A 41,133-nucleotide genomic window follows, 5' to 3' on the forward strand; every position below is an offset into this window, starting at 1 on the left:
TGGACCTGACAAGATTCGAACTTGTGACCTCCCGGTTATCAGCCGGACGCTCTAACCAACTGAGCTACAGGTCCATCATGGTGGAGGTTAGGGGGATCGAACCCCTGACCTCAGGCTTGCAAAGCCCGCGCTCTCCCAGCTGAGCTAAACCCCCACGGAGACAGTAATAAACACCCCAGCGGCGACTCGGCTCTCGCTGGGGTGTTTATTGCGAAAGAAAGTGGTGGACCTGACAAGATTCGAACTTGTGACCTCCCGGTTATCAGCCGGACGCTCTAACCAACTGAGCTACAGGTCCATCGCGCAAGGGATATATTAGACGAGTCGTTACGCGCGCGTCAACAACTTTTTTGAAAATCTTTGGGAGGGGTGGTCGCTGGGCTGGCGAGATGGTTTTGGTTTGCTGCTCGGACAGTCCTGCGCAAGACGAAGGCCACATTAAGTGGCCTTCTTTGCGTGCGGAACTCGCGACAAACCAAAACCACCTCGCCAGCCCAGCGACCATGGGGTCCCAAGGTTTTCAAAAAAGCGGTCGGCGCGCAGTGCGCCGACCGCCGATATATGGGGTCTGATATTTTCTACCAGCTAGGGCCTCTTACTCGTCTAGGAGATCTTCTGGCATGTCGTTGCCGTCGCCTAGATCGACAGGGGTTTCTTCGGAAGCAGAGCCGTTTTCTGTGGCTTCGCCTTCGGGCTTTTCCTTGGCTGCCGTCATGCGGGCGACAGCGCATACGCGGTCGTTGTCGTCGACGGTCATCATCTTGACGCCCTGGGTGGCGCGGCCGGTCTGGCTGATCTCGTCGGTCTTGACGCGAATGACCGTCGCGCCCTCCGTCACGATGAACAGCTCGTGCTGCGGGCCCACCGTCTTCATGGCCGCGAGGTTGCCCTTGCGCTCGGTCATTTGAATGGTGTAGACGCCCTGACCGCCGCGATTCTGCTCCGGGTAGTCCGCAACCGGCGTGCGCTTGCCGTAGCCGCGCTCGGTGATGACGAATAGATCGCCGTTGCCGTTAGTGACTTCCATGCCCAGAACGCTCACGCCGTCCTTCAGACCGATACCGCGAACGCCGCTGGTATCGCGGCCGGTGGCGCGCACCTGCTCCTCGGAGAACATGATCGCCTTGCCCGCGGTGGTGGCCAGGATAATCTTGTCGCCGTCGCGCACGCGGCGCACGTTCAGCAGCGCGTCGTCGTCACGCAGGTTGATAGCGATCAGGCCGTCGCGACGGCTGCGGTCATATGCGCTCATCACGGTCTTTTTGACCATGCCGCTCTTGGTGGCAAACATCAGGTACTCGTCGGCCGGGAACTCGCGGCAGCTGATGACGCTCGCGATCTTCTCGCCTTCCTCGAAGGGCAGCAGGTTGACGATCGCGGTACCGCGCGCCTGGCGCGTACCCACCGGCAGCTCGTGCACCTTCAGGCGATAGACCTTGCCCTTGCTCGAGAAGAACAGCACGTACTCGTGCGTGGACGCGATGAACATCTCGTCGATAACGTCGTCCTCTTTGAGGTTGACGCCCGACACGCCCTTGCCACCGCGCTTCTGGGCACGGTAGGCAGCCACTGGGATACGCTTAACGTAGCCGGTGTGGGTGATGGTCACGACCATATCCTCGTCGGCGATGAGGTCCTCGACATCCAGGTCCTTCTCAACCTGGCTGATTTCGGTACGGCGCTTGTCGCCAAACTTCTTGGAGATCTCGCGCATCTCTTCCTTGATGACGCCCAGAATCTTCTCCTCGTGCGCCAGCAGGTCCTCGTAGTAGGCGATGGCGCGGCGCAGGCCGTCCAACTCTTCTTGGATCTTGTCGCGCTCCAGGCCGGTCAGGCGGCGCAGCTTCATCTCGAGGATGGCCGTGGTCTGCTCGGGCGTAAAGCCAAAGCGTTCGATCAGTCGGCTGCTGGCCTCGGAGTCGGTCTGCGAGGAGCGGATGATGCTGATGACCTCGTCGATATGGTCAAGGGCCATCAGGTAGCCCTCGAGGATATGCGCGCGGGCCTGGGCCTTCTTAAGGTCGAAGCGGGTGCGGCGGGTGACGACGTCGACCTGGTGGTCGATGTAGTGCTGCAGCATCTCGCGCAGGCTCAGGCATTTGGGAACGCCGTTGACGAGTGCCAGGTTGTTGGCGCCAAAGGTCGTCTGCAGCGAGGTGTACTTATACAGGTTGTTGAGCACGACCTGCGGAATGACGCCCTTCTTGAGCTCGATGACCAGACGGATGCCCTTCTGGTTGGATTCATCGCGCATATCCGAGATGCCCTCGATGCGCTTGTCGTTGACAAGCTGGGCGATCTTCTCCTGCAGGGTGCCCTTGTTGACCATGTAGGGAATCTCGGTAAAGACCAAGCGGCTGCGGCCGGTCTTGGTGGACTCCACGTGTGCCTTGGCACGCACGGTAATGGAGCCGCGACCGGTCTCGTAGCTCTGCTTAATGCCGGCACTGCCCATGATGATGGCACCGGTGGGGAAGTCCGGACCGGGCATGATCTGCATGAGCTCGTCGACGGTGGCGTCGGGGTTGTCGATCAGGTAGCAGGTGGCCTCGATCGCCTCGGTGAGGTTATGCGGGGCGATGTTGGTGGCCATGCCGACGGCGATGCCTTGGCTGCCGTTAACCAGCAGGTTGGGGAAGCGCGCAGGCAGCGCCACGGGCTCGGCGAGCGATTCGTCGTAGTTGGGCTGCCAGTCGACGGTATCCTTCTGCAGGTCGCGCAGCAGTTCCATGGCGGGCTTTGCCAGGCGGCTCTCGGTGTAACGCATGGCCGCCGCGCCGTCGCCGTCGATGTTACCGAAGTTGCCGTGACCATCGATGAGCGGCGTGCGCATGGAGAACCACTGCGCCAGGCGAACCATGGCCTCGTAGACCGCGAAGTCACCGTGCGGATGGTACTTACCGATAACTTCGCCGACCGTCCAGGCCGACTTCTTATGTGGGCGGTTGGGGTAGATGCCGCTCTCGTTCATCGCGTACAGGATGCGGCGGTGCACCGGCTTTAAGCCGTCGCGCACGTCCGGCAGGGCGCGCGCCGTGATGACTGACATCGAATACTCGATGAACGACTGCTTCATCTCGCGACCGAACTCCGAAATCTGGAGCTGGCCGCCGTTGATATCCTCGCCGGCCGAGGCGCCGCGATCGACTTCGCCAAAGCTCTCCTCGAGCTCAGCGTCGTCTTCTTCCTCATCATCATCGGCATCGGGGTTATAGGCGTCCGGGTCGCCGTCCTCGCCCTGCTCAGCACGGGCAAGCAGGCGCTTCAGATCATCGGGCATACCGGCATCGCCGGCCTCGTCCATATCCTCGTTATTGTTGATATCGTCTGCCACGTTACCTCCTCTTAAGCGTCAAGGAAACGCGCGTCATGCGCATGTTTTTCAATGTACTCGCGGCGATAGCCGACCTCGGAACCCATGAGCTCGCGCACGGCGCGGTCCGCCACCACGGCGTCCTCGATCGACACACGCTGCAGGATGCGGGTCTTGGGGTCCATCGTCGTCGAGGCAAGCTGCTTGGGGTCCATCTCGCCCAGGCCCTTGTAGCGCTGGACGGTATAGCCCTTGCGCTTTTTGGTGATCTTGCCGTCCTTGGCCTTGCCGTCCTCGTCGTTATCGTCGGGGTTCAGGCCCAGGCTCTGGATGGTGTCGCGCAGGATCTCGTCTTCGGGCTGGCGGCCGTTGGGATACACGTAGTGAATCTTGTTGCGCACCTTAATGCCAAAGATGGGCGGGCAGGCAACATAGACGTAGCCGGCATCGATCAGCGGGCGCATGTACTTGTAGAAGAACGTCAGCAGCAGGATGCGGATATGCGCACCGTCGACGTCTGCATCGGTCATGATGATGATCTTGTGGTAGCGCGCCTTGGTGATATCGAAGTCGCCGCCGTCGCCGGCACTCGTCGTGACGCCGCAACCGATCGCGGTAATCAGCGACTGGATGGTGTCACTCGAGAACGCGCGATGGTCACCAACGCGTTCGACGTTCAAAATCTTGCCGCGCAGGGGCAGAATCGCCTGGATGTCTCGGCGACGGCCGTCCTTGGCCGAACCGCCTGCCGAGTCGCCCTCTACGATGAAGAGCTCGGTCAGCTCGGCATCGCGCACCGAGCAGTCAGCGAGCTTACCGGGCAGGGACGCCGTCTCGAGCAGGCTCTTGCGGCGGGTCGCCTCGCGCGCCTTGCGGGCGGCATTGCGCGCCTTGCAGGCCTGTTGCGCCTTCTTGACGATCTCGCGAGCGGGCTTGGGATGCTCCTCGAGGTAATCGACAAGGCCGTCGGTCACAATCTTGAGCGTCAGCGCGCGCATATAGGAGCTGCCGAGCTTTGCCTTGGTCTGGCCCTCAAACTGCGGATCGGGCAGCTTGACCGAGATAACGGCCGAAAGGCCCTCGCGCACATCGTCGCCGGTCAGGTTGGCGTCTTTTTCCTTGAGCAGGTTCTGCTTGCGCGCGTAATCGTTGATCACGCGGGTGAGCGCGGTGCGGAAGCCCTCAAGGTGCATGCCGCCCTCGGGGGTGTAGATGTCGTTGGCAAACGACATGACGTTCTCGCCGTAACCGCTATTCCACTGCAGGGAAACCTCGACCTCGCCCATCTTGGCCACAGGTGCGTCCGGGTCCGATTTGCCCTCGATGTAGATGGGCTCCTTAAAGGCCTCGGGGACGTCCTTGCCCTCGTTGAGGAACTTGACGAAGTCGATGATGCCGCCCTCGTAGCAAAACTCCTCCACGTGGGGAGTCGCCTCGCGCTCGTCGGTCAGCACGATTTTGAGGTTCTTATTGAGGAACGCCGTCTCCTGCAGACGGTTATGCAGCGTATCGAAATCGTAGATGCAGGTCTCGAAGATCTCATCGTCGGGCCAGAAGGTGACGGTGGTGCCCGTCGAATCCGAGGTGCCCACGACCTCCATCTTCTTGACGGTCTTGCCGCGCGAGAACTCCATCTCGTAGGTGTTGCCATCGCGACGAACCTGAACGACCACGCGCTTGGACAGTGCGTTGACGACGGAGATGCCCACGCCGTGCAGGCCGCCCGAGACCTTATAGGCCGAGTTATCGAACTTACCGCCGGCGTGCAAGATCGTCATGACGACCTCGAGCGTCGGAATCTTTTTAACAGGGTGCTCGTCGACGGGGATGCCGCGCCCGTTGTCGACGACCGTGATGGAGTTGTCGGCGTGGACCGTCACCTGGATCTCGGTGCAGAAACCGGCCATGGCCTCGTCGACGGAGTTGTCAACGATCTCCCACACCAGGTGATGCAGACCGCTGGCGCTCGTCGAGCCGATATACATGCCCGGGCGCTTACGAACGGCCTCGAGACCTTCGAGAATCTTAATCTCGCCGCCATCGTAATCGTTTTCGTTTGCCACACGTCCTCCTTCAGTCAAGAAAATGTGTACAGCCTTACTAGTTTATCGTAAAAAAATACCCTCGGGAACGAGGGTATTTGGCTCTACAAGGCCACCAGATGCGATTTAAGGCTCTTTTTTGCTTTGCGCGCCCTTGGCCCACTCGGCACTGGCTCTCATGGCATTCTCGAGGGCCTCGCGCAGTTTTTGGTCTTCGATGGGTGCCACTTGGCGCTCAATCTCGGTGCGCTCGGCCTCACTTAGGTCGGCGTGCGGGGCCGACGGGCGCTCGGTCGTCGCCGGGCGCAGGCGCTCCTTAGCGGCGGGCGGCGTGTGACCGGGTGCGGTGGTTTTGAACACCAGGCCGTCCACATGAGCACCGGCGCGCTCCATGCGCGCGCGGATGATCTCACGCAACAGCGTCATTTCCTGCGTCCACGAGGGCGAATCGAGATATACCAGCAGCTCATTGGACTCGGGCAGGTAGCGCAGACCCGTCACATGCCGCCCCTCGCGCGTGCCCGAGCACACCGCGTTCCACGCGCGATAGACCGCGCGCGACTCCTCGGCAGCCTCCATCTGTGCACGGCGCTCAGGCGTCGCCGACGCCAGGATGCGCTGGCGCTCTGCGTTCAAAAACCCACTGAAGGCGACCGTCTCGCTCTCGCGCTCGTAACTAGCACGTCTCACCCATGCTCACCACCTTGGCTCGATCAAGCAGGTCATCGGTAAAGTATCCCAGGTTGGTCGTGGTTATGACCGTCTGGATATCATCGCCGATCAGTCGCAGAAAAGCACCGCGACGCTCGCCGTCGAGCTCGCTCATCACGTCGTCCAGAAGCAACAGCGGAGCAGTACCCAGAACATCGCGAGCCACGGCCACCTCGGCCACCTTCCAGGACAGCACCAACGTTCGCTGCTGTCCTTGGCTGGCAAATGAACGAGCGGAGCGACCCGCCACGGTAAATTCAATCTCGTCGCGATGCGGTCCCACCAACGTCACGCCGCGGCGAATTTCCTCGTCGGCGTGCTCATCAAGGGCGGCCAGCATGCGCTCGTACGCCCAGCCCTTCAGCTCTTCGCGATCCTCGACCTGGGGCAAATCCCCCAGTGTGGACGCATAGGACACGTTGGCGGCTTCACCGGACGCCACCTGCCCGTAGGCAGTACGCACATGGCCCGCCAGCCGGTCGAGCAGGGCCAACCGGTGCACGAGCAGGGCCGAGCCCGCGCGGGCAATCGAATCGTTCCACGCGCCGAGCATCTCACGGCAGCACCAGGTTTCCTTGAGCAAGGCGTTGCGCTGGGTCACACAGCGCCCATAGGTGCTCGCAAGATCGGCATAGCGTGCGCTCAGTTGCATGCCAAAGTCATCGAGGGCGGCGCGGCGCACACTGGCGCCTCGCTTAACCATGTCCAGATGGTCGGGGCAAAACAGCACGCTCGGCAGAACCCCGCGCACACCGGCGGCAGAGCATCTCTTGCCGTTGCGGCTAAACGAGCGCTTACCGTCCTCCGCGCTCAATCCCATATCAAGCACGCGGCCGTCGCCCTCGAGCCTCAGCTCGACCTTGCACGAGCCCACGCCATCATGGACGAGCTCGGCTGCGGTCGGATGCCTAAACGAGGCGCCGCTCGTCAGCAGCTGCAGCGCCTCTATGAGATTGGTCTTTCCCGCCGCGTTGGGTCCCGCAAGTATCGTCACGCCCTCGTCCAGGGCAAGACGATAGCTATCGAAGCTGCGGTAGTGCGCGACGGAAAGATCGCGGGCGAACATGGTCATAGCGCAGCGCTAGATGCGGACCGGCATGACCAGGTACAGGTAGTTGATCTTGTCGTAGGACTTGAAGATGCCCGCCTGCGAGTAGCTCTTGAGCTCCAGCGTGATCTCCTTCTCCTTGGACAGGGCATTGAGGCAGCCGAAGATGTAGTGGTAGTTGAAGGCGATGGTACCCGACTCGCCCTCGGCCTCGACATCGATCGTCTCCTGTGCAAGGTCCTGGTCATTGGAAATGGAGGACAGGCCCATCTGCCCGTTCTCGACATCGATCTCGAACTTGACGGCGGGGTTGGCGCTCGCGATAACGGCCACGCGCTTGAGGGCGGCGTTAAAGGCGGCGACGTCGATCTTGACGCTCGTCACGCACGAATCGGGGATGAGCTGCTTGTAGTTGGGGTACACGCCCTCGATGCGGCGCGACACGTAGGTGGTGTTGCCGGCCTCGAAGACGACCTGGGTGTCGGTAGCCCCGATCATGATGGTCGCCTGGCTGGCCATGATGTTCAGTGCGTCGTTAAAGGCGTCAGCCGGAACGTTGAGCTCAAAGGAGCCTTCGAGGGTCGAGGTCTCGACCTGCGTATCGCACACGGCCAAACGGAAGGAATCGGTCGCCACCAGGCGCACGGTGTTGTTCTCGACCTTCATGTGCACGCCACCCAGGATGGGGCGGGCCTTGTCGGTCGAGGTGACGCGCCACACGCGGCCGACCATCTCGGACAAGATATCGGTCGGCAGTTCCACGGCGCTCTCGATGGCATAGGCCGGAAACTCGGGGAAGTCATTAGCATCGAGCGTGTTCAGGCGGAAAGAGCTCTTCTCGCAACCAATCAGCACCTGGCGCTCGGACAGCTCAAAGGTGACCGGGGCATCGGGGAGGGTCTTGGTGATATTGGAGAGCATCTTACAGGGGATAACCATCTCGCCCTCTTCTTCGACATGCGCCGCGATGCGATGACGGATCGAGATGGTGTAGTTAGAGGTCTGGAATTCCAAGATGCCGTCTTGGGCCTTAACGAGCACGCCCGACAGGATGGGGAGGGTGGATGCCGAAGCGACACCCTTCATAACGACGCCGATGGCTTGTGTAAGCGAGCTCTGGCTGACGGTGAACTTCATCTTTTAATACCTTTCTATAGATATAAATATCTTAATAATAGTAATAGCACTGACGAAACTGTTGATTACTCCCAAAGACGCAGGTCAGACCCAGAAAGAGAATCGACAGCAACCTGTGTGCAACAGGGGTGGTTTTCCACGTTCAAAACCTGCGCAAAACTTTTCATCACCGCGGGTTGGGTTTTAGACACCTTATGCCCGTGGTTTCGACAAGTTTTCAACAGGTGTCTCTATTTCCCTACGAGCGCAGTGTAATTTTATCGCGCAGCGACTTGAGGTCTTCGGTGACGGTGCGGTCTTCCTGGATCATCTTCTGGACCTTTTTGTAGCTCGTGCTGACGGTCGAGTGGTTGCGGTTGCCAAATTCGGCGCCCACCGCCGTGGTCGTCATCTCGCACATCTCGATGGCCAGATAGATGGCGATATGGCGTGCTTTGGCGATATTGGCGTTGCGACGCGGGCCGATGAGTTCCTCGTGTGTCACGCCGTACTGCTCTTCGATGACGGACTGAACCGTCTGGACGTTGATCTTTTTGGCCGATGTGTCGAAGTACTGGCTGGCGATGGCGTCGATATCGTCAAAGGTGAGCTCCCCGCCCTCGCGCTCGCGGTCGCCCGCCTCGCCTGCGCAGCGCTCGCAAAAGCTCTCGAGTTCGCGGATGTTGGTGCCCGAGACCTCGGCCATGTGTTTAAAGTGCTCGTCGGTCAGGTGCCCGCCGTCGCCCCCATAGGCCGCCAGCAGCGAGTCGTCGCCCGCCTCGGGAGCGGCGACGATGGTGTTCTCGTAATAGCGCTGCAAGATCTTGTATTTCATCTCGTAGCTGGGCTCTGCGACCAAGCAGAGCATTCCGGCGTTGAAGCGGCTGGTCAGACGCTCGTCCATGCTTAGGTCCTTGGGGGCGCGGTCTGCCGCGATGACGACCTTCTTGTTGTTGCGGATGAACTCGTCCATGAGCTGGAAAAAGTAGTCCACGCTCGCGCGCTTGCCGATGATGTTTTGGATGTCATCGATGATGAGCACGTCCACGCCGTGGTACGCCTGCATGATGGGGGCGTTGCTCTTCTTTTGACGGTCGAACTCGGTCATCAGGTCGTCCAGATATGCCTGGGAGTTGGCATACTTGACCTTGATCTCGGGCGACTTCTCGGCGAGCTCGTTTTTGATGGCAAGCAGCAGGTGCGTCTTGCCCAGGCCCGATTTGCCGTAGATGAACAGTGATGTGCATGTGCCGCGCTCGTCCGCGAGGGCGGCAAACTTGAGTGCCGAGCGATAGGCATGGCTGTTCTCGGGGCCGTAGACAAAGTTCTCAAAGGTAAATTTTGAGTTCGCGGCGAGCGGGGCTCCATCCGTATTCTGCTCGGCCGGCACGGTCGGTGCTGGCATGGGTGAAGCGGGGGTCGCAGCTTGCGTGGATTTGGTCGGCGCTCCGCCCTTCATCTGGTTCATCATGCGACGAAAATCATCGGCCGAGAGCGTGTTCTTGATTGCAATGCCCGAATCCGCGCCCGCCGCTGCGTCGTGAGCGATGGGCATGTGCGTGACGGGTGCGTTCGTTGACGTCGCCGCCGCGGTCGGCAACGGCGCCATGGTTTCACGGGAAACATCGCTGTGCTGGTGCTCGATTGTCGGCACGTCGCTTGCGGAGGCTGGTACCGTCGGGGAAGCAGCGGGAGCCGTGGCGGGCGCCGTCGCGGCAGCGGATTCCGTCGCGGCGCCTTGCGGCGCCACGATGTCGAGCGCAATCGGTGCAAAGGCGATTTCTTCCAGATAAGCCTCAATAGTCGGCTGATGCTTTTTGAGCTGCGCGATGGCAAAGCGCGAGGGGGCCTCGATCGTGAGCGTATCTTCGGTCAGGCTTATGGCGCGCGATTGCCCCAGCATGTTGATGAGGCGTGCATCTTGGCCGTCGCGCTGGCAAAAGGCGATGGCATCCCCCAGGATGATGCTTGCTTCCTCGTCCACTGTCTCTCCCGTTCTTTAGCTCTGAGCTCGCACGCGAGCGGCGCCGAGTTCGGTCAGATGGTATTTCTGGCCATGCTTGATGACCAAGCCGGCCTGCGCCAAGTCATTGAGCGTGCGTGACCAAGTGGGGGCCGAGTTTCCAAACGCCCTTGCCAGATCGGTTGCACCGCACGCTTGATTTTGCGCCAGATAGCCCAGCGCGGCGTTGCCGCGATCGCTTACGAACACGTCCGGTTGTGGTTGCGCATGCTGATTTGCTGCATTAGGATACATCATTTGAGCTGCTGGTTGTTGAGAACTCTGCATCGGTGGCATTTGCTGTTGAAAACTTTGAGGCCACTGTTGGTAAGGCTGCGGAGGCATCTGCTGGGCCCAGGGGTTGTACTGCTGCTGCGGCATCTGCTGGTACGGCTGCTGATATCCTTGCTGGTACTGCTGCGGGAACTGCCGGCCGTACCCCAGTGGCGGCATCTGCTGATATGGATATCCTTGTTGGTACGGCTGATAGCCCATTTGCTGGCCACCCGGTGCGCCCGTCGCCTGCTGCATTGCTGCTGCATCCTGATCCGCCCGCGGCACGGCCTCTGGCATGTTTGGCGGCATCGACATCGATGTCGCCTGGGGCTCTTGTGTGGGAAGCATTCCGGGCTGCTGCATCTGCCTCACGGGGGGCTGCATCTGCTGCGTTGCCATGGGCTGCTGCGCAAAAGCTCCCGGCAGGGGATATGTGGGCTGCTCCGTCTCGGGCCGCACGGCAGCACCGCGTCCACCGGCGCGCTCGATTTCCTGCACGCGTTTAGGGTCCAGGCTTACCGTAACCACGGTACCGCTACCCATGTTGTCCTCGATGGATACGGCACCGCCGGCGTTTTCCAAATACTCCTGCACCATGGGAAACCCTGCTCCGGTTCCACGGATATAGCGCTTCATCTTGCTGTTTGCACTGGTAACGCCAAAGTCGAAAGCGCGTTCCTTGTCGTCGATGCCGGGTCCTTGGTCAGCAAAGCGGATGGTGTCTCCGCCGTCCAGAATCGAGATGATGGGCTCTGCAAAGTGTGCGTGGATAAAGTTTTCGACAATCTCGCGGATGACCATGAGCGAGATATGGCCACCTTGTTCTTTCATGCACTGGTAGACGGTGTTGGTCGTCTCTTCCAAATACGTGCGGACATCTTGCGGATCAATGACGATCACACGCGGTGTCGACAGCATGTCGTCATAGACGGCGATGCGCGCGGCGTACATGGCTTTTGGCGCCTGCGTTGTCGTCTGTTCACCTTCGTCACGCTCTTCGCGCACGCCGGTGATGTGCTCGTTGTCGGGTGCCGGGTCTCCGGAATCGACCATGGTGTAAAAGTCGTCAGACATGCCGCTCGCAATCTTCCAAAAGGTTTCGAACAAATAGTAGCTCACCGTGCAATGTTTCTCATCTTTCGACAAACTTTCAAAACCTGTTGAAAACTTTGGAAAACGGACGAAAAGTTCTCAACATTGCCAACATGACCTGTTGAAAACTCGATGAAATATCGTGAAAAGTTGCCATGCACCGCTAAATCGAACTCGGCTTATGGGGGAACCGTGTGAACTGCGCGACCTTTTACCTTTGATTTCTTGACATTTGAACATTGATTTCCCTACAATCTTCAAGCTCACGTGTCTATATCTGCGTCCGCGCTCCCGCGGACACTCGAAATGCAGCAGGAGGAACTTAAGATGAAGCGTACGTATCAGCCTAATAAGCGTAAGCGTGCCAAGACCCATGGCTTCCGTGCCCGTATGGCCACCAAGGGTGGTCGTGCCGTGCTCGCCCGTCGCCGCGCCAAGGGCCGCAAGCGTCTCACTGTCTAGCAGCGATACACACATCTCGCATGAAGACTATTAAGTCTCGGCAAGATTTCGAGCATGTGTTCAGTCAGGGGCGTCGTTTCAATCACCCTCTGATTCGAATGACCATATGTGAATCGGTTGGCGAAGGCGACTCCGGAAGGGTCGCCTTCGTTGGTGCTAAACGGCTCGGTTGTGCAGTTGTGCGCAACCGTTCTAAGCGTGTGATGCGCGAGGCCGCCCGCAGCTGTGGATTTCCCGTTGCGGGTTATGACATCATCTTGTTCGCAACTCCCAAGACGAGGGTTTCCTCGCCGCAGGAGATGGACAAGGCATTGCGTTCGCTTGTGAAACGCGCCGGCGTTGCCGGGGAGGAGCGATGAGCAATCACGTTTTGCGACGTGTTGCCATCGCTCCTATTCGCATATATCAACAGGTTATTTCGCCCTTATTGCCTGACGCCTGCATTTATTACCCAACGTGCTCGCAATACGCCGTCCAGGCGATTGAGAAGTACGGTGTTTTGAGAGGCTGCTGGCTTGCCGTGAGGCGCATCGCTCGCTGCAATCCCCTGCACGTCGGCGGTTATGACCCTGTGCCCTAGCGGGCACTCGCTATCGGAGGAAAACTTACATGTGGGATTGGATCGTTAACATCCTTTTCGAGCTGCTCAAGCTCATCCAGACCTTTGCGGTCGACTGGGGCCTGTCCATCATCATCCTGGTGGTCATCATCCGTCTGCTGCTGACGCCGCTTATGCTCAAGTCGACCAAGTCGACGGCTCGCATGCAGGTGCTGCAGCCCAAGATGCTCGAGATCCAGGAGCGCTATGCCGACGATCCCCAGCGTCAGGCCGAGGAGATGCAGAAGTTCTACAGCGAGAACAAGTTCAACCCCATGGCTGGCTGTCTGCCGCTGCTGATTCAGATGCCTATCCTGTTCGCGCTGTTTACATTGCTGCGCAACCTGCCGCAGTACTTTAACGACGGCACGTTCTCGTTCTTCAACATCCTGCCCGACCTGACCACCACGCCGAGCGCTTCCTTTGCCGATGGCTTTATGGTTGCACTGCCTGCGCTGGTTTGCCTGATCCTGTTTGCCGTCCTGACCCTGATTCCGCAGCTCTATATGTCGCGCAACCAGACCGGCCAGCAGGCTCAGAGCATGCGTATGATGGCCGTTGTCATGACGGTCATGATGCTTTGGATGGGCTGGAGCCTTCCCGTTGGTGTTCTGCTGTACTACGACGTCTCGTTTGCTTGGCAGGTTATCCAGCAGATTTTTGTGACGCAGAAGGTCATCGACAAGGCGAAGGCCGATGAGGAGGAGCGTCTTAAGAACGCTCCGCTGCAGGTTGAGGTCACTCGTCGCGAGAAGAAGCCGCGCCCGCACAAGAAGAAGTAGTGGGATATCAATCTTATTTAGGTACCTAACTTTTGGAGTACGTTATGTCTGAAGAGATCATCGAGGATATGCTTGAGGAGGTTGCCCCGCAGGTCGCGGGCGATTATCCCGAGATTGCACAGCGCTACAAGGCTGGTGAAGAGCTGACCGATGAGGAGCTCGACACCATTGCCGATGTTGCGATTTCCATCCTGCGTTCCATCCTTTCGCACTTCGATGCCGCCAACTCTCCTATCGATGAGTATGAGGGCGACGAGGGTGAGCTGATTTTGGATGTAACGGCTCCCGACCTTGCTGTTCTCATTGGCCGTCATGGTCGCACTCTTGATGCTCTTCAGGTTATGTTCTCTTTGCTGGTGAGCCGCAAGCTTGGCTTTAGGTATCCGGTTGTAGTGGACGTCGAGGGATACAAGAGTCGCCGTCAGGATAAGGTCGCCTCCATGGCTCAGTCTGCTGCCGAGCGTGCCATCCGCACTCATAAGAGTGTTTCGCTTCCGCCCATGAATGCCTACGAGCGCCGACTGGTTCACATTGCACTTCGTGGCAACGATGCAGTCGATACTCATTCTGAGGGTTCTGACCCTGATCGCCATGTGGTGATTGTTGCTCGATAATCTACTCGAGCTTATGCTAGGGGGACGTGGTTTCCACGTCCCCTTTTTTTGTCAAAAGTTCTCGATACTCTGATTTTTGTCAGAAAGGAGCTTCTGTTGTTTGTACTTACCGATCAGCAGGCTGACGAGATGTTGAGTCGCCTAACTTTCTATTGCAAAGAATATTCCTTGAGCGTAACTGATATTGAGCTGAGGAAATGTATCCAGCATTTGGATTTGGTTCTAGAAACAAATAAGACAACCAATCTCACCCGTATTCTTAACGTAGAAGATGCTGCCGTACTTCATATCCTCGACTCACTTGTTTTGCTCCCCTATATCAATAAGGCTCCTGAGGGAGCTTTGCTCGATATGGGAACAGGTGCGGGCTTCCCTGGTATTCCATTAACCATAACCACGCATCGTAAAGCTACTTATATTGACTCTGTTGGCAAGAAGGTTGATGCGGTTAATTCCTTTGTCCATGCTCTTGGATTGAAACATGCTCATGCGGTTCATGATCGTCTTGAAGAATATGCTCGAAGCCATAAGAAGCAGTTCTCCGTTGTAACCGCCCGCGCACTGGCCCCTCTACCGATTCTTGTTGAGTATGCGGCTCCGTACCTGAAGGATGGAGGGCTATTTGTTATCACCAAGGGCAATCCTTCGGATGAGGAGCTTGCTTCCGGCATGTCAGCAGCTAAGATTTGCGGCTTCACTTTGCTTCTGAATGACGCAATTGATTTGCCTGAAGGCTTGGGTCACAGGGAGTTCATTGTTCTTAAGAAGAGTCATTCAGCATCCGTTTCATTGCCTCGTGCAAATGGCATGGCAAAGAAGAATCCGCTTGCCTAGATGTTTCACGTGAAACATAATGGATACTAACAGCTTGCAGTGTTTCACGTGAAACATAGCAGTTGCTATCGATTCGGAATGTTTCACGTGAAACATCCTCCGTTTGACAGCTTTAATACACACCAGGAGGGACCGTGGGATTTCGCGACGTTAAGCGTTCTAAGAGCGCAAAAGACACGCGTATCATTGCAATCATCAATCAAAAAGGCGGCGTCGGTAAGTCAACGACGGCTGTAAACCTTGCAGCAGCACTGGGTGAGCAGGGTCGTAAGACACTGATTGTCGATTTTGATCCGCAGGGAAACAGCACCAGTGGATTCGGAATTGAAAAAGAAGACCTTGATCACTGCATCTATGATGCATTGTTGAATGATGTGCCGGCAGAATCGCTTGTTCTTGATACAAATTGCAAAAAGGTATTCGTAGTTCCGGCTACAATTCAGCTTGCAGGCGCGGAAATTGAACTCGTAAGCGCAATTGCTCGTGAAACCCGTCTCAAAGATTTGCTTGAGCCGATTCAGGACGAGTTCGATTTTATTTTCATTGACTGCCCTCCTTCGCTCGGCCTGCTTACTATCAACGCTTTGACCGCAGCAGACAGCGTTTTGATTCCGATCCAGTGCGAGTATTACGCACTCGAGGGCGTTACGAAGCTGCTTGAGTCAATGAAGATGGTCAAATCTCGTCTGAACAAGGGCTTAGACACCTACGGTGTGCTTATGACCATGTATGACTCGCGTACTTCTCTATCGAATCAGGTTGTTGAGGAGGTTCAATCGTACTTTGGTGATAAGGCATTTAAGACGTTGATTCCCCGTACGGTTAAAATCTCCGAAGCTCCGTCTTTTGGGGAACCGGTAATTACCTATGCACCTCAAAATAAGGGTGCAAAAGCATATATGAACCTTGCAAAAGAGGTGATCAAGCGTGCCTAGTGTAAAGAAACGTGGCGGATTGGGACGTGGACTCAATGCTTTGGTCTCAGAGGCCGAGTATGAGACCGGTGGTTCGGCTGCATCGGCTTCGAATGCCGCATCTGAAACAAAACTACCTATTGAGGATATCGTTCCCAACCCTAATCAGCCGCGAATTCACTTTAACGAAACTGAACTTCGTGAGTTGAGCGAATCAATCCAAGAACATGGCGTCTTGCAGCCGCTTTTGGTTCGCAAGCATGGAAACGGCTATGAGATCATCGCTGGTGAGCGTCGTTACCAAGCGTCAAAGCTTGCTGGTCTTGAGGAGCTTCCTGTCATCATTAAAAATGTTAATGATGAAGAGATGCTGGCTCTTGCTCTGATCGAAAACCTTCAGCGTTCTGATCTGAATCCCGTCGAAGAGGCTAAGGGCTATCGCCAGCTTATCGATGCCAGCGGTATGACCCAGGAGGCATTGTCGAAGGCAGTCAGCAAGTCACGCTCTGCAATTACAAACTCGCTGCGCCTTCTCGATCTCCCTGAAGTTGTTCAGCAGATGATTTTTGAGGGCAAACTTACTGCTGGTCATGCACGTGCGATTCTTGCAGTTCCCTATGAGGACGCTCGAATTCGACTTGCAGAGAAGGTTGTCGCAGAGGGCCTTTCCGTAAGAGCGACAGAAAATCTTGCTCCGTTGTTTTCTGCCGGAGAGACACCTAAGACGCCGAGGCCTGCAACGCCTCAGTCTTTTAAAAAGGCTGCCCGCGTGCTTCGTCAGGTTTTTAATACCAACGTGCGTGTTAAGAGCTCGCGTGGAAAGAATAAGATTGAGATTGAGTTTAAAGACGAGGAAGAGCTCTCTCGTATTCTTGGCGAAATGATTCAGTTTGATCAAGGAGGCCAAGATGAGGAATAGGATTTTAACTGCGATTGCATTGGCGACGACTGTCGCGGCTGGTGCCTTTGCTGGCTATAAGATCGCGACAGACGATGAACTTCGAGGTCGTTTGCTTCGTAGTGCGCAAGATATAGTCGATACATCCAAGAAGAAAATGGATGTTATGACAGAAGATGTTGCCATGCGTACGGCTCAGGTAACGAAGAATCCCAAGATTAATCAAGGTTGGGTTAGTAACCAATGGGAAAATGTAGGCTATTAGGTACCTAACAATTACTTAGCATATTTTGAGGGGTCCTTGTCTGATTCACGAGGCAGGGACCCCTTATTTTGGCCGTAAAAAATGGGACAGGTAGCACCTGATTCAAAATTAAGGTCAATAAATAAAACGGCCCCGGTTGCATCTCCTGTAACCGGGGCCGTTCGATGTTTCACATGAAACGTTTTGGGGTGCGACTCCCCTATGCGTTCTTCTGAACTTTGAAGCGCTGCTTCAGCTGTCCGCAAGCGGCGTCAATATCGTTACCACGGGAGTTACGAATCGTGGTCTCGATGCCACGGGACTCAAGACGACGCTGAAGATCCTCAACCTTATGAATCGGCGACGGCTTGAGCGGGCTACCCTCGATGTCGTTAAGCTGAATGAGGTTAACGTGGCACAGCGTTCCCTCGCAGAAGTCGCAGAGCGCCTGCATTTCGGGATTCGTATCGTTGACGCCTTCGATCATGGCGTACTCATAGGTCGGGCGGCGGCCGGTCTTCTCGGTGTAGAGCTGAAGCGCTTCGTGAAGGCGAAGCAGCGTGTACTTCTTAACACCGGGCATGAGCTTATTGCGCGTCGACTGGATGGCGGAATGCAGGGAAACGGCAAGCGTGAACTGCTCGGGGATGTCGGCAAATTTGCGAATACCGGGAATAACGCCGCTGGTAGAGACGGTGAGGTGACGAGCGCCGATACCGATGCCATCGGGGTCGTTGAGGATTCGCAGCGCCTTGAGAACCTCGTCGTAGTTGGCAAACGGCTCGCCCTGGCCCATGAAGACAACGCTCGTGGCGCGCTCGCCAAAGTCGTTGGATACATGAAGTACCTGGTCGACGATCTCTTGAGCGGTCAGAGAGCGCTTGAGGCCGTTGAGACCGGTAGCGCAAAAGGCACAGCCCATGCCACAGCCTGCCTGGGTGGAAACGCAGACGGAAAGCTTGTTACGACGGGGCATGCCGACGGTCTCGACGGAAACGCCGTCGTGGTACTCGAGCAGATACTTGCGAGAGCCATCTTTGGAAACCTGCTTGGTGAGTTCAGTCGGCGTGTCAAAGGCAAAAGCCTCTTTAAGCTGCTCGCGGAAAGCCTTGGGAAGGTTGGTCATATCGTCAAACGAACAAACGTTCTTCTCAAAGACCCATTCGATGAGCTGCTTCGCGCGGAAGGCGGGCTGGCCAAGCTCGGCCACGAGCTCGCGAATATCGTTTTGGCTCAAGTCGCGAATGTCCTGAGATTTAGTCCTGGGATTCATGGAAGCCTTTCGATTTTGGGGAAACGTAGAGGGTATCGCTACAATATGGTATCAGCTGCAGAAATTATAGAGGAGGAGTCTGCCCATGCCGGGTAAAAGCCTAGAGAACATGCACGTAGCGGTCTTGGCGGGCGGTCATTCCGCTGAGCGCGAGATCTCGCTCAATTCGGGAAAGAACGTCGTGGTTGCCTTGAAGGAGGCCGGCTACACTTCGGTGGAGCTGCTCGACACGGCTGCCGATGATTTTATGGTAACCATGGCGACCGGCGGCTTTGACGTGGCGTTTATCGCCATGCACGGTGCCGGCGGCGAGGATGGCGCCATGCAAGGCGCCATGGAGACCCTGGGTATCCCCTACACGGCTTCGGGCGTGCTTGCCAGCGCCTGCGGTGCCGACAAGGAGGTCTCTAAGCTCCTGTACGCCAAGGCGGGCATTCCCATTGCCCCCGGCCTTGCGCTCGAGGTGGGCGATGAAGTCGATATCGATCATATCGTCGAGGTTTGTGGCGAGCGCTGCTTTGTGAAGCCGGCCGTCAACGGTTCCAGCTATGGCATTTCCCTGGTCCATGAGCCCTCCGAGCTGCCCGCGGCAATCGCCAAGGCGTTTGAGTACGGCGACAAAGTGCTGGTCGAGAAGTGCATCGAGGGTACCGAGATCACCGTCGGCGTATACGGCGAAGATGACGTGCGCGCTCTGCCGATTGTCGAGATTCGTAAGCCCGAGGACTGCGAGTTCTACGATCTGGACGTGAAATATGTCGACCCTACGGACATTCATCGCATTCCGGCGCAGATTTCACCCGAGAATTACGCTCGCGCTCAGGAGCTTGCCTGCGCCGCTCACAAGGCCCTCGGTTGCCTGGGTATCTCGCGCAGCGATTTTATCGTGAGCGAGGACGGCCCCGTTATCCTCGAGACCAATACCATTCCCGGCATGACCGATACGTCGCTGTATCCGGATGAGATTCGCCACACCGACGACATGACGTTCCCGCAGGTCTGTGACAGCCTGATCCGTATGGGCCTTCGTCGAGCGGGCATTGCATGCTAATCGAGGACGCGGTTTCGTCAGGAACGCCGCAGTTTGTCATCGACTCCTATGCCACGCTTGCCGAACGCGCCAAAACGCAGTCCTTCGGCCTTATCGAGGAAGATGTGATTGTCCTCGATACCGAGACCACAGGTCTTTCGGTGCAGGACAACGAGCTGATCGAGATCTCGGCGGCCCGTCTTTCGGGCCGTGAGATCGTCGACCGTTTCGATACCTTCGTGCATCCCAAGCAGCTGATTCCCGCCGAGATTACCGAGCTCACGAGCATTACAAATGCCGATGTGGCAGATGCCCCGTCGGCCGTTGAGGCCGTCGCCGCTCTCGCCGATTTTGTCGGTGGTTGCCCGGTGATCGCACATAACGCCACGTTCGACCGCTCGTTTATCGAGTCGGTCAAAGGCGGCGTCAACGTGAGCGATATTTGGATCGATTCGCTGGCGCTGTCGCGAATCGCGCTTCCGCGCCTGGCCTCGCACAAGCTGTCTTTTATGGCCGATCTGTTTGGCTGTGACTCGGTATCACACCGTGCCAATGCCGACGTCGACGCCCTGTGTGGCGTATGGCGCGTGTTGCTCGTGGCGCTCACCGACTTGCCCCAGGGCCTCATGGCGCGCCTAGCCGACATGCATCCGGATGTGCCTTGGTCCTATCGTCCTATCTTCTCATTCTTGGCAGGGCAGAACCCTGGTTCTATCTTCTCTCTCAGCGCCGCTCGTGCTGACGTTCTCAAGGCCGATCGCGCCGACGATCGGGTGGACGCCGACGAACTGCCGGTCCTCAAGATGCCGAGTCGTGAGGAGATTGAGGCAGACTATGCGCCAGGTGGCCTGGTCAATCGCATGTATCCCACCTACGAGCCGCGTGATGAGCAGATCGCGATGGCGCTCGAGGTCCGCGATGCGCTGGTCACGGGCACTCATCGTGTAATTGAGGCGGGCACGGGCGTCGGCAAATCGATGGCCTATCTGGTGCCTTTTGCCGAGGCAGCACGCCGTAACAACATCACGGTTGGTATTGCGACCAAATCGAACAATCTTGCCGACCAGCTCATGTACCATGAGCTGCCAAAACTTGCCGAGCAACTGGACGGTGGCCTGTCATTTTGCGCTCTCAAGGGCTATGACCACTATCCGTGCCTGCGCAAGCTTGAGCGCATGAGCCGCGGCCAGGTCGAGATTACCACCAAGCGCGATCCGGCGGACACGCTCACGGCGGTCGCGGTCATTATGGCGTACGTCTGCCAATCAGCCGATGGCGACCTCGACTCGCTCGGCATTCGGTGGCGCAGCGTCAACCGCCCCGACTTTACGACGGCCTCGCGCGAGTGTGCTCGTCGCCTCTGCCCGTTTTTCCCTGATAAATGTTTGGTCCACGGCGCTCGCCGTCGTGCAGCGCATGCCGACGTGGTGGTCACCAACCATTCCCTGCTGTTCCGCAATGTCGCGGCCGAGGGCAGGATTTTACCTCCGATTCGTCATTGGGTAATCGACGAGGCCCATTCTATCGAGCGCGAGGCGCGCCGTCAGTGGGCGCGCGTGGTGTCGGCGGACGAATCACGCGTTCTGTTTGAGCGCCTGGGTGGCTCGAGCACCGGTGCGCTAAGCCAGGTTTCCCGTGATTTGGCAACCTCCGAGGGCTCTACGCTCTATCTGGGCCTTACTGCCAAGGCGACGTCGACGGTTGCGCGCGCGAGCATGGCAATCGCCGACGTGTTCGATGGCGTTCGCGAGCTCGGCCGCCGTGCCCGTGGGGGTTATGACAATGCCAATCTATGGATTGGCCCCGAGCTGCGCGAATCTGACGACTGGCATGATTTCTTACAGTCGGCCTACGCTGCCATCGATGCATTGGAACAAGCTGACAAGAGCGTTGACGCGCTGGTGCAGGCCGTCGCCGCCGGCAAGCCCGAGGTTGTTGTCGACCTGGGCGATACCTCGCGCCGCCTGCACGAGCTGGTCGAGAACCTCAAACTCATCATCGACGGCACCGATGAACACTACGTGTATTCGCTGCAGGTCAATCGCAGGTTGCGTGCCGGCGGAGAGTCAATGACCGCAGAGCGCATCGACATTGGCGAGGCCTTGGCAACCGAGTGGCTGCCCGAGGTTCACACGGCTATCTTTGCCTCGGCGACCATGACGGTGTCCAAAAGCTTTGAACACTTTAACCACGCGGTCGGCCTCGATCGCATCGGTGCTTCAACATCCTCATCGCTGCACTTGGACTCGAGCTACGACTTCGATTCGAACATGGCTGTAGTCGTTGCGGGCGATATACCCGATCCGCGCGATCGTGAGAGCTATCTTACGGCGCTCGAGCGCGTGCTGGTCGACGCCCATCTTGCCATGGGCGGATCGGTGCTCACGCTGTTCACCAATCGGCGCGACATGGAAGACCTGTACACCCGCGTTGAGCCCAAGATGGCCCGTGCGGGTCTGGAACTCAACTGCCAGCAGCGCAACTCATCTCCTCGTCGCCTGCGCGACCGGTTTATCAACGAGCCGACCTCGTCGCTTTTTGCTCTTAAGGCCTTCTGGGAGGGATTCGACGCCAGCGGCGAGACGCTGCGCTGCGTCATCATTCCCAAGCTGCCGTTCTCGAGTCCCACGGACCCGCTCTCGTGCGAGCGCAACCTGCGCGAAGACCGCGCTTGGGCGCGCTATTCGCTGCCCGAGGCGGTGCTCGAGGTCAAGCAGGCGGCCGGCCGCCTTATCCGCTCGTCGACCGATTGCGGCGTGCTGATTCTGGCCGACCCGCGCCTGGTGACGAAGGGCTACGGAAAGAAGTTCTTAACGTCGCTGCCCACGAGCTCCTACCAGCGCATCGAATCGGCGCAGATCGGGCACTATCTGCAGCTGTGGCGTGCACGCCACGAGCGGCGACGCTAAAGCGGACAGACGAGGGTTTTTGCCATATCGCACAGACGCTTTGACAGGGCGGGGTCATCCAAGATGCGGATGGCTCCGCCCGCTGCGATTATCTGGCTCAGCAGCCAACGCTCGGAGCCGTAATGCACGGTTACCGTTGCCGTGTCTGCCCCGCTGCGCTCGATTAGGGTGATGCCGGCCCAGTCCAGATGCTCCGCCATATCGAATGGCATCAGGAGCTTTGCGCTGCGCTGCGTCCGGGCAAGGGAGTCGTGGAGGGATGCGACGTCCGGTGCGTGAGGCACGACGGAGTCTTCCGTCAAGGCGAGTCCCTCGATTTTATCCATGCGATAGGTGCGCTGCTCATCGACCGCGATGTCCCAGGCAATCAGGTATGTTTGGTCGCCGTTTGCCGTAATGCGCAAGGGGTCGACCAGACGCTCGCGTGGCCGTGCATCGTCCATCGAGCGATACGAGATGCGGCAGCGAACGCCGTCCTGAATGGCGCAGCTCAGCTGCTGCCAGTGCGACCCGTGGTTGACGGTGTCAAAGACGCGCTGGTTATAGCCAAGCTCTTCGGGTAGAAGGGCATGTCGAATCCGAGCTGCCGTCTGCGGCTCGATCCCCAACGATTCAAGTTCATGGTTGAGCACAGCGCCCTCGGCGGCACTCAGGCGCAGCGGTAGCACACGACCGGCGTCACCGGTGAGGACCACACGCTCGCCGCGGCATTCGCAGATGATGCGCGCGCCCGATTCTCGGTCCGCGAGCGTCGAGACGATCTCGAGAATCTCGTCGAGCGATACCCCCGTGATGTCAAAGCGACTGCAAATCTCGGTTCGTGTCATGCCGCTCTCGCCGGCGGCGTAGAGGGCTTCCATGATGTCGATGGCGCGCGAGAGTCTCTGCTCGCTGGTGAGTTTACGCACGGGCATACTCGTGCACCGTCCTTTCGATGAGGTGGTTCCACGCCTGCTTGAGCGATTTGGGGGCCATGGGCCTCATGCCGTCCATGGCGTGGGCCATGCAAAATGAGGCGGCGGCTTCAAGATCGCGCACGTCAACGGTCCAGGTCCATCCTGCATCGGTGTGTGCGAGCTCACCTCGCCCACGCGTGAGGCCGTTGATCATATCGATCTGCGTCTGAGGGGCGAACGCGAACGTGGCTGCAACGGGCGGTCGGTCGGCAAAATCGAATTCAAAGAACAGATAGTCGTTGAGATTGAAGTTCGCGGGGATGACGTAGGCCTTCGAAGGACGCCAAGCGCGTACGATACGGTCGCAGCGGAATGTCCTGATGTCGTCGGTGACGTTGTCGAGGCCACAGAAGTACGCCACGCACTCGCGCTCGAACATGCCGTAGACGCAGACGGTACGTTCTTTCTGCTCGCCGCGTCCGTTCTGATATAAAAATCGCAGCGCACAACGCTCGGCAAAGGCGCTCCAAACCGCATCGACGGTGGGAGAGCGGCTGATCGGCGCCTCGTCTACCGTCGTCCTGCCGGTGAGGTAGGCAATCTTGGAGCGAATATCGGCAAGCGGTGCGGCAAAAGTGGATGAGCCGGCCGCTAGTGTCTGGTCGATGGCGTTGAGCAGGATATCGGCGTCGTCTGCGGTAATGAGGCCGCCTGCCGCAAACGTGTGCTCGCGGTCGATTGTCCACGAGCTTTCCTCGGTCTCCTGCGCGCCGGTGGGGCGAACCTCCTTGATTAAGATGCCGCGTTCGAGCAGTTTGTCACGATCGCGTCGAAACTTGCGCTTATCCGAGTCGATATTGCCCGAGCCATATCCCAGGTCAGAATCCAAGACGATCTGCTCGGTCGTCAGCGGTTCGGGGGAGCTATTGAGCACAAAGAAAAGATTGAGGATGCGCTGAGCCGTTTTATCGAAACTGGGCTCCGAATTTCCCTTTTTAATTGTCTCGGTCGTGTCGCTTGCCGTCATAGAGTCCTCGCATGAGAAGGTGGTTTGCTGCCATGATTTTAGTCCGATATGGAGATTAGGCTATATCCTTGTCCGCTCAGGGCGTTAAGATGGCCCGAATTCGGTCGTTTGCGCTCGCTCGGGGTATACTTTCGACTATATACGGTTCTAATGTGCATGCATTGGGCCTATTTGTCGGATTATGGATGTGGAGCGCACATGGCGAACACCCAGAACTATATTAACCACCTGCTGCAGAACACCGGCATTACGCCGGCATGCAGCGAAGAAGAGCGCTTGGCTGCCGAGGATATCGCTCAGATCTTCCGCAACCACGGCTTTGACCCCGAGGTTCAGGAGTTCAATGCCCCGGCGCCCAGTAGGTTGGCATTTGCCGTTACCGGTATTCTTGCGTTTGCCGGCGCCCTGCTGATGGGCATCGGCGGCGGTATCGGCTTGGTCGGCACCTTGCTGGCCATTGTCGGTGCCGTGCTCTACGTGCTCGAGCGCACAGGGCATCCCGTGGTTTCGCGCCTGGGCAAGACGGGCGTGAGCCAAAATGTCATCGCCTACCACAAGGCCTCGGGCCCGCTCGCGTCTCCGCGCAACCGCCCGGTGGTCGTTGTCGCACACTACGACTCTCCCCGTGCTGAGCTGCTCGCCCGCGAGCCCTATGCTTCGTATCGTGCGCTCATTGCCAAGCTGTTGCCCGTTGCCACGGTTGCCCCTGCTGCCGTTGCCATCCTGCGTATCCTGCCGCTCCCCGGCGCGCTCAAGGTTCTGCTGTGGATTGTCGCGATCCTCGCTTCCCTCGTTGCACTTGCCAACGCGGCAAACATCATCTCTAACCGCCACATTCTTCCCTATACGTCCGGCGCGGTGTGCAACAAATCTTCTGTCGCCGCTATGCTCGGCGTTATGGACAACGTTGCTCCCTTCCAGGGTGAAAACGAGTTTCCCGACGATGTTCCGTTCGATACCTATTTTGGGGAGCAAAAGCGCCGTGCCGAGGAAATGGCGCGCGCAGCGGCGGAATATGCCGCGGCCCAGCAGCAAAACGACTACGGCAACACCATCGAGTATGAAGAGCCTACCTGCGCCGAGGACGAGTTCGGTCAGCCGATTGCTCCCGACGCTCAAACCGAGCCCGAACAGGGTGAGGCTTTCGACGAGCAGATCGAGGGCTTTGAGGGTGCGTCTGCCGACGAGACGCTGATCGGCGCCATCGTGCCCGAGGATCAGAATCAGGCTGTCCAGGCCGAAGAGTTCAATGACGAGGTTTCCGCTGCCGAACCGGTGGAGGAGCCTGTCGCGGCCGAGCCCGAGCCCAAGCTCTATCGCAATGCCGCCGGCAACATCCGCTTTGGTTCGGATGCCATCCGTGCGCTCGGAATGCTTCCCGAGTCCTGCACGCTCGATTACGAGGAGGGCGAGGAGCCGACGTTTGAGCCCGAGCCTGCCCCCGTCGTGACTGCACCTGCGCCCGCTGTCACCGTGGATGATGAGTCTGCCGCGGTTGCCGCTGCCGTTGCCGAGCCCGAGGCGGTGTCCGCGATCGATCCCGCGGCAGGACTGGACGTTTTGGCTCCCGCCGCGCCGGCGCAAGACGTTGCGGACGAGTCTGACGACGATTACGTTGAACAGCCGAGGCGCGTGTCTTACGAGAGCGATACTGATTTCTCGGCCGAGATTCCCGCGGCAACGCCCCATGCCGACATTGCATCCGCGTTCTCGTCGATTGGCGCCAGCGCTTCCAACTTCTTTAAGGGTGCGCTTGCAAAGGGCAAGAAATATGTCGACGATTTCGAGGAGAAGCGCGCTGCCGCACGCGAGGCTGCCGAGCAGGAGGCTATCGCTCAGCAGCAGGCAGCCGAGGCGGCACGTGAGCACGCGGCGCAAGAGTTCGAGCAGAACGAGGCTATGCAGTCCGCGCCCGTCGACGCCGCCGAAGCTACAACGTCCTTTGAGTCCCAGCAACCGACGTCCGCGGATGTTGTTGAGGCAACAACGTCTTTCGAGGCTCAGCAGCACGTCGATAGCACCATGTCGTTTGATGCCGCGAAGTTCGATTCCACGATAACGTTTGAAAAGCAGGGCACCGCGATTGCTGAGCCCCTTCCTATTTCCGATGAACAGGGCGACGCGGTGGACGATGACGAGCCCATTGATGCTGCCGAAATTCAGGATGCTGCCGAGGACGAGTCCGTCGAGGCCAACTCTGACGAAGAGCAATACGCGGCAGCCGATCAGGGTGATTCGACCGAGGTCGAGCAGGAGGAAGTGCCTGCGGTTTCCGAGACTCCCGAGACGGATGAGTCGAGGCCTTATTCCACGCAGATTTTCACCATGCCGACCCCGAGTGGTTCCGGTGCCACGGTTGCCAATGTCGCTCCCACCCAGGACGAAACGGTCGATTCCCTTATGGCCCAGATTTCCTCCCAGGCATCGCCGCGTCCGCAGATGAATGTTCCCGATCCGGCGTCGGCACCGTCGCCTGCACCTTCCTCGTCTCCGCTGGCTTCAGTCCCCGATCCGTCGCTGCCGTCTATGAAGCAGGCAAACGTTGCGTCTCGCACGTCGCTGTTCGACCTTCCCGATCCCTCTGCCCAAGTCAACGACCCCTTTGCTACTGCCCAGGGTCCCGAACCCACATCGGCACCCGTTGCGCCTCCTATGCCCGTTGCGTCGGGCGCGCAGCCGATCGAGACCATTTCGGCTCCCGCCCCGGCGGCACCCAAGTCTCGTAAGCGCGGCCTGGGTGGCCTGTTCGGTCGTAAAAAGAAAAACGAGCAGGACAGCATGAGTGACTGGCTGGGCGTCGAAGACGATTACGATGCCAAGAAATCCGGTCGCGGTATCGGTTCGTGGGATAACTTCGAGGACGATAACGATGGCTGGAAGGGCGGCGCTACGTCTTCCGATGGCGCTTCTTCCGAAGATATGCTCTCGGCTGTCGCCTCTATGGGCGATGATGAGCTGCTCGGTCACGATATCTGGTTTGTGGCAACGGGTGCCTCGGATTGTGATGGCGCCGGCATGAAGGCCTTCTTGGCTTCGCATCGCGATAAGCTCCGCGGCGTATTCTTTATCAATCTTGAATCCGTCGGCGCCGGTAGGCTTTCGGTTGTGACGGTCGAGGGCGAACAACAACTGCTCAAGGGCGATCGCCGCATCATGAACCTGGTCAGCAAGGTCTGCAAGTCGTTCCATGTCGATTGTGGCGCGCTCGAGATGCCCTATGCCAAGACCGATGCCTACGCCGCGCTCGAGGCGAGCCGCCGAGCCCTCACCATCGCCGGTGTGGACGGCACACATCTGGCTTGCGCTCGTACCGAGGACGACCTGCCCCACAATGTCAACCCGACGAACATTGCTACGGTATCCGAGGTCGTGACCGAGGTTATCCGCCGTTCGTAGACGGAGCTCTAAGGAGTCAACGTGTTTTCGTATATTAAGCGCCATTGGCCTGTCTACGTGATTTTGACCTTGATTGCCATTGCGTTAGGATTTGGGGCTGCCTACATCGTGGGTGCAAAGGGCTCGACCCCCGCCTCCGCAATCAGCGAAGAGGTGGAGCAAGAACAGAGCACGGGCGCCGATGGGATTCCTGAGTCCGAGCAAGCAATCGTTGATGGTGGATCTTCGTCTGCAGAGTAGATACGGCGATTTACATGATTGAAAGCGGGCGAGCCAGGGGACTGGCTCGCCCGCTTTTTCATCGCGCTAGCGCTTCTTTGGGATCGACCTAAGGCGAGCGAACCATAGGGCTGCGGCACCCGAGGTCAGGAGCGCGGTGATGCAAGCGGCGATGGGAACTGGTCCTGTTGCCGGTAGGTCCTGCGGTAGGGTACAGCGTTGAATGACACAGTCCTCGTCATGTGACTCAAGTTTATCGCCGCCGCCGTTGCGACAAAGATCGACGCGTGCGCTGTTGGTGAGTGCGGTTTGGGGCGTATAAGCCGATGTTGCCTGCATGTGCACGACTGCGCCCCGAGCGTCTGTGCCAAGGATTGCTTTGGCATCGTCAAGGTCGTCGTGCTCATCTTTGAGATCATCGCGGGTCCAAGAATCCGCATCGCTTCGAGTCGTAAAGTCGGCGGCTACCGCACCGTATTCAATTCGAATGGCCGTTACGACGGTATTGGATGCAAGGTCGAGTTCTTTCGCCTCGAGTGTGGTGGATTCCGTGGTCGAGATATCCGCCTTCCAGAGGTGCCAACCGTCGTAATCGACGAGGCGACAGTCCTCACCCAGGCTCTCTTTTACTTCGTCGGACTCAAGCCAAGGATTTTCGTGCCCATCGTCAAGTGTCGCGTTTGCCGGCTCATCGACGTCTGTCGAGTCCAACGGCGTCGTGCGATACCATACGTTGCACAGACCGTTGAGGTCGCCGATGGCGACGGGGGTTTCGATTGAGATGAATCTCGCCGTGCCGTCTTTGGCGCACTCAAGATCATCGGTAATCGTAAACTCATCAACCCAAGTAGCGGAATCGTTTCGAGCATCGATGGTATAGGAGAAAAGCCCATCACTATTGGTTTGCGTCGTGGCGCGGTTTTTACCATCGCCGTTAGCCAACAGGCCTTTTTCGATAGGTTGGACAAGTTCCTGACGCTTGTCGACCTGTCCCTTGATCTCGATGGGCGCATCCTTCATCGCGACGGGTTGGACATCTCCCGTATCCTTTATTTCAAACGTTATCTCCTCGGCAAGGTCATAGGTCCGCGGAGACATCATTTCGCGCAACGAGTAGGTGCCGGGTGCAAGATGTTCGACGCGGTGCGGCTTGTCGGATGAGGTCCAGGAGTCTATTTCGGTTTTATCGGGACCATATAAGGTGAGTTGTGCGCCTTCCACTTCCTGCTCACCGCTTGCATCGACCTTGGAGATATCAACCTTGGTGTAATCGTCGGATACGTTAAGCCGTGCTTCTACGACGGGTGTTTTCTGGTCGGCATAAGCGAGGTCTACGATATGGGGCGTCCGGTCGAGTAAAAAGCCGGTCGGCGCTTGAGTCTCGACGACCTCGTAGCGTGCGGTGCCAGATCCCAGCGGGAGGTCGTCCGCGCGTGTTTCTCCAGTTTCATCCGTCGTGACGGCAGCGACGGTCTCACCGTCGAGCGCGGCAATGCTACCGTCGGGGCGCACGATATCACCCGAGGCACGGATCTCAAAGACGGCGCCCGCGAGGCTGCTGCCGTCTATGGCATCGGTTTTAACGATCCTGATGCTTCCCGTCGCGGCGTGGTCATAATACGAGGCGATTGCAACGGGCGTTAGGTTCATGTCGGCGGGTATGTTTACCTCGATCTCTTTGCCGACAAGATAGGGCTCTTTGGCCGAGGTCTCGCGTGCATAATAGGTGCCCGGCACGAGCGATTCGGGCAGTGTGACGGTCCCGGTCGCGTCAGTCGTAAAGGTGTCCATTACGTTATGTGCTGGATACCAGCAAGTTTGTGAGACAGGTTCGTGATTGCTGTCGAGGAGTTGGAAGGTGAATCCGGCTAGTGGAACAGAAGCGCCTGTTTGGGCATCGCGTTTTACAATCTGGAGATGCGTCGACAGCGCGTGGTTGTCCACGATATATTGAAGCTCGGCGCCGTTGGAAATCTAATTGGCCCCGACGGTCCATTCCCCTGCACGTTTAAAACCCTCGGGGACGGTTTCCGGAACCTCGCGAACCGTGTAGCCGGCACGGTCGTATGGGACGGCTCCGTGGACACCGGCGGGTCGCTTGCCTGTGCCGAACCATGCTTCGGGCTGATCTTTGGTGGAGGCAAAGCCATAGATGTTTGTGGTCAGTGTGCCAACAACCTGCTGAGAGCTGTTGCTGACAACCTCAAAGACAACACCTTCCGCCGGCTGCTCCAGGCCGGATTGGTCGCTATTGCCGTAATCCTTGAATTTGGAAATCTCAAGGTTAAACGCAATGGGGATATCGGAAACGCGAGATTCGATCTCGACCACGCCTGAATCGCCGAGCTGGTCGGCTCCAACGGTATAGGTCCAGCTGTCGTTGGATGGCAGGTAGCCCTCGGGGGCTTTTGATTCGTAGATGGTAAAGGTTCCTAAGGGGACATCGGCGAGGGTGGCCCGACCGCTTTCGTCGGTCGTGAGGATTTGTGCCCATCCAGGGGTTGATTGCGACACACACGTGAACTCTGCTCCTGCGAGTGAAGATCCCACCTGGGGGCCGGCATTCGTCGCGGCATCGAGTTTTACGATACGCAGATTGATGGTGCCGGGCTGTTCATCAATGGCGACCCGCCCGCCGTCATTCCCCGTGGTAAAGGCAATACGATCGTGGCGGGGGACATAGCCGGCCGGCGCCTTCGTTTCAACTAGGTAGTATGCCGTGTTGGGCAGAAGTGTTGCTTGCGCTCGACCGTTGCTGTCCATCTTGATGGTGCCGACACGCGCGCCGCTGGCGCTCTCAAAAATATCGAATGTTGCCCCGGTAAACTGATAGGTATTGTTTCCGCTGGTAATAACGGTGTTAGCAGACTGCTTTTGGAAGGAAACAGAGACCGCCGGCAGTACATAGAGCATGTCTTGACGTTTGCTGCCGCCCGATACGGCCCCTAGATAGCGTCGCGCGCGGTGCGGAGCGGCTTCGATGCTTCCTGATTTTGCGCTGTCGTGGAGCCACCGCGCAGCCGCCACGACTTCATTGTCGGCGGTAAAGTGTCCGCTCTTGGTTTTACCCTGAGCGGTCGTGTAGGAGTAGGTGCCGTCGACATGGGTAGTGCCGTTGAGCATCCATACGGCAAGCTGGGTGGCGGCGCGGGCGCGATCGGGTGAAAGATGGTAACCGCCAAACGACGTGGTGGTGGGATATCCGTGACAAACGATTGCCGCGAACTCGTCGTCGAGCCACACCCAGCCTTGATCAAAGTTGAGCCATGGGCCGCCCGGTTTGGTGGGGCCGGGGCGCTCCTGGTTCATGCAGTAGGCAATCGAGGTGTCTTGAGCTTCATACTTGCCGATGAAGAAGGGCCCACAATCATCGCTAATAGTGCGGAAGCCGAGCTGGTCGTAGCCATCGACGGCAAATGCGGCTCCCGGTGCCAGGCAGCCGAAAAGCAGGAAGAGGAGCAGGAGCAGCGGACCTGTTGCGATTGCGCTGTGGACAGAGTGCGTGGGTGCGTTGGACATGGCTGCTCCTTATCCCTCGTGCGCCGCACGGGGAGGCTGCGACGCGTAGGATGAGGCTACCCCCGAGGTTCATGCGGGTAAGTACCGGAGCCTGACCAAAAGCTTGCCCAATTCCTGACAAATTGAGCTCAAATACAACAATCAAGCAAAAGCGCAGGTAGAAGATAAGGAGAACAGGAGGTCAAAGGTCCTCATCTCCACAATTGACGCGATTTTCAAACGAATCTCCATAGCTAAAACAAGCATCGCCACCCTTGTATCGAACAAGACAACCGCGTTATACTATCCCCCACATATGCGGGCATCGCCAAGTGGTAAGGCATCAGCTTCCCAAGCTGACACTCGCGGGTTCGAGTCCCGTTGCCCGCTCCAGCTAGAAGCACAAGCACGGCACCATTACGGTGCCGTGCTTTTTTCAATAAAGCGCCGGGACTCGAACCCGACAGGGTGCGAGCGTAAAGCAAACGCGAAGCGTTTGTAGCGAGCAGGCGAAGGCGCCGACAGGCGCCTGAAGCCGGTGCGGATTTGCGAAGCAAATACGCGGATGTCCCGTTGCCCGCTCCATGGAGCACAGAAGACCTCGGGACGGCCAATTCAACAAAGTCTTCCCCATCGTCACCGTGAATCCGAGGGGATCGACCGCAGCCGGTGCGGATTTGCGAAGCAAATAACGCGGACGTCCCCATGCTCGCTCCAATTCCAAAATGTTAGGTTAATGCCTGCTGCCCATACTTGCACCTGCGCACGGTACAATGGTTGGGTTACGACCAACGTGCCAATAACCAAAAAGGAGCCGCTATGATCGATCGCTATACCCGCCCGGAGATGGGACACATCTTCTCCCTCGAGAACAAGTACGCCATTTGGCAGGAGATCGAGGTTCTGGCCTGCGAGGCCCAGGCGGAGCTCGGCAAGATCGGTATTTCCAAAGACGAGGCCCAGTGGATCCGCGACCATGCCAACTTTGAGAAGGCGAAGGTCGATGAGATCGAGGAAGTCACGCGCCACGACGTCATTGCCTTCCTGACCAACATGAAGGAATACATCGATGCCGATGTTCCCGAGGGCGACCCCAAGCCCAGCCGCTGGGTTCACTATGGCATGACCAGCTCGGATCTGGGCGACACGGCCCTGTGCTACCAGCTCACCCAGGCCTGCGACCTGATCATCGAGGACGTCAAGAAGCTCGGCGAGATTTGCAAGCGTCGCGCCTTTGAGGAGCGCAACACGCTCTGTGCCGGCCGCACTCATGGCATCCACGCCGAGCCGATGACCTTCGGTATGAAGTTTGGCTCTTGGGCCTGGGAGCTCAAGCGCGATCTTGATCGTCTTGAGGACGCCCGCAAGAATGTTGCCTTCGGTGCTATCTCGGGCGCTGTCGGCACGTACAGCTCCATCGAGCCGTTCGTCGAGGAGTACGTCTGCGAGCACCTGGGCCTGGTCCACGATCCTCTGTCCACGCAGGTCATCAGCCGCGATCACCATGCCTACCTTGCCGGCGTGCTTGCCACTACAGCGGCCACCTGTGAGCGCATCGCTACCGAGGTTCGCAATCTACAGAAGACCGATACGCTCGAGGCCGAGGAGCCGTTCCGTAAGGGCCAAAAGGGCAGCTCAGCCATGCCGCACAAGCGCAACCCCATCACCATGGAGAAAGTCTGCGGTCTGTCGCGCGTCGTGAAGTCCAACGCCCAGGTTGCCTTCGATAACGTCGCCCTGTGGCACGAGCGTGACATTTCGCACTCCTCTGCCGAGCGCGTCGCCCAGGCCGATAGCTTCATCGCCCTCGACCACATGTTCCAGTGCCTCATCCGCGTTATCGACGGCCTGCAGCTGTATCCCGCCCGCATGATGGCCAACCTCAATAAGACCCGCGGCCTCATCTTCTCTTCCAAGGTACTGCTCGCCCTCGTCGACACGGGCATCACCCGCGAGGACGCGTACGCCATTGTGCAGGAGAACGCTATGGCAACCTGGCACGAGGTACAGGATTGTGTCTCCGGCCCCACCTTTAAGGAGCGTCTCGAGGCCGACCCGCGCTGCACCGTCAGTCAGGAGAAGCTCGACGAGATCTTTGATCCGTGGGACTTCCTCACCCGTATCGACACGGTCTTTGATCGTCTGGAGCAGCTGAGCTTCGAGTAGGTTCGGGCATAACGTTAGCTTTTTAGGGCGCTTTGCTGGTAATGTGTGTTGCCGGCAAAGCGCCTCGTTGCATTTAGGGAAAGACGGGGATAATAGTCGTTTCGAATAACATTCTGAGAGGGGATCGCATGATTTCGTTTGATTACAAGCCTCAGGGCGTGTGTGCTCGCAATATTCACCTTGACCTTTCCGATGACGGCAACAAGGTGATGGGCGTTGAGTTTACCGGCGGCTGCGACGGCAATCTCAAGGCTATCTCCAAGCTGGTCGAGGGCGCTCCTGCCGATCGCGTAATCGAGGTTCTCGCCGGTAATACCTGCGGTATGAAAAAGACCTCCTGCGCCGACCAGCTTACACGCGCTATCGAGGCCGCTCGCGCCGAGATTGCCTAATGGGTATCGCCGATCACATCAAGAACGGAATATCGCGTCGCGGCTTCGTGCTCGGTGGGGCTGCCGCGGGCGCTGCCACGGTGCTTGCCGGATGCTCGAAAAAAACGGGCACCAGCGATGATGCCGCCGGCGAGCCGCAGGTTATCAAGGACGATTCCAAAATCATCTCGATTACGGATGAGTACGAGGCAGTCGACATCGATCTTGAGCCGGCGGCGTCATGGACGCTGCCTCTGGGTACGTTGCTGTACTACTGCGATGGCGATTATGCCGCGGCGATGATGGCGCCCGCATCGGCACTGCACGCCAACACACTCGGTGTGCTCAACCTGGGCGATGGCTCGCTTACCACATTAATCGAGGATCCTATCGAGGGCACGGGATATGCATTCTACGATGTCCGTGCCGGCGACAGCGTATTCGCGTGGGTTGAGATGAACTTTGCCAATTCATCGTGGAAGCTCTACGGTCAAAATCTGTCGGGCGCTTCGCTCTCTGGCGACGTGGTTGAGCTCGATCGAGGTGGCAAGGACTATGATCCGCCGCTGTTTACGGCGTTCGGGTCATCAGTCATCTGGTATAAAATGCCCTCGGCAGGCGGCAATAAAACGAGTAGCGATTCGTTTTGCTATCGTCGCTCGCTTGATGAATCCAAGGCCGAGACAATTTGGAAATCGACGGGTCGCTTTGCATCGGCCCCGCGCGCGAGCGACGGCATTTTGACCATCTCGCCGCGTGTCCGCAACGACGAGGGCGTCTACTACGGCATAACGGCAATCGATTTGACCGACGGCAACAACACCAAACGTGCCCAGCTAGTCCTTCCCTCGTCAGTCTCGCCTTTCGAGGCCGTATATATGGGCGATACCTTCGTGTTTTCTATCGAGGCGGCCTATAGTGGCGTGGGCAGCCTGGGCAACATGGGCACGTATATCGGTAATGAGGGAGGGCCGTATCTCTTCCTGTCCCGTGAGCCGCTCGCATGTGCGGCTGGCAAGAAGAATAAATACCTTGTTAAGGTACAGGCGTCGCATTTCCTGATCGACACCTCTGCCAAGACCTATGGCTCGCTGCTGTCGCCCGACCGCGCTTTGGAGTATGGCGATTATCCAGCTACGGCGGGAAAATCGGACTCATTCCTTACGTACGCCACGGTGCGCAACAGCCAGGGTATACCAGAGACAGTCACTGCACGCCTATTCTCTCTTTAAGCTTAGAGGGGTTAAAAAGGCGCCAACAGGGGAATAAACGCGTTGTAATTGTGAGTACCGCCCGCCGAGCTGCCGCGTCATAGCGGCATCTGGCGGGCTCAGGTGCGTTAAAATGGGCTTGTTCTTAGCTAATTGAGACAGGGGGGCCGTGTTATGGCTTCAGATGCAAAAAAGATTCTGCTGGTCGAGGATGAGAAGGCAATCCGTGACGCCGTCGCTGCCTATCTCGAGCGCGAAGGCTACTGGGTTGTGGGCGTCGGCGACGGCCAGTCCGCGATCGAGGAGTTCGAGAAGCATCAGTTCGACCTGGTCGTGCTCGACCTTATGCTCCCCAAGATCCCCGGCGAGCGCGTTTGCCGCACCATTCGCGATACCTCGGATGTCCCCATCATCATGCTGACGGCTAAGGGCGAGATCGAGGACCGCATTATCGGTCTTGAGCTCGGCGCCGACGACTACCTGATTAAGCCGTTCTCGCCGCGCGAGCTCGTCGCCCGCGTTCGCGCTCTGTTCCGCCGTGCCCATCAGGCCGACGAGCCCGCCGTCGAGGTACTCGACTTCGGCGATCTGGTCATCGATATCTCGGGCCACAAGATCTTGGTCGAGGGCAAGGAAGTCGATCTGACGGCTTCCGAGTTCAAGCTGCTCACCACGCTTGCCCGCCATCCCGGCCGTGTGTATAACCGCATGGAGCTGGTCGAGAAAGTGCTCGGGTATGACTTTGAGGGCTATGAGCGCACTATCGATAGCCACGTGAAGAATCTTCGCGCCAAGCTGGGCGATGATCCCAAGAAGCCCAAGTGGCTCTACACCGTCCATGGTGTCGGCTATCGCTTCGAGGCTCCGGCCAAGACCGATAAGTCGGACGAGAAATAGGGAAATCACATATGACACCTGCGCGCTTTGAAATCGGACAAAAGCACAAGCAGGAGAGCGAGGCGGGTTCCAAGGCTAGTTGGAACACGCCTCGCTCCGATTCACGGCCAACGATGAGCTATCCCTCGCGCATGGCACTTGCTTTTGCTCTGACATCGCTCATGACAGTATTGGTGCTGGTGGGCGTTGTCTCTGTTGTGTGGGGCACGGTCTTTTCGGATTACACACGCTCCAATATCGTCGAAATCGCAAATTCCGCTGCCGAGAAGTTGGCAACCTCATATGAGGAAAACGGCTCTTGGACCGCGGGAGAACTGCGCACGGTCGCAACGTCGAGTTTGGTTTCCGACGATCTGGGCATGCAGGTCGTCAATAAAAAGGGCGTGATCGTTTATGACGATTCCTGGCCCTCGGCAAGCGCCACCGCCGATGTACGCGAAAACCAGGCTACGACCGACGACACGAGCGGCAAGAGGGCATCGCATAGCCCGGTCTCGTCTGCTCCAACCGACTCCGATAGCGTTGCTAACGTCGAGATTGTAACGTCTTCCGGCGAGCATGTCGGACAGGTAAAGCTGTGGGCCATCGGCTCCGACGCTCTGCTCACCAAGGCGGACTCTGCGTTTAGGGAGAAGACCTTTAACGCCATGGCCCTCGCCGCGGTTGTTGCAATCTGCATTTCGGTCGTTATCGGATCGCTCGTGTCGCGCATGCTCACCAAGCCGATTCATCGCATCACCAGTACCGCAAAGCAAATCCGTGACGGCGACCTGTCGGCTCGCACGGGACTGCGCGGTGATGACGAGATCGATCAGCTGGGTGAGACCTTCGATGAGATGGCCACTTCGCTCGAGAAGGATATGAAACACGAGAAGCGCCTGACCTCAGACGTTGCACACGAGCTTCGCACGCCGCTTATGGCCATGCTCGCAACGGTCGAGGCCATGCAGGATGGCGTGTATCCCACCGACGATGAGCATTTGGAAACCGTTGCTTCCGAGACGCGTCGCCTGGCTCGTCTGGTGCAGCAGATGCTCGACCTGTCGCGCATGGAAAACAGCACGGCTCCGCTCAACCTTGAGCCGGTGGACATGGTTCCTTTCGTGCGTTCCATCGTTAATGCCCAGGAGCGCCTGTTTGTCGACCGCGATCTGCGCCTGCGTTTTGCGGACGAGACCCAGGGTCACGACGATGTCGTCGAGGCCGATCCCGACATGATCACGCAATGTGTTATCAACCTCATGAGCAACGCCATGCGCTACACCCCCGAGGGCGGTTGGGTCGTGGTGTCGGTGCTCAGTGACCGCAAGCACGTCAGCATTGCCGTTTCTGATACCGGCATCGGTATTGCCAAGGACGATTTGTCGCGCATCTTCGGGCGGTTTTGGCGCGCCGATGCCAGCCGCGCCCGCGAAGCTGGCGGCCTGGGCGTTGGCCTCGCCGTGACCAAGCAGATCGTCGAGCGTCACCATGGCTACATATCCGTGGAGTCGGAGCTTGGAAAGGGTACGACTTTTACAATTCATCTGCCCCGCGAGCACACGGCAGACGCGGCATCTACTACAATGGAGCACTAGCTTTTCGCTATTCGGTGAAGGAGGGGCCGCGTCCCTGCCGCTCCGAGTTTGCGAAAACATGCGGGAAAGAACCCGCATTTCTGTCGTATTTAGGTAAGGAGTGACTCACGTGACAACGATGGAGCGTCGTCCGGATTCCCGTGGCAAGGTTCGTGATATTTACGATGCCGGTGAAAACCTGCTGATGGTCGCCACCGACCGCATTTCTGCGTTCGACTTCATTCTTCCCGACGAGATTCCGTTTAAGGGAGAGGTACTCAATCGCATCTCGGCATTCTGGTTCGATAAGTTTGCCGACATCGTCCCCAACCATCTCGTTTCCATCGACCCGGCGGATTTCCCCGAGGAGTTTGCTGAGTATCGTGACTACCTCGCTGGCCGCGCCATGCTGGTTAAGAAGGCCCAGACGATTCCTATCGAGTGCATCGTCCGCGGCTATCTGACCGGTTCGGGCAAGAAGACCTACGACGAGAACGGCACCGTCTGCGGCATCCAGCTGCCTGAGGGCCTGACCGAGGCTTCCAAGCTTCCTGAGCCGCTGTTCACGCCGTCCACGAAGGCCGAGATCGGTGACCACGACGAGAACATCTCGTTCGAGCGTTGCTGCGAGATCGTGGGCGAGGACATCGCCACGCAGATTCGTGACCTTTCCCTCAAGATCTACAAGGCTGCCGCCGAGTACGCCGCGACCCGTGGCATCATCATTGCCGACACCAAGTTCGAGTTTGGTGTCATCGATGGCAAGGTCACGCTGATCGACGAGTGTCTCACGCCCGACTCCAGCCGTTTCTGGCCTGCTGCCAGCTACGAGGAGGGCAAGATCCAGCCTAGCTACGACAAGCAATTCGTCCGCAATTGGCTCAAGGCCAACTGGGATATGACGGGGGAGACCCCGCACCTGCCCGCCGAGGTCATCGATGGCACGTCCGAGCGCTATCGCGAGGCCTTCCAGATCATCACGGGCTCCCAGTTCACAAGCATGAAGGAGAACGCATAAGTGAGTACCCGTAGCGCCACGAACAAGCGCACGCAATCCCACGAAGTTACCGGGGTTGCGCGCAAGTCTGCCGCATCTGCTAAGCCCGCCCGCCAAGCAGCGAGCTCCGTTCGCGTCGTGCCGGCTTCGTCTAAGGCACGCCGCAAAGAGCTCGAGAAGGGCGAGAACCTCGAGGGCCTCTCTAAAGAGGAGAAGCGCGCCCGCAAGGCTAAGCAGCGCGCCAAGGAGGACCGCATCTATACGGTGTCGAATATCCTCCTCAAGCAGGACGAGGACTACACCAAGCGCCGTCGCATCTGGTGGATTGTGCTCGCCATTGGCATGGTGCTCGTCGTGGCAATTTGGGCCTCGCTGTACTTCGCTCCCGCTGGCATGGTGTCCAGCCCTGTCCAGATGGTCGGCATTGTTTTGTCCTACGTCATCATTTTGGGCGACTTTATCTATGACTTCGCTCGTATTCGTCCCTTGCGCAACATGTACCGCGCGCAGGCCGAGGGCATGTCCGAGAACAAGCTCAACGCTCTTATTGAGCGCGCGGCTGCCGAGGAGGACAAGAAGGACTCCAAGAAGAAGTAGCGTTTGCATACATACTTATCGCTAAGATATAAGGCGCGTCGTTTTTGCGGCGCGCCTTTTTACTGTTCTATAGATAGATGGAGTGGCACATGATTCGAGCTGCCCTGACGGTCGAAGAGGCTCTGGAGGGCATGAAGGCCCTGGAGCCCAAGATTAAAAACTACGCGCGCCTGGTCGTCCGCAAGGGCGTAAACGTCAAGCCCGGCCAGGAGGTCGTCGTTCAGTCTCCGGTCGAGTGCGCGCCGTTTGCGCGCGTGGTGGTCGCGGAGGCCTATGCTGCCGGCGCCGGCCACGTGACGGTCATTTGGGCCGATGATGCCGTGACGAGGCTCACGTACGAGCATGTCGAGAAAAGCTATTTTGAGCAGACACCCGAGTGGAAGCGCATGCAGCTGGATTCCTTGGCCCAGGATGGTGCCTGCTTTGTCTTTATCGAAGGTGCGGATCCTGCGGCCCTCAAGGGCATCGATCCAGCCAAGCCGGCCGCGGCATCAAAGGCGAGGAATACGCAGTGCAAAGTTTTCCGCCGTGGACTGGATTACAACATCAATCCGTGGTGCATCGCCGGCGCTCCGGTCGTGGCTTGGGCGCACGAGGTGTTCCCAGGAGACGCCGATGAGGTTGCAATCTATAAACTGTGGAATGCGATTCTGCACACTGCGCGCGCCGATGGCCAGGACCCGGAGAGCGACTGGGAACTCCATGACGCCGCATTCGAAAAGAACCTGCGTTTCCTGAACGACAATCGTTTCGACTACCTGCATTACACCGCGGCAAATGGAACCGATCTGACGATTGGCATGACGAAGGGTCACGAGTGGGCCGGCGGCAAGGGCAAGACGCCCGATGGACACCCCTTCTTCCCCAACATTCCCACCGAGGAAGTCTTCACCTCGCCCGATCGCATGCGCGCCGACGGTATCGTGTACTCGGCCATGCCGCTCATCCACCACGGCAATAAAGTCGAAGATTTTTGGATTAAGTTCGAGGGCGGCCGCGTGGTGGACTACGACGCCCGCGTGGGCAAGGCAACGCTTGCGAGCATTATTGACACCGATGAAGGTGCCGCTCATCTGGGCGAGGTCGCGCTCATTTCCAAGAACACTCCGATCCGCGAAAGCGGCGTTCTGTTCTATGACACGCTCTATGACGAGAACGCTAGCTGCCATCTCGCGCTAGGTGTCGGTTTCCCCGAATGCATCGAGGGTGGGTACGACATGTCCAAGGAAGAGCTCCTGGAGCATGGCGTTAACGTCTCGAGCACGCACGTCGATTTTATGATCGGCACGGACGACATCGATATTACGGGCATTACGCCTGATGGACGTGAAGTTGTGATTTTCCAGAACGGCCAATGGAGTTGGGAATAGTCCCAGACCGTGGTACAATGCCACCCGCGGGCCGTTAGCTCAGCTGGCAGAGCAGGGGACTTTTAATCCCAAGGTCCAGGGTTCGAACCCCTGACGGCCCACCATGGAATAGAAAGCGATCAACTCCGGTTGGTCGCTTTTTTGTTGCCGGTGCACGGGTTCGAACCCGTCGGGGCGCGGAGCTGAGTAAACGCGTGAGCGTTTGCCAGCGCAGCGCGCAAGGCGCGAAAGCGCCGCAGCGGCCGCCTGCGAAGCAGGCTGAGCCCCTGACGGCCCACCCAAAGATTGTTGAGACGGTCAACTTCGGTTGGCCGTCTTTTTTGTTGCCGGTGCACGGGTTCGAACCCGTATCTATCTATATATAAGAACGCTTGGCGAACAAAACCCGCCTTTTACCGATGGGAAACAAATAGCTGATGCCTTTGGAGTAAAGTAGCGCTCCAGAGATGACCGATGTCTCAATACTCATAAAACAGCTGGTCATCGCCAATATCAGAAGCCAATGCTTCAGTTTTAACCTCAGTGATGCGACTGAGGGACCTATTCATTTGTGAACAAAATATGGAGTGCGCGATTCCCGCCCCCGGCGCCCCTCCGGTCTGGCAATATATCTCCTTGCCGCGCGGCCCGGTCGGACCGGATCAGCCGCAAAGCGTGCACCTTGAGAACCGGATACTGCGAGGATGGACACACCAGTTGTGTCGCATCCGGGCAGACATCGAACCATTTGAAATGGTCTAACTTGGATTTGTTTTTCGCAAGGCCGCCGAGAGG

34 protein-coding genes and 5 tRNA genes are annotated in these 41,133 nt (G+C 58.2%); 23 read left to right on the top strand and 16 right to left on the bottom strand.

The window, feature by feature from the left end; genetic code table 11:
* The 10 genes from ABG996_RS07120 to ABG996_RS07165 form a co-directional block, all read right to left on the bottom strand.
* Positions 1–74, bottom strand: a tRNA-Ile gene (locus tag ABG996_RS07120).
* Between the two features lie 4 nt (positions 75–78).
* Positions 79–154, bottom strand: a tRNA-Ala gene (locus ABG996_RS07125).
* 67 nt (positions 155–221) lie between these two features.
* A tRNA-Ile gene (locus ABG996_RS07130) sits at positions 222–298 on the bottom strand.
* Between the two features lie 297 nt (positions 299–595).
* Positions 596–3,304: a DNA gyrase subunit A gene (gene gyrA / locus ABG996_RS07135; RefSeq protein WP_347479306.1), complete on the bottom strand. Its 2,709-nt coding sequence runs from the start codon at positions 3,302–3,304 to the stop codon at positions 596–598.
* A 41-nt stretch (positions 3,305–3,345) separates the two neighbouring features.
* On the bottom strand, positions 3,346–5,376 hold the full coding sequence (gyrB, locus tag ABG996_RS07140; protein WP_040360015.1) for a DNA topoisomerase (ATP-hydrolyzing) subunit B: 2,031 nt from the start codon (positions 5,374–5,376) through the stop codon (positions 3,346–3,348).
* 105 nt (positions 5,377–5,481) lie between these two features.
* Positions 5,482–6,045: a DciA family protein gene (locus ABG996_RS07145; protein ID WP_347479277.1), complete on the bottom strand. Its 564-nt coding sequence runs from the start codon at positions 6,043–6,045 to the stop codon at positions 5,482–5,484.
* Entirely contained in the window at positions 6,032–7,138 is a 1,107-nt protein-coding gene (gene recF / locus ABG996_RS07150; protein ID WP_347479275.1) for a DNA replication/repair protein RecF, read from the bottom strand. The genes ABG996_RS07145 and recF overlap by 14 nt, the downstream gene beginning before the upstream one ends.
* A 9-nt stretch (positions 7,139–7,147) precedes the next feature.
* Positions 7,148–8,251, bottom strand: a complete 1,104-nt coding sequence (dnaN, locus tag ABG996_RS07155; RefSeq protein WP_022094338.1) for a DNA polymerase III subunit beta — start codon at positions 8,249–8,251, stop codon at positions 7,148–7,150.
* A gap of 238 nt (positions 8,252–8,489) precedes the next feature.
* Positions 8,490–10,214 carry a DnaA ATPase domain-containing protein gene (locus ABG996_RS07160; protein ID WP_055287302.1) on the bottom strand — a complete coding sequence of 575 codons (1,725 nt, stop codon included), beginning with the start codon at positions 10,212–10,214 and terminating at the stop codon, positions 8,490–8,492.
* A gap of 15 nt (positions 10,215–10,229) precedes the next feature.
* On the bottom strand, positions 10,230–11,654 hold the full coding sequence (locus ABG996_RS07165) for an ATP-binding protein (protein ID WP_347479273.1): 1,425 nt from the start codon (positions 11,652–11,654) through the stop codon (positions 10,230–10,232).
* A gap of 273 nt (positions 11,655–11,927) precedes the next feature.
* Between ABG996_RS07165 and rpmH the strand changes: the two genes are divergently transcribed.
* The 9 genes from rpmH to ABG996_RS07210 all read left to right on the top strand — a co-directional run bounded on the left by rpmH (position 11,928) and on the right by ABG996_RS07210 (position 16,967).
* The gene (rpmH, locus tag ABG996_RS07170; RefSeq protein WP_019127408.1) at positions 11,928–12,062 is read left to right on the top strand and encodes a 50S ribosomal protein L34; all 135 of its coding nucleotides are present in this window, start codon (positions 11,928–11,930) and stop codon (positions 12,060–12,062) included.
* A gap of 20 nt (positions 12,063–12,082) precedes the next feature.
* Entirely contained in the window at positions 12,083–12,421 is a 339-nt protein-coding gene (rnpA, locus tag ABG996_RS07175; protein ID WP_195444047.1) for a ribonuclease P protein component, read from the top strand.
* Positions 12,418–12,642 carry a membrane protein insertion efficiency factor YidD gene (gene yidD, locus ABG996_RS07180; RefSeq protein ID WP_022093804.1) on the top strand — a complete coding sequence of 75 codons (225 nt, stop codon included), beginning with the start codon at positions 12,418–12,420 and terminating at the stop codon, positions 12,640–12,642. The genes rnpA and yidD overlap by 4 nt, the downstream gene beginning before the upstream one ends.
* 29 nt (positions 12,643–12,671) lie before the next feature.
* The gene (locus tag ABG996_RS07185; RefSeq protein ID WP_347479270.1) at positions 12,672–13,442 is read left to right on the top strand and encodes a YidC/Oxa1 family membrane protein insertase; all 771 of its coding nucleotides are present in this window, start codon (positions 12,672–12,674) and stop codon (positions 13,440–13,442) included.
* Between the two features lie 44 nt (positions 13,443–13,486).
* On the top strand, positions 13,487–14,056 hold the full coding sequence (locus ABG996_RS07190; RefSeq protein ID WP_022093802.1) for a Jag family protein: 570 nt from the start codon (positions 13,487–13,489) through the stop codon (positions 14,054–14,056).
* Between the two features lie 96 nt (positions 14,057–14,152).
* Positions 14,153–14,890, top strand: a complete 738-nt coding sequence (gene rsmG, locus ABG996_RS07195) for a 16S rRNA (guanine(527)-N(7))-methyltransferase RsmG (protein WP_347483858.1) — start codon at positions 14,153–14,155, stop codon at positions 14,888–14,890.
* 134 nt (positions 14,891–15,024) lie between these two features.
* On the top strand, positions 15,025–15,825 hold the full coding sequence (locus ABG996_RS07200; RefSeq protein ID WP_347479266.1) for a ParA family protein: 801 nt from the start codon (positions 15,025–15,027) through the stop codon (positions 15,823–15,825).
* The gene (locus tag ABG996_RS07205; RefSeq protein ID WP_347479264.1) at positions 15,818–16,723 is read left to right on the top strand and encodes a ParB/RepB/Spo0J family partition protein; all 906 of its coding nucleotides are present in this window, start codon (positions 15,818–15,820) and stop codon (positions 16,721–16,723) included. Before ABG996_RS07200 ends, ABG996_RS07205 begins: the two co-directional genes overlap by 8 nt.
* Complete coding sequence (locus ABG996_RS07210; RefSeq protein ID WP_149926478.1) at positions 16,713–16,967, top strand: hypothetical protein; 255 nt, start codon at positions 16,713–16,715, stop codon at positions 16,965–16,967. The genes ABG996_RS07205 and ABG996_RS07210 overlap by 11 nt, the downstream gene beginning before the upstream one ends.
* 199 nt (positions 16,968–17,166) lie before the next feature.
* Here ABG996_RS07210 and rlmN read toward each other — a convergent pair whose 3' ends face one another.
* Positions 17,167–18,219, bottom strand: coding sequence for a dual-specificity RNA methyltransferase RlmN (rlmN, locus tag ABG996_RS07215; protein ID WP_055287295.1), 1,053 nt, complete (start codon positions 18,217–18,219; stop codon positions 17,167–17,169).
* Between the two features lie 85 nt (positions 18,220–18,304).
* Here rlmN and ABG996_RS07220 point away from each other — a divergent pair, with 85 nt between their 5' ends.
* Together ABG996_RS07220 and ABG996_RS07225 are read left to right on the top strand one after the other, a co-directional pair.
* A complete protein-coding gene (locus ABG996_RS07220) occupies positions 18,305–19,270 on the top strand; it encodes a D-alanine--D-alanine ligase family protein (protein ID WP_035136496.1) in 966 nt (321 codons plus the stop codon).
* Complete coding sequence (locus ABG996_RS07225; RefSeq protein WP_347479263.1) at positions 19,264–22,158, top strand: helicase C-terminal domain-containing protein; 2,895 nt, start codon at positions 19,264–19,266, stop codon at positions 22,156–22,158. The genes ABG996_RS07220 and ABG996_RS07225 overlap by 7 nt, the downstream gene beginning before the upstream one ends.
* Here ABG996_RS07225 and ABG996_RS07230 read toward each other — a convergent pair.
* Together ABG996_RS07230 and ABG996_RS07235 are read right to left on the bottom strand one after the other, a co-directional pair.
* Positions 22,155–23,072 (bottom strand): helix-turn-helix transcriptional regulator, encoded by a 918-nt coding sequence (locus ABG996_RS07230; protein WP_347479261.1) that lies wholly within the window; start codon positions 23,070–23,072, stop codon positions 22,155–22,157. The two genes, ABG996_RS07225 and ABG996_RS07230, sit on opposite strands and share 4 nt — an antisense overlap.
* Complete coding sequence (locus ABG996_RS07235) at positions 23,059–24,081, bottom strand: helix-turn-helix transcriptional regulator (RefSeq protein ID WP_347479259.1); 1,023 nt, start codon at positions 24,079–24,081, stop codon at positions 23,059–23,061. The genes ABG996_RS07230 and ABG996_RS07235 overlap by 14 nt, the downstream gene beginning before the upstream one ends.
* A gap of 198 nt (positions 24,082–24,279) precedes the next feature.
* Here ABG996_RS07235 and ABG996_RS07240 point away from each other — a divergent pair, with 198 nt between their 5' ends.
* Positions 24,280–27,477: a hypothetical protein gene (locus ABG996_RS07240; RefSeq protein WP_347479257.1), complete on the top strand. Its 3,198-nt coding sequence runs from the start codon at positions 24,280–24,282 to the stop codon at positions 27,475–27,477.
* A gap of 21 nt (positions 27,478–27,498) precedes the next feature.
* Entirely contained in the window at positions 27,499–27,717 is a 219-nt protein-coding gene (locus ABG996_RS07245) for a hypothetical protein (protein ID WP_022094153.1), read from the top strand.
* A gap of 66 nt (positions 27,718–27,783) precedes the next feature.
* Here ABG996_RS07245 and ABG996_RS07250 read toward each other — a convergent pair whose 3' ends face one another.
* A complete protein-coding gene (locus tag ABG996_RS07250; RefSeq protein ID WP_347500975.1) occupies positions 27,784–29,640 on the bottom strand; it encodes an MSCRAMM family protein in 1,857 nt (618 codons plus the stop codon).
* A 30-nt stretch (positions 29,641–29,670) separates the two neighbouring features.
* Positions 29,671–31,215, bottom strand: a complete 1,545-nt coding sequence (locus tag ABG996_RS07255) for an MSCRAMM family protein (RefSeq protein ID WP_347500976.1) — start codon at positions 31,213–31,215, stop codon at positions 29,671–29,673.
* Positions 31,216–31,512: 297 nt separating this feature from the next.
* Between ABG996_RS07255 and ABG996_RS07260 the strand changes: the two genes are divergently transcribed.
* The 10 genes from ABG996_RS07260 (at position 31,513) to ABG996_RS07305 (ending at position 40,463) form a co-directional block, all read left to right on the top strand.
* A tRNA-Gly gene (locus ABG996_RS07260) sits at positions 31,513–31,587 on the top strand.
* A gap of 426 nt (positions 31,588–32,013) precedes the next feature.
* The gene (gene purB / locus ABG996_RS07265; protein WP_055251306.1) at positions 32,014–33,360 is read left to right on the top strand and encodes an adenylosuccinate lyase; all 1,347 of its coding nucleotides are present in this window, start codon (positions 32,014–32,016) and stop codon (positions 33,358–33,360) included.
* A 128-nt stretch (positions 33,361–33,488) separates the two neighbouring features.
* Positions 33,489–33,752 carry a TIGR03905 family TSCPD domain-containing protein gene (locus tag ABG996_RS07270; protein WP_117848466.1) on the top strand — a complete coding sequence of 88 codons (264 nt, stop codon included), beginning with the start codon at positions 33,489–33,491 and terminating at the stop codon, positions 33,750–33,752.
* Positions 33,752–34,963 carry a twin-arginine translocation signal domain-containing protein gene (locus tag ABG996_RS07275; protein WP_138374268.1) on the top strand — a complete coding sequence of 404 codons (1,212 nt, stop codon included), beginning with the start codon at positions 33,752–33,754 and terminating at the stop codon, positions 34,961–34,963. The genes ABG996_RS07270 and ABG996_RS07275 overlap by 1 nt, the downstream gene beginning before the upstream one ends.
* 153 nt (positions 34,964–35,116) lie before the next feature.
* Positions 35,117–35,839 carry a response regulator transcription factor gene (locus tag ABG996_RS07280; RefSeq protein WP_006236208.1) on the top strand — a complete coding sequence of 241 codons (723 nt, stop codon included), beginning with the start codon at positions 35,117–35,119 and terminating at the stop codon, positions 35,837–35,839.
* Between the two features lie 11 nt (positions 35,840–35,850).
* Positions 35,851–37,416 (top strand): sensor histidine kinase, encoded by a 1,566-nt coding sequence (locus tag ABG996_RS07285; RefSeq protein ID WP_040360026.1) that lies wholly within the window; start codon positions 35,851–35,853, stop codon positions 37,414–37,416.
* A 118-nt stretch (positions 37,417–37,534) separates the two neighbouring features.
* Positions 37,535–38,413 (top strand): phosphoribosylaminoimidazolesuccinocarboxamide synthase, encoded by an 879-nt coding sequence (locus ABG996_RS07290; protein WP_035136481.1) that lies wholly within the window; start codon positions 37,535–37,537, stop codon positions 38,411–38,413.
* Positions 38,414–38,989: an ABC-2 transporter permease gene (locus ABG996_RS07295; protein ID WP_022093792.1), complete on the top strand. Its 576-nt coding sequence runs from the start codon at positions 38,414–38,416 to the stop codon at positions 38,987–38,989.
* A gap of 89 nt (positions 38,990–39,078) precedes the next feature.
* Positions 39,079–40,359 carry an aminopeptidase gene (locus ABG996_RS07300; RefSeq protein ID WP_161115617.1) on the top strand — a complete coding sequence of 427 codons (1,281 nt, stop codon included), beginning with the start codon at positions 39,079–39,081 and terminating at the stop codon, positions 40,357–40,359.
* 28 nt (positions 40,360–40,387) lie between these two features.
* A tRNA-Lys gene (locus tag ABG996_RS07305) sits at positions 40,388–40,463 on the top strand.
* Positions 40,464–40,899: 436 nt separating this feature from the next.
* Here the strand turns inward: ABG996_RS07305 and ABG996_RS07310 are convergent.
* Positions 40,900–41,133: hypothetical protein (locus ABG996_RS07310; RefSeq protein WP_347479251.1), on the bottom strand; the 234-nt coding region annotated here is incomplete at its 5' end.

Origin of the sequence: Collinsella aerofaciens (assembly GCF_039836695.1) — a bacterium.
Taxonomy (GTDB): Bacteria; Actinomycetota; Coriobacteriia; order Coriobacteriales; family Coriobacteriaceae; genus Collinsella; species Collinsella aerofaciens_BD.

Bases quoted from the DNA above. Each gene is read 5' to 3' on its own strand.
- ABG996_RS07235 (WP_347479259.1), bottom strand. From the start codon at position 24,081: ATGACGGCAAGCGACACGACCGAGACAATTAAAAAGGGAAATTCGGAG.
- ABG996_RS07190 (WP_022093802.1), top strand. From the start codon at position 13,487: ATGTCTGAAGAGATCATCGAGGATATGCTTGAGGAGGTTGCCCCGCAG.
- yidD (WP_022093804.1), top strand. From the start codon at position 12,418: ATGAGCAATCACGTTTTGCGACGTGTTGCCATCGCTCCTATTCGCATA.
- ABG996_RS07270 (WP_117848466.1), top strand. From the start codon at position 33,489: ATGATTTCGTTTGATTACAAGCCTCAGGGCGTGTGTGCTCGCAATATT.
- ABG996_RS07255 (WP_347500976.1), bottom strand. From the start codon at position 31,215: ATGTCCAACGCACCCACGCACTCTGTCCACAGCGCAATCGCAACAGGT.
- ABG996_RS07210 (WP_149926478.1), top strand. From the start codon at position 16,713: ATGAGGAATAGGATTTTAACTGCGATTGCATTGGCGACGACTGTCGCG.
- ABG996_RS07225 (WP_347479263.1), top strand. From the start codon at position 19,264: ATGCTAATCGAGGACGCGGTTTCGTCAGGAACGCCGCAGTTTGTCATC.
- ABG996_RS07300 (WP_161115617.1), top strand. From the start codon at position 39,079: ATGATTCGAGCTGCCCTGACGGTCGAAGAGGCTCTGGAGGGCATGAAG.
- ABG996_RS07280 (WP_006236208.1), top strand. From the start codon at position 35,117: ATGGCTTCAGATGCAAAAAAGATTCTGCTGGTCGAGGATGAGAAGGCA.
- ABG996_RS07185 (WP_347479270.1), top strand. From the start codon at position 12,672: ATGTGGGATTGGATCGTTAACATCCTTTTCGAGCTGCTCAAGCTCATC.
- purB (WP_055251306.1), top strand. From the start codon at position 32,014: ATGATCGATCGCTATACCCGCCCGGAGATGGGACACATCTTCTCCCTC.
- ABG996_RS07285 (WP_040360026.1), top strand. From the start codon at position 35,851: ATGACACCTGCGCGCTTTGAAATCGGACAAAAGCACAAGCAGGAGAGC.
- gyrA (WP_347479306.1), bottom strand. From the start codon at position 3,304: ATGGACGAGGCCGGCGATGCCGGTATGCCCGATGATCTGAAGCGCCTG.
- dnaN (WP_022094338.1), bottom strand. From the start codon at position 8,251: ATGAAGTTCACCGTCAGCCAGAGCTCGCTTACACAAGCCATCGGCGTC.
- ABG996_RS07290 (WP_035136481.1), top strand. From the start codon at position 37,535: ATGGAGCGTCGTCCGGATTCCCGTGGCAAGGTTCGTGATATTTACGAT.
- ABG996_RS07240 (WP_347479257.1), top strand. From the start codon at position 24,280: ATGGCGAACACCCAGAACTATATTAACCACCTGCTGCAGAACACCGGC.
- recF (WP_347479275.1), bottom strand. From the start codon at position 7,138: ATGACCATGTTCGCCCGCGATCTTTCCGTCGCGCACTACCGCAGCTTC.
- rpmH (WP_019127408.1), top strand. From the start codon at position 11,928: ATGAAGCGTACGTATCAGCCTAATAAGCGTAAGCGTGCCAAGACCCAT.
- rnpA (WP_195444047.1), top strand. From the start codon at position 12,083: ATGAAGACTATTAAGTCTCGGCAAGATTTCGAGCATGTGTTCAGTCAG.
- ABG996_RS07220 (WP_035136496.1), top strand. From the start codon at position 18,305: ATGCCGGGTAAAAGCCTAGAGAACATGCACGTAGCGGTCTTGGCGGGC.
- rlmN (WP_055287295.1), bottom strand. From the start codon at position 18,219: ATGAATCCCAGGACTAAATCTCAGGACATTCGCGACTTGAGCCAAAAC.
- ABG996_RS07230 (WP_347479261.1), bottom strand. From the start codon at position 23,072: ATGCCCGTGCGTAAACTCACCAGCGAGCAGAGACTCTCGCGCGCCATC.
- ABG996_RS07275 (WP_138374268.1), top strand. From the start codon at position 33,752: ATGGGTATCGCCGATCACATCAAGAACGGAATATCGCGTCGCGGCTTC.